This is a genomic window from Methylobacterium hispanicum (genome assembly GCF_022179285.1).
Lineage (GTDB): Bacteria > Pseudomonadota > Alphaproteobacteria > Rhizobiales > Beijerinckiaceae > Methylobacterium > Methylobacterium hispanicum.
On sequence record NZ_BPQO01000002.1, the window covers coordinates 114,264 to 170,246 of the forward strand.

The 55,983-nt window shown below is 71.3% G+C and carries 51 protein-coding genes and 1 pseudogene (2 of these 52 running past the window's edge); 27 read left to right on the forward strand and 25 right to left on the reverse strand.

Annotated elements, in window-relative coordinates; genetic code table 11:
* From MFF56_RS02540 to MFF56_RS02550, 3 genes are all read right to left on the reverse strand, one after another.
* A protein-coding gene (locus MFF56_RS02540; RefSeq protein ID WP_066928070.1) for an FAD-dependent oxidoreductase crosses the window boundary here: on the reverse strand, window positions 1-804 show its 5' portion. The gene continues 426 nt to the left of window position 1, outside the view; the window shows 804 of its 1,230 coding nt (coding positions 1-804); its start codon is at window positions 802-804; the stop codon falls past the left edge of the window.
* Window positions 805-967: 163 nt separating this feature from the next.
* Window positions 968-1,474, reverse strand: coding sequence for a CinA family protein (locus MFF56_RS02545; RefSeq protein WP_238229382.1), 507 nt, complete (start codon window positions 1,472-1,474; stop codon window positions 968-970).
* Window position 1,475: 1 nt separating this feature from the next.
* Window positions 1,476-2,759 (reverse strand): bifunctional 2-C-methyl-D-erythritol 4-phosphate cytidylyltransferase/2-C-methyl-D-erythritol 2,4-cyclodiphosphate synthase, encoded by a 1,284-nt coding sequence (locus tag MFF56_RS02550; RefSeq protein WP_066921566.1) that lies wholly within the window; start codon window positions 2,757-2,759, stop codon window positions 1,476-1,478.
* A gap of 177 nt (window positions 2,760-2,936) precedes the next feature.
* Between MFF56_RS02550 and dusB the strand changes: the two genes are divergently transcribed.
* From dusB to gmk, 6 genes are all read left to right on the forward strand, one after another.
* Entirely contained in the window at window positions 2,937-3,941 is a 1,005-nt protein-coding gene (dusB, locus tag MFF56_RS02555) for a tRNA dihydrouridine synthase DusB (protein ID WP_066921564.1), read from the forward strand.
* 52 nt (window positions 3,942-3,993) lie between these two features.
* The gene (locus MFF56_RS02560) at window positions 3,994-5,124 is read left to right on the forward strand and encodes a two-component system sensor histidine kinase NtrB (RefSeq protein ID WP_066921570.1); all 1,131 of its coding nucleotides are present in this window, start codon (window positions 3,994-3,996) and stop codon (window positions 5,122-5,124) included.
* 4 nt (window positions 5,125-5,128) lie between these two features.
* The gene (gene ntrC / locus MFF56_RS02565) at window positions 5,129-6,592 is read left to right on the forward strand and encodes a nitrogen regulation protein NR(I) (protein ID WP_066921562.1); all 1,464 of its coding nucleotides are present in this window, start codon (window positions 5,129-5,131) and stop codon (window positions 6,590-6,592) included.
* A gap of 166 nt (window positions 6,593-6,758) precedes the next feature.
* Window positions 6,759-8,126: an endolytic transglycosylase MltG gene (gene mltG, locus MFF56_RS02570; protein ID WP_066921560.1), complete on the forward strand. Its 1,368-nt coding sequence runs from the start codon at window positions 6,759-6,761 to the stop codon at window positions 8,124-8,126.
* Window positions 8,127-8,206: 80 nt separating this feature from the next.
* Complete coding sequence (locus tag MFF56_RS02575; protein WP_238229383.1) at window positions 8,207-9,070, forward strand: YicC/YloC family endoribonuclease; 864 nt, start codon at window positions 8,207-8,209, stop codon at window positions 9,068-9,070.
* Between the two features lie 37 nt (window positions 9,071-9,107).
* Window positions 9,108-9,776, forward strand: a complete 669-nt coding sequence (gene gmk / locus MFF56_RS02580; RefSeq protein ID WP_066921557.1) for a guanylate kinase — start codon at window positions 9,108-9,110, stop codon at window positions 9,774-9,776.
* 7 nt (window positions 9,777-9,783) lie between these two features.
* Here gmk and MFF56_RS02585 read toward each other — a convergent pair whose 3' ends face one another.
* The 9 genes from MFF56_RS02585 to rimP form a co-directional block, all read right to left on the reverse strand.
* Window positions 9,784-10,362 (reverse strand): biliverdin-producing heme oxygenase, encoded by a 579-nt coding sequence (locus MFF56_RS02585; RefSeq protein WP_066921555.1) that lies wholly within the window; start codon window positions 10,360-10,362, stop codon window positions 9,784-9,786.
* The gene (locus tag MFF56_RS02590) at window positions 10,359-12,947 is read right to left on the reverse strand and encodes a histidine kinase dimerization/phosphoacceptor domain -containing protein (RefSeq protein ID WP_066921553.1); all 2,589 of its coding nucleotides are present in this window, start codon (window positions 12,945-12,947) and stop codon (window positions 10,359-10,361) included. The genes MFF56_RS02585 and MFF56_RS02590 overlap by 4 nt, the downstream gene beginning before the upstream one ends.
* A 472-nt stretch (window positions 12,948-13,419) precedes the next feature.
* A complete protein-coding gene (locus MFF56_RS02595; protein WP_066921551.1) occupies window positions 13,420-14,811 on the reverse strand; it encodes a dihydrolipoyl dehydrogenase in 1,392 nt (463 codons plus the stop codon).
* Between the two features lie 76 nt (window positions 14,812-14,887).
* Window positions 14,888-15,895 carry a tRNA pseudouridine(55) synthase TruB gene (truB, locus tag MFF56_RS02600; RefSeq protein WP_066921568.1) on the reverse strand — a complete coding sequence of 336 codons (1,008 nt, stop codon included), beginning with the start codon at window positions 15,893-15,895 and terminating at the stop codon, window positions 14,888-14,890.
* Window positions 15,896-16,052: 157 nt separating this feature from the next.
* Window positions 16,053-16,484 carry a 30S ribosome-binding factor RbfA gene (rbfA, locus tag MFF56_RS02605; protein WP_066921549.1) on the reverse strand — a complete coding sequence of 144 codons (432 nt, stop codon included), beginning with the start codon at window positions 16,482-16,484 and terminating at the stop codon, window positions 16,053-16,055.
* 114 nt (window positions 16,485-16,598) lie between these two features.
* Window positions 16,599-19,547: a translation initiation factor IF-2 gene (infB, locus tag MFF56_RS02610; protein WP_066921546.1), complete on the reverse strand. Its 2,949-nt coding sequence runs from the start codon at window positions 19,545-19,547 to the stop codon at window positions 16,599-16,601.
* Between the two features lie 173 nt (window positions 19,548-19,720).
* Window positions 19,721-20,449 carry an RNA-binding protein gene (locus MFF56_RS02615; RefSeq protein WP_066921544.1) on the reverse strand — a complete coding sequence of 243 codons (729 nt, stop codon included), beginning with the start codon at window positions 20,447-20,449 and terminating at the stop codon, window positions 19,721-19,723.
* Window positions 20,450-20,469: 20 nt separating this feature from the next.
* Complete coding sequence (nusA, locus tag MFF56_RS02620) at window positions 20,470-22,089, reverse strand: transcription termination factor NusA (protein WP_066921542.1); 1,620 nt, start codon at window positions 22,087-22,089, stop codon at window positions 20,470-20,472.
* A 71-nt stretch (window positions 22,090-22,160) separates the two neighbouring features.
* Window positions 22,161-22,952 carry a ribosome maturation factor RimP gene (gene rimP, locus MFF56_RS02625; protein WP_238229384.1) on the reverse strand — a complete coding sequence of 264 codons (792 nt, stop codon included), beginning with the start codon at window positions 22,950-22,952 and terminating at the stop codon, window positions 22,161-22,163.
* Window positions 22,953-23,193: 241 nt separating this feature from the next.
* Between rimP and MFF56_RS32050 the strand changes: the two are divergent.
* Window positions 23,194-23,787, forward strand: a pseudogene (locus tag MFF56_RS32050) (CatB-related O-acetyltransferase); the annotation flags it as partial.
* Between the two features lie 316 nt (window positions 23,788-24,103).
* Here MFF56_RS32050 and MFF56_RS02635 read toward each other — a convergent pair.
* From MFF56_RS02635 to MFF56_RS02645, 3 genes are all read right to left on the reverse strand, one after another.
* Window positions 24,104-25,057 carry a hypothetical protein gene (locus MFF56_RS02635; protein WP_156453688.1) on the reverse strand — a complete coding sequence of 318 codons (954 nt, stop codon included), beginning with the start codon at window positions 25,055-25,057 and terminating at the stop codon, window positions 24,104-24,106.
* Between the two features lie 191 nt (window positions 25,058-25,248).
* On the reverse strand, window positions 25,249-26,052 hold the full coding sequence (locus MFF56_RS02640) for a hypothetical protein (protein ID WP_066921967.1): 804 nt from the start codon (window positions 26,050-26,052) through the stop codon (window positions 25,249-25,251).
* A 162-nt stretch (window positions 26,053-26,214) separates the two neighbouring features.
* Window positions 26,215-27,249 (reverse strand): aspartate-semialdehyde dehydrogenase, encoded by a 1,035-nt coding sequence (locus tag MFF56_RS02645; RefSeq protein WP_066921968.1) that lies wholly within the window; start codon window positions 27,247-27,249, stop codon window positions 26,215-26,217.
* A gap of 366 nt (window positions 27,250-27,615) precedes the next feature.
* Between MFF56_RS02645 and MFF56_RS02650 the strand changes: the two genes are divergently transcribed.
* Together MFF56_RS02650 and MFF56_RS02655 are read left to right on the forward strand one after the other, a co-directional pair.
* On the forward strand, window positions 27,616-28,437 hold the full coding sequence (locus MFF56_RS02650; RefSeq protein ID WP_082773021.1) for a hypothetical protein: 822 nt from the start codon (window positions 27,616-27,618) through the stop codon (window positions 28,435-28,437).
* Window positions 28,438-28,599: 162 nt separating this feature from the next.
* Window positions 28,600-29,019: a hypothetical protein gene (locus tag MFF56_RS02655; RefSeq protein WP_066921971.1), complete on the forward strand. Its 420-nt coding sequence runs from the start codon at window positions 28,600-28,602 to the stop codon at window positions 29,017-29,019.
* Window positions 29,020-29,141: 122 nt separating this feature from the next.
* Here the strand turns inward: MFF56_RS02655 and leuB are convergent, their stop codons facing one another.
* Window positions 29,142-30,251 (reverse strand): 3-isopropylmalate dehydrogenase, encoded by a 1,110-nt coding sequence (gene leuB / locus MFF56_RS02660; RefSeq protein ID WP_066921973.1) that lies wholly within the window; start codon window positions 30,249-30,251, stop codon window positions 29,142-29,144.
* 234 nt (window positions 30,252-30,485) lie between these two features.
* Here leuB and MFF56_RS02665 point away from each other — a divergent pair, with 234 nt between their 5' ends.
* From MFF56_RS02665 to MFF56_RS02690, 6 genes are all read left to right on the forward strand, one after another.
* On the forward strand, window positions 30,486-31,169 hold the full coding sequence (locus MFF56_RS02665; protein ID WP_066921975.1) for a 50S ribosomal protein L25/general stress protein Ctc: 684 nt from the start codon (window positions 30,486-30,488) through the stop codon (window positions 31,167-31,169).
* A gap of 88 nt (window positions 31,170-31,257) precedes the next feature.
* Window positions 31,258-31,878, forward strand: a complete 621-nt coding sequence (gene pth, locus MFF56_RS02670) for an aminoacyl-tRNA hydrolase (RefSeq protein ID WP_066921977.1) — start codon at window positions 31,258-31,260, stop codon at window positions 31,876-31,878.
* A 46-nt stretch (window positions 31,879-31,924) separates the two neighbouring features.
* Complete coding sequence (locus MFF56_RS02675; protein ID WP_066921979.1) at window positions 31,925-32,158, forward strand: hypothetical protein; 234 nt, start codon at window positions 31,925-31,927, stop codon at window positions 32,156-32,158.
* Complete coding sequence (locus MFF56_RS02680; RefSeq protein ID WP_066921980.1) at window positions 32,148-32,597, forward strand: PIN domain-containing protein; 450 nt, start codon at window positions 32,148-32,150, stop codon at window positions 32,595-32,597. The genes MFF56_RS02675 and MFF56_RS02680 overlap by 11 nt, the downstream gene beginning before the upstream one ends.
* 9 nt (window positions 32,598-32,606) lie before the next feature.
* Window positions 32,607-33,704, forward strand: a complete 1,098-nt coding sequence (gene ychF / locus MFF56_RS02685) for a redox-regulated ATPase YchF (RefSeq protein ID WP_238229385.1) — start codon at window positions 32,607-32,609, stop codon at window positions 33,702-33,704.
* A gap of 7 nt (window positions 33,705-33,711) precedes the next feature.
* Complete coding sequence (locus MFF56_RS02690) at window positions 33,712-34,701, forward strand: MaoC family dehydratase (RefSeq protein ID WP_066921982.1); 990 nt, start codon at window positions 33,712-33,714, stop codon at window positions 34,699-34,701.
* 125 nt (window positions 34,702-34,826) lie between these two features.
* Here the strand turns inward: MFF56_RS02690 and mtnA are convergent, their stop codons facing one another.
* On the reverse strand, window positions 34,827-35,924 hold the full coding sequence (gene mtnA, locus MFF56_RS02695) for an S-methyl-5-thioribose-1-phosphate isomerase (RefSeq protein WP_066921983.1): 1,098 nt from the start codon (window positions 35,922-35,924) through the stop codon (window positions 34,827-34,829).
* A 147-nt stretch (window positions 35,925-36,071) separates the two neighbouring features.
* Between mtnA and MFF56_RS02700 the strand changes: the two genes are divergently transcribed.
* The gene (locus MFF56_RS02700; RefSeq protein ID WP_238229386.1) at window positions 36,072-38,708 is read left to right on the forward strand and encodes a DNA translocase FtsK; all 2,637 of its coding nucleotides are present in this window, start codon (window positions 36,072-36,074) and stop codon (window positions 38,706-38,708) included.
* A 100-nt stretch (window positions 38,709-38,808) separates the two neighbouring features.
* Here MFF56_RS02700 and MFF56_RS02705 read toward each other — a convergent pair whose 3' ends face one another.
* Window positions 38,809-39,534: a fused DSP-PTPase phosphatase/NAD kinase-like protein gene (locus MFF56_RS02705; RefSeq protein WP_066926112.1), complete on the reverse strand. Its 726-nt coding sequence runs from the start codon at window positions 39,532-39,534 to the stop codon at window positions 38,809-38,811.
* 221 nt (window positions 39,535-39,755) lie between these two features.
* Between MFF56_RS02705 and MFF56_RS02710 the strand changes: the two genes are divergently transcribed.
* Together MFF56_RS02710 and ppa are read left to right on the forward strand one after the other, a co-directional pair.
* Window positions 39,756-40,262: a GNAT family N-acetyltransferase gene (locus tag MFF56_RS02710; protein ID WP_066926115.1), complete on the forward strand. Its 507-nt coding sequence runs from the start codon at window positions 39,756-39,758 to the stop codon at window positions 40,260-40,262.
* Window positions 40,263-40,372: 110 nt separating this feature from the next.
* Window positions 40,373-40,909: an inorganic diphosphatase gene (gene ppa / locus MFF56_RS02715; protein WP_066926118.1), complete on the forward strand. Its 537-nt coding sequence runs from the start codon at window positions 40,373-40,375 to the stop codon at window positions 40,907-40,909.
* Between the two features lie 72 nt (window positions 40,910-40,981).
* On the opposite strand, the gene MFF56_RS02720 is transcribed toward ppa, so the two are convergent.
* Complete coding sequence (locus MFF56_RS02720) at window positions 40,982-42,250, reverse strand: FAD-dependent monooxygenase (RefSeq protein WP_238229387.1); 1,269 nt, start codon at window positions 42,248-42,250, stop codon at window positions 40,982-40,984.
* 125 nt (window positions 42,251-42,375) lie between these two features.
* On the opposite strand from MFF56_RS02720, the gene tesB reads away from it, so the two are divergent.
* The 4 genes from tesB to MFF56_RS02740 all read left to right on the forward strand — a co-directional run bounded on the left by tesB (window position 42,376) and on the right by MFF56_RS02740 (window position 47,097).
* Window positions 42,376-43,239, forward strand: a complete 864-nt coding sequence (gene tesB / locus MFF56_RS02725) for an acyl-CoA thioesterase II (RefSeq protein ID WP_066926106.1) — start codon at window positions 42,376-42,378, stop codon at window positions 43,237-43,239.
* Window positions 43,240-43,517: 278 nt separating this feature from the next.
* Window positions 43,518-43,856 carry a P-II family nitrogen regulator gene (locus MFF56_RS02730; protein WP_066926104.1) on the forward strand — a complete coding sequence of 113 codons (339 nt, stop codon included), beginning with the start codon at window positions 43,518-43,520 and terminating at the stop codon, window positions 43,854-43,856.
* 97 nt (window positions 43,857-43,953) lie between these two features.
* Window positions 43,954-45,450, forward strand: coding sequence for an ammonium transporter (locus MFF56_RS02735; protein WP_066926101.1), 1,497 nt, complete (start codon window positions 43,954-43,956; stop codon window positions 45,448-45,450).
* Window positions 45,451-45,828: 378 nt separating this feature from the next.
* Entirely contained in the window at window positions 45,829-47,097 is a 1,269-nt protein-coding gene (locus tag MFF56_RS02740; RefSeq protein ID WP_066926097.1) for an outer membrane beta-barrel protein, read from the forward strand.
* Window positions 47,098-47,258: 161 nt separating this feature from the next.
* Here the strand turns inward: MFF56_RS02740 and MFF56_RS02745 are convergent, their stop codons facing one another.
* Together MFF56_RS02745 and trmD are read right to left on the reverse strand one after the other, a co-directional pair.
* Window positions 47,259-48,428, reverse strand: coding sequence for a phosphoserine transaminase (locus MFF56_RS02745; RefSeq protein ID WP_066926094.1), 1,170 nt, complete (start codon window positions 48,426-48,428; stop codon window positions 47,259-47,261).
* A gap of 116 nt (window positions 48,429-48,544) precedes the next feature.
* Window positions 48,545-49,264, reverse strand: a complete 720-nt coding sequence (trmD, locus tag MFF56_RS02750) for a tRNA (guanosine(37)-N1)-methyltransferase TrmD (protein WP_066926091.1) — start codon at window positions 49,262-49,264, stop codon at window positions 48,545-48,547.
* 79 nt (window positions 49,265-49,343) lie between these two features.
* Here trmD and MFF56_RS02755 point away from each other — a divergent pair, with 79 nt between their 5' ends.
* On the forward strand, window positions 49,344-50,066 hold the full coding sequence (locus tag MFF56_RS02755) for a class I SAM-dependent methyltransferase (protein WP_238229388.1): 723 nt from the start codon (window positions 49,344-49,346) through the stop codon (window positions 50,064-50,066).
* Between the two features lie 7 nt (window positions 50,067-50,073).
* Here the strand turns inward: MFF56_RS02755 and rimM are convergent, their stop codons facing one another.
* From rimM to MFF56_RS02775, 4 genes are all read right to left on the reverse strand, one after another.
* Window positions 50,074-50,739, reverse strand: coding sequence for a ribosome maturation factor RimM (gene rimM, locus MFF56_RS02760; RefSeq protein ID WP_066926953.1), 666 nt, complete (start codon window positions 50,737-50,739; stop codon window positions 50,074-50,076).
* A gap of 134 nt (window positions 50,740-50,873) precedes the next feature.
* Entirely contained in the window at window positions 50,874-51,236 is a 363-nt protein-coding gene (rpsP, locus tag MFF56_RS02765; protein ID WP_066926955.1) for a 30S ribosomal protein S16, read from the reverse strand.
* Between the two features lie 64 nt (window positions 51,237-51,300).
* Window positions 51,301-52,872, reverse strand: coding sequence for a signal recognition particle protein (gene ffh, locus MFF56_RS02770; protein ID WP_066926957.1), 1,572 nt, complete (start codon window positions 52,870-52,872; stop codon window positions 51,301-51,303).
* 18 nt (window positions 52,873-52,890) lie between these two features.
* The gene (locus MFF56_RS02775; protein WP_066926959.1) at window positions 52,891-53,103 is read right to left on the reverse strand and encodes a glutathione S-transferase; all 213 of its coding nucleotides are present in this window, start codon (window positions 53,101-53,103) and stop codon (window positions 52,891-52,893) included.
* A 290-nt stretch (window positions 53,104-53,393) separates the two neighbouring features.
* Between MFF56_RS02775 and MFF56_RS02780 the strand changes: the two genes are divergently transcribed.
* The 4 genes from MFF56_RS02780 to MFF56_RS02795 form a co-directional block, all read left to right on the forward strand.
* A complete protein-coding gene (locus MFF56_RS02780; protein WP_066926962.1) occupies window positions 53,394-54,011 on the forward strand; it encodes an ATPase in 618 nt (205 codons plus the stop codon).
* Window positions 54,012-54,431: 420 nt separating this feature from the next.
* A complete protein-coding gene (locus MFF56_RS02785) occupies window positions 54,432-55,463 on the forward strand; it encodes an aromatic ring-hydroxylating oxygenase subunit alpha (protein ID WP_156453994.1) in 1,032 nt (343 codons plus the stop codon).
* Window positions 55,464-55,536: 73 nt separating this feature from the next.
* On the forward strand, window positions 55,537-55,773 hold the full coding sequence (locus MFF56_RS02790) for a DUF6894 family protein (protein WP_066926966.1): 237 nt from the start codon (window positions 55,537-55,539) through the stop codon (window positions 55,771-55,773).
* 68 nt (window positions 55,774-55,841) lie between these two features.
* A protein-coding gene (locus tag MFF56_RS02795; RefSeq protein WP_066926968.1) for an MBL fold metallo-hydrolase crosses the window boundary here: on the forward strand, window positions 55,842-55,983 show its beginning. The gene runs 923 nt beyond the window's last position; only the first 142 of its 1,065 coding nucleotides appear in the window; its start codon is at window positions 55,842-55,844; its stop codon lies beyond the right edge, outside the window.

Genomic DNA, 55,983 nt, shown 5'->3' on the forward strand with positions numbered 1-55,983 from the left:
CACCTTCACCTCCTCCCACGATGCGATCTCATCGGTCCGTCCGGCCAGGAAGGGCACGAGCGCGCCGATCTCGGTCCGGAAGGCCGCCAGGCCGCGCTCCCGGATCGGGGGCGCGCCGCCCTTCGGCACCACGTAGGCGCATTGCCAGTGCGTGCCCCGGTCGAGGGTCACGAGAATACGGCCGCGGCCGAGATGGCCTGCCGTCGCCTCGTCCTCCTCGGGCCGGCGCGAGAGGCGGAACCAGAGCACGTCCATCGGCGCCCCGAACGCCAGGGGGTACAGGCCGGCCTGCGCCCGCAGGACCGAGTGGCGCCCGTCCGCGCACAGGACGAGATCGGCCGCGATGGTCCGCAGGCCCTCCGGTCCCCTCACGTGCACGCCCGCGACGCGCCCCGCCTCCTCGACGAAGGCGGTCGCCTCCGTCCGCATCTGCAGGTGGAAACCGGGATGACGGCGGCCGGCGCGTGCCAGGAAATCGAGGAAATCCCATTGCGGCATCAGCGCGATGAAGCGGTTGCGCGCGGGCAGGTGCCGGAAGTCGGCGATGCGGTAGGAGCGCCCGCCGAGAACGCCGGCCAGCGTCTCGACCCGGCGATGGGGCAGGGCCCGGAAGGCGTCGCCGAGGCCGAGCTCGTCCATCAGGTCGAGCGTGGAGGGGTGGATCGTGTCGCCGCGGAAATCGCGCAGGAAGTCGGCGTGCTTCTCCAGCACCGTGACGGCGAGGCCGGCGCGGGCGAGCAGCAGCCCCGCCATCATTCCGGCCGGGCCGCCGCCCACGATGCAGACCGCGGGGCTTGGCTCCATCGGGCGTTCCTCTCGCCCGGCGATCCTACGTCGATTGGGTGGGAGCGCAACGGCGATCGCGGAGGTGCGTCCGCCCGCGGGTCAGCCCAGGGGCAGGGCGTCCACCGCCGCGCGCACCGGCGGCGCGGGGCGAGCGCCGGAAGGCAGCGGATCGCTGCCGCCTTCAGCCGCCAGGATTGGCGGGGAGCGCCTCGTCCAGGAGGTCCAGCGCCTCGGCAACCGCGAGCCGCCTGATCTCGGCCCGGCCGGCATCGCCGAAGCGGCGCTCCCGGTGCACGACCGGGCGCCCCTTCGCGGCAAGACCGAAATGCACGAGGCCCACGGGCTTCCCGGCGCTGCCGCCGCCCGGGCCGGCGATGCCGGTGATCGCGACCGCCACGTCGGCCCGCGAGGCGGCGAGCGCCCCCACCGCCATGGCGCGGGCCACCGGCTCACTCACGGCACCGTGGGCGGCGACGAGGTCGGCGGCCACGCCGATCGCCTCGGTCTTCGCTTCATTCGAGTAGGTGACGAAACCGCGCTCCAGCACCGCCGAGGATCCGGGCACCGCCGTGAGCAACCCCGCCACGAGGCCGCCCGTGCAGGATTCCGCCGTGGCGATCCGCAGCCCGGCCTTCGTGTAGGCCGCGACCAGCGCCTCGGCGCGCGCGTGGAGGGCGGCGTCGAGCATCCTAGCCCTGCCGCATCGCGGTCTCGGCCTGCGCGTCCACCGGAACCGTCTCCTCCTCGGGCAGGCGCACGGTTGCGGCGGCCTGGGCAGCGAGGCCCTCGGCGCGACCGACGAAGCCGAGCTTCTCCGTGGTCGTCGCCTTGATCGAGACGCTGGTGAGCGGCACGCCCGCGATCTCGGCGATGCGCGCCCGGATCGCCTCCCGGTGCTGGCCGATGCGCGGCGCCTCGGCCAGCACCGTGATGTCGAGATGGTCGATGCGCCCGCCCCGCGCCCGCACCAGCGAGACCGCGTGGGCGAGGAACTGGTCGGAGGCGGCCCCGCGCCAGCGCTCGTCGGAGGGCGGGAAGTGGGTGCCGATGTCGCCGTCGGCGATCGCGCCGAGGAGGGCGTCGGTCAGCGCGTGGAGCGCCACGTCGCCGTCCGAATGGGCGAGCACGCCGCGGTCGGCGGGGATCCTCACGCCGCCGAGCCAGACGTGGTCGCCCTCGGTGAAGGCGTGGACGTCGAAGCCGGTGCCGAGGCGGGTCACGTACTGGGTCATGGGCGGGCTCCTATCCGGCGTCCCGAAGGCGCGGTCCGCCTCGATCAGGTCGGCCGGCTGGGTGATCTTGCGGTTGCGCAGGTCGCCCGCGAAGACGACGACCGGCAGGCCGGCCCACTCGGCGAGCGCGCCGTCGTCGGTGAAACCGTGCAGGTCGGCCGCCGCGGCCGAGCGGTGGGCGTCGAGGAGCGCGGCGAAGTGGAAGCTCTGCGGGGTCTGCACCGCGCGCAAGGCCTCGCGGGCGGGAGTCTCGCGGACGCGCCCGATGCCGTCGCCCGCGTCCTCCACCAGCTTGATCGTGTCGCTCACCGCCACGCCCGGCACCGCGGCACGATGGTCGCGGCCGGCCGCGACGGCGCGGTCGATCAGCGCGGCATCGACGTAGGGGCGAGCCGCATCGTGGACCAGCACGATCTCGGGCGCGCCCGCGCCGTGCAGGGCTTCCAGGCCAGCCCGCACCGATTGCTGCCGCGTCGCCCCGCCCTCGACGGGCGCGAGCAGCTTGGCGCGGACCGCCGGGTCGAGTTCCGAGAGGCAGGTCTCGTAGAAGGCCGCGGCGTCGGGTGCGATCACAACCTGCACGCGGGCAACGACCGGCAGGGCGCCGAGCGCGGCGAGCGTCCGGGTGAGCACGGCCTGCCCGCCGACCTGGCGGTACTGCTTCGGCGTGCCGCCGCCGATTCGGATGCCGCGGCCCGCCGCCACGACCACCGCGGCGACGTTCGAACCGGTCCTGGACATGGCGGACCTTCCCCTCTGCAAAGGTTCACAACAGGCTTCCGCGCGCGCCGCGCGCGCATGCGGACCCGCGCCGGGGAGGGTACCGGGCAGGATGCCCCGGCTTTAAGCGGGGCATCCTCTGAAATCAACGCGCTTGCCGCTTGCGTCGCTGCGGCTTTTGTCTATTCCTTGTGCAGAATGGCTGATGATCATTATTTGAGCGTCCTGCGCGGCGGGTCCGCCGCGCCGCTCGCGCTTCTCGCACCCCTCTCGGGCGTCACCGACCTGCACATGCGTCGGGCGGCGCGGCGGCTCGGCGCGAGCGCCGTGGTCTCCGAGATGGTGGCGGCGGCCGAGTTCGCCCGCGGCGCCAGCGAGGCGCGGCTGCGGGCGGAAGGCTCGGGCGTCGATCTGCACGTCGTGCAACTCGCGGGCTGCCAGCCGGAGCCGATGGCCGAGGCCGCGCGGCTCGCGGTCGGCTGCGGCGCCGACGTCTTGGACATCAACATGGGTTGTCCCGCCAAGGTCGTGACGGGGGGCGCCTCGGGCTCGGCCCTGATGCGCGACCTCGACCATGCCTGCCGCCTGCTCGAGGCGGTGCGCGGCGCGGTGTCGGTGCCCGTCACCGTGAAGATGCGCCTCGGCTGGGACCATCGGAGCCTCAACGCCGCGGAACTCGCCCGGCGCGCCGAGGCGATCGGGCTCAATGCCGTCACGGTGCACGGTCGGACCCGGCAGCAATTCTACAAGGGCCGGGCGGACTGGGCAGCGATCCGCGCGGTGGTGGAGGCGGTTGCGATTCCGGTCATCGCCAACGGCGACATCGCGGATGCGGACGACGCGCGGGCCTGCCTCGCCGCCTCGGGCGCCGCGGGCGTCATGGTCGGGCGCGCGGCGGTCGGGCGGCCCTGGCTGGTCGGCCAGATCGCCCGGACGCTGGCCGGCGCGCCGGTGCCGGCGCCGGCGCGCGACGTGCAGGCCGACATCGCGGTCACTCACTACGACGGTCTGATCGCCCTCTACGGCGCGCATATGGGCGTGCGCCACGCCCGAAAGCACCTCGCGGCCTACGCGGAAGCCGGGGGCGCCCTGCCTGCCGAGGCCCGCACGCAGCTCCTCACCACGACGGATCCGGCCACGGCCCGCACGCTGCTGCGCGCCGCGTTCGGCGCGCCCGCTCCGGCGGTCGCGGAAGCGGCATGAGCGGCGCCATGATCGAGGGGGGACGGGCGTGACGGAACACGAAGCGGGCGACGTGCCGGACGGCGAGGCCGGCGGGCCGGGTCTCAGCGGCGCGGCGGTGCTGAACGCGCTGCCGCTGCCGGTGCTGACCATCGGCCCGGACGACCACATCGTCCACTGCAATCACGCGGCGGAGAGCTTCTTCGACGCGTCCGCCCGGCTGATGCAGCGGCGGCAGTTGCGCGACATCATCCCGTTCGCTTCGCCGATCATCGCGCTGGTGGCCGAGGTGCGCCGCCGCCGCTCCAGCGTGAGCGAGTACCGGGTCGAGCTGGTCTCGCCGCGCACCGGCCAGGAGCGGAGCGTCGACGTCTTCGCGACGGCGCTGGGCGACGACGGGAACACCGTGGTGCTGATGCTGCAAGAGCGCACCATCGCCGACAAGATGAACCGCCAGCTCACCCACCGCGGCGCGGCGCGCTCCATGGTGGCGCTCGGCGCCATGCTGGCGCACGAGATCAAGAACCCGCTCGCCGGCATCCGGGGCGCCGCCCAGCTCCTCGAGCAGTCCGGCGCCGAGGAGGACCGGGTGCTGACCCGGCTGATCTGCGACGAATCCGACCGCATCGTGCGCATCGTCGAGCGGATGGAGCTGTTCGGCGACGAGCGGCCGGTCGAGCGCGTGCCCGTCAACGTCCACGGCGTGCTCGATCAGGTGAAGCGCTCGGCGCAATCGGGCTTCGCCCGTCACATCCGCTTCGTCGAGACCTACGATCCGTCGCTGCCGCCGGTGCTCGGCAACCGCGACCAGCTGATCCAAGTGATCCTGAACCTCGTGAAGAACGCCGCGGAAGCGATCGGCGCCGACACGGTGGACGGCGAGATCACCCTGTCCACCGCCTTCCGCACCGGCCTGCGCCTGCAGGTGCCCGGCTCGCGCGAGCGCGTCAGCCTGCCGATCGAGGTGGCGGTGCGCGACAACGGGCCGGGCATCACCGCCGAGCTCCTGCCCGACCTGTTCGACCCCTTCGTCACCACAAAGGCGTCGGGCTCCGGCCTCGGTCTTGCATTGGTGGCCAAGATCGTCGGCGACCACGGGGGAATCGTCGAGTGCGATCCCGCTCCCCGCCGCACCGCCTTCCGCCTTCTCCTCCCCATGTCGAGCGCCCGCGACGGGCGCGAATCGGTCGCGGAGGCCGAGTAGAGTCATGCCCAACGGCCACATCATCGTCGCGGACGACGACGCCGCGATCCGCACCGTCCTCAATCAGGCGCTCTCGCGCGCGGGCTACGAGGTCCGCTCGACGGGCAATTGCGCGACCCTCTGGCGCTGGGTGGCGCAGGGGGAGGGCGACCTCGTCATCACCGACGTGATGATGCCGGACGAGAACGTGTTCGACCTGCTGCCGCGGATCAAGCGCGTGCGGCCGGAACTGCCGATCATCGTGATGAGCGCGCAGAACACCTTCATGACGGCGATCCGCGCCTCGGAGCGGGGCGCCTACGAGTACCTTCCCAAGCCCTTCGACCTGAAGGAGCTCATCGCCATCGTCGGCCGTGCGCTCTCCCGTCCGCGCGGGGCCCCCGCGCCTGGGGCCGGTCCGGAGAACGAGGACATCCCGCTGGTGGGCCGCTCGCCCGCCATGCAGGAGATCTACCGGGCGCTCGCCCGCCTGATGCCGACCGACCTCACCGTGATGATCACCGGCGAGTCGGGCACCGGCAAGGAGCTGGTGGCCCGCGCGCTCCACGATTACGGCCGCCGCCGCACCGGGCCCTTCGTGCCGGTCAACATGGCGGCGATCCCGCGCGACCTGATCGAATCGGAGCTGTTCGGCCACGAGAAGGGCGCCTTCACGGGCGCGCTGCAGCGCTCGGCCGGCCGCTTCGAGCAGGCGGAGGGCGGCACGCTCTTCCTCGACGAAATCGGCGACATGCCGATGGAGGCCCAGACCCGGCTGCTGCGCGTGCTGCAGCAGGGCGAGTACACCACCGTCGGCGGCCGCGTGCCGATCAAGACGAATGTTCGGATCATCGCGGCCACCAACAAGGACCTGCGCATCTCGATCCAGCAGGGAATCTTCCGCGAGGACCTGTTCTTCCGCCTGAACGTGGTGCCGCTGCGCCTCCCCGCGCTCCGCGAGCGCTCGGAGGACGTGCCGGACCTCGTGCGCCACTTCTTCGTTCTGGTCGAGCGCGAGGGCCTGACCCGCAAGACGCTCGACGGTGACGCGATGGAGCGGCTGAAGCGCTACCGCTGGCCCGGCAACGTGCGCGAGCTGGAGAACCTCGTGCGGCGGCTGGCCGCGCTCTACCCGCAGGAGACCATCACCGGCCCGGTGATCGAGGCGGAGCTCGATACCCTGCCGCTCGCCCCGCCCGTCTCAGCGCAGGGCCAGAACGGCGCGCGCAAGGGCAACGAGTCGGAGAGCCTGTCGAGCGCCGTCGAACGGCACCTCACCGACTACTTCTCGGGCTACCGGGACACCCTGCCGCCGCCCGGCCTCTATCACCGCATCCTGCGGGAGATCGAGGGACCGCTGATCGGCGCGGCCCTCGCCGCCACCCGCGGCAACCAGATCCGCGCGGCGGAACTCCTCGGCGTCAACCGCAACACCCTGCGCAAGAAGGTGCGCGACCTCGACCTGCAGGTGCTGCGCTCCTCGCGCTGAGAGATCGAAAGAGGGTCAGGGGCGCGGTACGCACGGGCATTCTGCCGCGCCGAATGGCAATTTCGCCACAAAACCCGCTAGGCTCCTGTCGCCGCGGCCCCAACCCGACGCGGGACGACGCCCCGTGCGCGCATCTGCGCGCCGGGCGAGCCCGAGCAGGATCCTCATGTTCTTCCGCAGACGCAAGACGTTCGAGTCGACGCCGATCACCCGCGACGAGGCCGCGCTGCCGAACCGGCTCTCGCCCCGCTCGCCCCACGAGGCCATCAAGCCGACCGCCGCGCCGCCGCCGCCCGAGCGGCCCGTGCGCGAGCGCGGCGGGCTCATCGCGACGATCAGCGGGCTCCTGACCTTCGCGGTGGTGGTCGCCATCGGGGCTATGATCGGCTTCACCCTGTTCCAGCGCCAGATCCACGAGCCCGGTCCGCTCGCGGCCGACAAGGTCGTGGTGATCCCGACCCGCAGCGGAACGGGCGAGATCGCCGAGATCCTGCGTCGCGAGGGCGTGATCGACCATACCGGTCTGTTCGAGTTCGCCGCCCGCTTCGGCGGCAAGCCGCCGCTGAAGGCCGGCGAGTACAACTTCAAGGCCCGGGCCAGCATCAGCGACGCCATCGACACGGTGACCACCGGCCGCCAGGTCCAGCACGCCGTCACCTTCCCCGAGGGCCTGACGAGCGAGCAGATCGTCACCCGCCTGAACGAGAACGACGTGCTGACCGGCGAGATCGGCGAGATCCCGGCCGAGGGCTCGCTCCTGCCCGACACCTACAAGTTCGAGCGCGGCGCGACGCGCCAGATGATCGTCAACCTGATGAAGCAGAAGCAGCGCGAGGTGCTGAACCAGATCTGGCTGCGCCGCAGCGCCGAGGTGCCGGTGAAGACGCCGGCCGAGATGGTCACGCTCGCCTCGATCGTCGAGAAGGAGACCGGCCGGGCCGACGAGCGGCCCCGCGTCGCCGGCGTCTTCGTCAACCGCCTCAATCGGCGCATGAAGCTGCAATCGGACCCGACGATCGTGTACGGCCTCGTCGGCGGGCGCGGCACGCTCGGCCGCGGCATCCTGCGGTCCGAGATCGACCGACCGACTCCCTACAACACCTACGTGATCGAGGGCCTGCCGCCGGGACCGATCGCGAATCCCGGCCGCGCCGCGCTCGAGGCGGTGGCCAACCCGTCGCGGACCAAGGACCTCTACTTCGTGGCCGACGGCACCGGCGGGCACGCCTTCGCCGACAGCCTGGAGGGCCACCAGCGCAACGTCGCCCGCTGGCGCGCCGTCGAGCGCTCACGGCAGAGCCCGGCCCCCGATGCCGGCGGCGTCGACAAGGTCGAGCCCGCAGCCGACCCCGCCACGCCCGGCCGTGCCTCGGCCTACGCGCCGCCCGGCACCAATGCCGCCTTCATCGAGGGACAGGGCGGGACGCGTCCGAAGGCCTTCGACGCCTCCGAGGGCACCCGCCTCGATCCGCTGAGGAACAAGACCTACGATCTCGGCTCGCCGAAGACCGTGCCGGTGCTGAAGCAGCCCTGAGGCTTGCAATCCGGCACGCGCCGCCCCCTTTGTGGGCGGGAGACGGAAACGCCGGACAAGACCTTACCATGATCGCGAGCATGACCGGGTTCGCCCGGGCCGCCGGCACCAGCGGGCCGGTGCAATGGGCCTGGGAGGTCCGCAGCGTCAACGGGCGCGGGCTCGACGTGCGCCTGCGCGTGCCGAACGGCTACGAGGCGGCCGGCGAGGTCGCCCGCACCGCCCTGCAGAAGACGCTGTCGCGCGGGCAGTGCCAGCTCAGCCTCGCGCTCACCAAGCCGGAGACGGCCGTGCGCGTCCGGGTCAACGAGGCGCTGCTGGCGAGCCTCGCGGCGGCGGTCGCCCGGGTGCCCGTGCCCGAGGGCGTCGCCCCCGCCACCATGGACGGGCTGCTCGGCATCCGCGGCGTGATCGAGACCGAGGAGGAGGCCGCGCCCGAGACGGACTCGCTCGCCCGCGACCTCGCCGAGGGCGTGGTGCGACTTGTGGCCGACCTCGTCGAGGCGCGCCGCGCGGAGGGCCGCCAGCTCGCCGAGATCGTCGGCGGGCAAGTCACCCGCATCGCCGAGCTGACGGAGGCCGCCGAGGCCTGTCCCGCGCGCAAGCCGGAGGCGGTGCGCGCCCGCGTCGCGGCGACCGTCGCGAGCCTGACGGAGGGCGGTACCCTCGACCCCGACCGCCTGCACCAGGAGGCGGTGCTGCTCGCCGCCAAGGCGGATGTTCGCGAGGAACTCGACCGCCTGCGCACCCATGTCGGCGCGGTGCAGGAGCTTCTCGCCAAGGGCGGCGCAATCGGGCGGCGGCTCGATTTCCTGGCCCAGGAACTCGGGCGCGAGGCCAACACGCTCTGCGCTAAGGCCAACGACGCCGCGCTCTCGCGGATCGGACTCGACTTGAAGGCCGTGGTGGAGCAATTCCGCGAGCAGGTGCAGAACGTCGAGTGAGTGGACGCGTGACGGATCGGACGAGCGGGGGACGCGGATGACGGAGCCGGTGCGGCACAGGCCCGACGCGATCGCGCGGCGCGGCCTCATCCTGATCCTGTCCTCGCCCTCGGGGGCGGGCAAGACCACGCTGACGCGGGCGATCGCCCAGGACGGCGGCTGGGGACTCGACCTCTCGATCTCGGTCACGACGCGGGCGCGCCGCCCCTCCGAGATCGACGGCAAGCACTACCACTTCATCGAGCGCGAGGCCTTCGAGGATCTGCGGGCCCGCGACGACCTGCTCGAATGGGCGGAGGTGCACGGCAACTTCTACGGCACACCGCGCCGACCGGTGGAGCGGGTGCTGTCGGCCGGCCGCGACATGATCTTCGACATCGACTACCAGGGCACCCGGCAGGTCCGCGCGAAGCTCACCGACGACGTCGTGACGGTGTTCATCCTGCCGCCGAGCATGGCCGAGCTGCGCCAGCGCCTGGAGCGGAGGGCCGAGGATTCGCAGGCCACGATCGAGAAGCGGCTCGAGAACGCCCGCCACGAGATCCAGCGCTGGAGCGAGTACGACTACGTCATCGTCAACGACGACCTGCAGAACGCCTTCACGGCCCTGCAGAGCATCCTCACCGCCGAGCGCCTGCGCCGGACCCGCCGCACGGGCCTGGCCGGCTTCGTGGAGGGGATCCTCTCGGAGGGACAGGGGAGTTAGCGGCCGCTCAGGCGGCGCGGACGCGCTCCGCGCTCCTCCCGCAGAGCCAATCGCGCATGGCCTCGAAGGTCGCGACCGCGGCCTCCGTCAGCGCCGCCGCGTCCGCGACCGTTTCGAGGCGGTCGCGGAACGCGGCCCACATCGGGCCGGTCGCGGGCCCGTGGGCGCGGTAATAGGCGAGCCCGTCCACGTCGAGCCCGTGCAGCGCCGCGATGCGCCGGCCGATCACCCGACCGCCGAGCGTCGAGCCCTCCAGAACGTAGAGCGCGCCGAGCGCCGGAGCGGGACCGTCGAAGCGTGGACGCGCGGGCGCCGGGAGGGCGGCGACGGCCGAGGCGTCCAAGCCCAGATGGGCGAGGTCCGCGTCGATCTTCGCGAGGCGTCGGCGGGGATCGAAGAAAGCCCCGTCCCCGAGCCCGGTGCCGATCGCCGGCTCGTAGGCGGCGTGGAAGCCGCGGAACCGCGCGAGCAGGTCGCGGTAGCCGGGCAGGGTCGCGACCCGGGTCTCCCAGTCGAGATCCCGCTCCAACCCCTCGTGCGCCGCGGCGGTCGCGGCCCGCAGGCGCGCGTGCAGGTCCCCGCTCATGCGGTGATGGTGAAGCAGGCGCCCGGATCGTTGGCGACCTCGAGCCGGGCGTTGATCTGGTCGAGCATGGCCCGGATCAGCTTCATGCCAAGGCCCGTACCGCGTGGGTTGGCGTCCCAGCCATCGGGCAGCCCGGCGCCGTCGTCGCAGACGCGCAGCTGTACGCCCGTCCCGGCCGCCGAGACCCGCACCGCCACGCGGCCCACGCCGCTCTCCCGCGAACCGTACTTGAAGGCGTTGGTCACCAGCTCCGTCGCGATGAGCGAGAGCGCCACCGCCTTGCGGTAGGGCACCATCAGGCCCGTCTCGGCGGTCATGTCGACGGCGTGGCCCTCGCCGGCGAGCGCCGCGAGGTCGCGGCACAGGTTCTCGATCGTCTGGCCGAGATCGACCTCCTCGATGGTCTCGGCCTGATAGAGACTGTCGTGGACGCGCGCGACGCTCATCACCCGGGCGGACGTGTCGGCGAAGGCCTGCCGCGCGTCCGCGTCCGCGATCTGGCGACGCTGCATCTGCAGGAAGGACGAGACGATCTGGAGCGAGTTCTTCACCCGATGGTCGATCTCGCGGGTCAGCAGGTCCTTCTGGGCGAGCAGCCGCTCCTTCTCGGCGAGCAGCCCCGTCAGCTCGTCGATCTTGCGGCGCTGGCGCAGGACCACGCCCTCGACAGCGCGGGCGAGCGAGATTGCGAGCGAGACCTGCCACTCGGCGAACGGCGTCGCGAAGCCCGTGCGCTCCTCCACCCAGCGCTCGAACGAGCGGCGCGGTAGCACCGCGACCGGCCCGTCGCCGGCGAGTACCGGCTTGCGCGGGTCCCCGCCCCAGGTCACCGTGCTGGGGACTTCCGGCCGGAACCAGACGATGAGGTTCTCGCGCTGCCCGTCCACGAAGACGGCCAGCAAACCGCTGGCAACCTCACGGTGGGGCGCGAGGCCGGGGTAGTCCGCGGTCAGGCTCATGGAGGAGAAGCTGGTCTCCTCCGCCGCAAGCCCCGCCTTCAGCCAAGCCGAGAGCTGATGCACGGCCTCGGCCGGCGGCGTACAGCCGATCAACGTGACTCGCTCGCCCGAGACGATGCCGGCGCCGGTGGCGCCGAAGAGGTCCAGGATGGTGGTCTCCCCGCCGGTCAGCGCGGCCACGAAATCGTCCGAGCGCGTCAGCTCGCGCACTAGCCGCGCCTCCGTGGCGAGATGCGCCTGGCGCTCCGCCCAGAGCGTGCGCGCCTCGATCTCTTGAACGCGCATCGCGAAGGCGTCGGTGAGCACGCCCGCGGCGGCACGGGTCTCCGGCGACACGTAGTGCGGCTGCCGGTGGTGACCGATCATCAGCCCCCAGAGCCGGTTCTGGACCATGATCGAGATCGACATCGAGCCGTTCACGCCGAGGTTGCGCTGGTACTCGAGGTGGATCGGCGACAGCGTCCGGTTCTGCGCGAAGGTGAGGTCCACGGGCGCGTTGCCGGCGGCGGGCGCGGCCACCAGCGGGACGGGGACGCAGTCCCGGTCGATCACGAACCGGCTTTTGGCCTTGGTGTAGAGCGCGCGGGCCTGGGCCGGGATGTCGGAGGCCGGAAAGCGCAGGCCGAAGAGGCTGCGGGACCAATCCGGGATCTTGTCCTCGGCAATCGCCTCGCCGTTCCAGTCGGGGTCGAAGCGGTAGACCAGCACGCACTCGAAGCCGGTGAGGGCGCGGACCTCCAGGGCGGCGATGCGGGCGGCATCCGTCAGGGTCGCGGCCGCGCGCAGGCGTCCGACCGCCAGCTCGGTGTCGGTCTGGTGGGCGTCCCCGAAATCGTCCGGGCTATCGGGCGCACGCTCCAGCTCGACGATGACACGGCCGGCATGGGCGTGCGCCACCGCGTAGTAGGCGGCGTCCCGCCCGTCGAGCCGAAGGGTGCGCCGCAACGAGCGGCCGTCCGTCAGCGTGCCGGCGGCGAGGCGGGCGCGCACGGCATCGATGAAACCCAGCGGCAGCACGGCTGCGAGCGGCCGCCCATCGAGCGCCTGGGCGGCATCGGGCAGGATCTCGAAGGCATTGGTGCTGTGGGCGAGGATCGTCAGGGTCTCGTCGTCGGCCGCGAGCATCACGGCGTTCGGCTGGATCGAGCCCGGGACGTGGATCGGCTCGCGCTCGCAGATCGAGGGATCGACCGGCTCGGCTCTGGCCCGGCTGCCGATCGCCGCCATCACGGCCTCGCGCGAGGGACCGGCGCCGAGGCTTTCGAGCGGCTCGATCGTCAGCCAATCGTGCGACCGGCCCGCCCGCATCTGCACGCGTGTGCGCAGCGGGCCCGGCCCGCGCCCGAACACGAACTCGAAGCTCTCATCGAGGGCACCGCGACGGCGTCCCGCCAGGAAGCGTCCGCGGAAGCCCGGCACATTGGTGCTCGGCACGACCTCGCGGAAGTAGTTGCGCCCGAGTACGGCCTCGCGCGAGAGTCCCCAGAGGGCGCTCGCGCCCTCGTTGAACACGAGGATGTCACCCGAGGCGTCGAGACCGACGATTGCCGCGTCGAGACGATCGAGTTCGTCGGGGGCGAGCGCGTCGAGAGCGACGTGTTCGCCTTGCGCTGCAGGCTGCGGCATCAGGTGTGGGATTGGCTCATCGGACCCCCGATATGCCGGGCGCAAAGATCGAGCGCAATGCTCAGGGTGATAGCACATGGGCCGCCCGTGCGGTGGGTCGCGCGCGTCCCGTGCGGCATCGGGTTGCGGCATCGCGCCGCGCACGCGCGCGCCGCAGCGATCGACAGGAAACCGTTGCGTCCCGGTCCGCGATCGCGGCATCCGATCTGAGAATTTGCCGCCGTCGGTCCGGAGGGCCGCTGGCGCGCCCAGGATCCATGACCGCTGCAAAGGGCCGGGCGAGACAGGGCAGCGTTCCGGTATCCCGGGCTCCGCTTCCGCGGCCCCGGGGAAGGCGGGGCGGGACCGAATTGAGACGGTCGAAGGACCCGGCCGTGGGGTAGCGAACCGGCCCCCGCACCCTGCAAACGCCGGAATCCGTTCGTCGTCCCGAAGCGGTCCCGAGAACCGGACGCTTCGACCGTGAGCGGTCTCACGCCTCGCTCTCTGCTCGCAGGAGAGCCGCGAACGCGGTCTGCAGGCCCTCCTCGACCGTCGGATGGTAGACGGGGCGGTCGAGCAGCTCGCGGGCCGATCGCCCGGCCGAGATCGCATCAGTCAGAATGTGCGCGAGGTGCTCGGCAGCCGGACCGATCATCTCACCGCCGAGCAGGCGGCCGGCACGGTCGGACCAGACGCGGACGCCGCCCCGGTTCGCGCCCTCGATCCGGGCACGGCCCTGGTCGCAGAAATCGGCTTCTCCGACGAGGCGATTGGTCGCGTCGCGCGCGTACGGTGCTCCGACCCGCGCGGTCTGCGGATGGGTAAAAACCATGGCCAGCGAGGTCCAGGGCTCGGGCGCCTCCGGGGCCTCGCCCCGCGCGAGCGCGGCGGCGTTGCGGCCGGCGATCGTGCCTTGCCGGCTCGCCTCGTGCAGGATCGGCCGCTCGGCGTTGGCGTCGCCCGCTATGAGGAGCGGGCCTCCATCGCAGACGAGACTGCGGGGATCGAAATGCGGCATCCCGTCGGCATCGAGCGGGAGGCCGGCGGTCGCCAGGTCGAGTGCGGCGAGGTTCGGCGCGCGCCCGGCCGCCGCGAGGACCCGCGCGAAGCGGCCCTCGCCGCGCCTGCCGTCGGCGGTACGCCAGGTCAGAAGAACGCCGTCAGCGGCGGTTTCGGCGCGCTCGATCTCGGTCTCGCGCAGGAGCGTCATCGCGTCGGCGAAGATCTCGGCGGCCGCCTCGACGAGGTGCGGGTGCGTGAGGCCGGCGAGGGTCGTGCCGGAATCGATCAAGGTCACGGCGACGCCGAGGCGCGCCATGGCCTGGGCCAGCTCGATCCCGACGGGGCCGCCGCCCAGCACCGCGAGCGAGTCCGGCAGGTCGTCCAGCTCGAAGATCGTATCGGTGGTGAGCAGCCGGTCGCCGAGGCCGCGCAGCGGCTCCGGGACGGTCGGGCTCGACCCGGTCGCGATGACGGCGGAGCGGAACGCGAGCGTCTCGGCACCGATCGCGAGGGTGCGGGCATCGCGCAAGCGGGCCTCGCCCGAGAGCCGGCGCGCAGCCGGAATCGCATCGACGGATTCCAGCACCGCGCCGACGAAGCGGTCGCGCTCCGCCCGGACGCGCCGCATCACGGCCGGTCCGTCGACCCGCACGCCGCCGACCCGCACGCCGAAGAGATCGGCCTGCCGGGCGGCATGGGCCGCCTCGGCCGCCGCGATCAGCAGCTTGGAGGGCATGCAGCCGACCCGCGCGCAGGTGGTGCCGCCGGGGCCGCGCTCGATCAGGACCGCATCCGCACCCGCCGCGGCCGCGGCCTGGTAGGCCGCGATGCCGGCGGTGCCGGCCCCGATGATCGCGACGTCGCAGCTGTGCTCGGACATTCCATTCCCCCGCGGGCGATCGCGCGCCCGCGGGCCAACAGGCTGCCGAAGCCTTCGTTCCGGACGGCTCCGGCCCTCAGGCCGGGCGGTTCGCCGCAGTGCCGCCGAGATGGAAGACCCGGTGCGGGACCAACTCGCCGCGCTCCACGTCGCCGACCGCGACGAGGATGCCGCCGCAGGTGGCGAAGGCCTTGCCGGCGGCCGGCGCGTCGCGCCCGCGCAGGATCACCGACTGGCCGCGCATCAGGCGCAACGCCATGTCGCGCGACACCGCGGTCGAGGGAACGCCGTCGAGCGCCGTCTCGACCGGCTGGAGATGGGCGAGGTTGGCCTCGGGGTTCTCGTTGTCGAGGCCCGGGACCGTGCAGGCGACCGCCTCCGTGAAGGGGCCGACGCGCGTGCGCCGCAGCGCCGCGATGTGGCCGTAGCAGCCGAGCATGCGCCCGAGATCGCGGGCGATGGCGCGCACGTACGTGCCCTTGCCGCACTCGGCCTCGATCACCGTCCGATCGGCCGTGTGCTCGACGATCGCCAGGTGGTCGATCTGCACCCGGCGGGGCGCCAGTTCCACCACCTCGCCCTCGCGGGCGAGATCGTAGGCGCGCTCGCCCTGGATCTTGATGGCGGAGAAGCGCGGCGGCACCTGCTCGATCGAGCCGAGGAAGTTCGGCAGCGCGGCCTCGACGGCCTCGCGGGTCGGGCGCGCCTCGCTCGTGGCGACCTCGCGGCCCTCGCCGTCATCCGTGTCGGTCTCGACGCCCCAGGCCACGGTGAAGCGGTAGGCCTTGCGACCGTCCATCACGAACGGAACGGTCTTCGTCGCCTCGCCGAGCGCGATCGGCAGGATGCCGGAGGCCAGCGGGTCGAGCGTGCCGGCGTGGCCCGCCTTCTTGGCGTTGAACAGGCGCTTGACCACCGCGACCGCGTGGGTCGAGGTCATGCCGACGCCCTTGTCGAGGATGACCCAGCCGGACACGTCGCGACGCTTCGGGCGGTCGGGGCGGGGACCGCGCTGCGGACGGCGCTCGCCGTTCCGGTCGCTCGGGCGCTCGCCCTGGAAGCGGCGCTCGCGGGGCAGGGGCATCTCGGCGGCGGCCGGGCGCTCCGGGGGCGGAAACTCGTTGATCAAAGCCGTGTCTGTCCTCTCGAACGGCGGCGGGATGGCGTCGAGGCCCGCGGCCGGGTGCGTCGGGGTTCGTGCTCGCCCGGAGTGGCGGGCGGAAATCTGCGGCAGACCGGGGTCAATGCCCCGAATCGGCATCGGGTTCGGCGTCGTCGCGATCGGGCCGCTCCAGATCGCGCTGAACCCGCTCGTCGCGCAGGAGGCGATCGATGCGGGCAGCCTCGTCGAAGGTCTCGTCGCGGCGGAAGCGCAGTTCCGGCGCGTATTTCAGGTTCACCCGCCGGGCGACCTCCTGGCGCAGCACCTTCCGGTTGCGGTCGAGCGCGGCCAGCACCGGCGCCTCGTCCTGCCCGCCGAGCGGCATGATGTAGGCGGTCGCGAGCTTGAGGTCGGGCGACATCCGCACCTCCGGCACGGTGATGACGTGCGAGGACAGGGTCGGGTCCTGCACGTCGCCGCGCTGGAGCACCTCGGCGAGCGCGTGGCGCACGAGCTCGGCCACGCGCTGCTGACGCTGAGAGGGGCCGGTGGGGGAAGGTTTCTGAGCCATTATCCAAAAGCGATCTGGCTCCGCGGCGGAGTCGGCCGGCACGGAGCGGGACAATAGAAAACGGCGGCTGCAGCCTGGGCTGCAGCCGCCGCGACCGGCCCTGACGGGACCGCGTCAGAGGCTGCGGCGGATCTCCTCGACCCGGTAGCACTCGATGGTGTCGCCGGCGCGCATGTTCTCGAAGTTCTCGAAGGCCATGCCGCAATCCTGACCGGAGGTGACCTCCTTGGCGTCGTCCTTGAAGCGCTTCAGCGTCTTCAGCTTGCCCTCGTGGATCACCACGCTGTCGCGGATCAGGCGGACATGGGCACCGCGCTCGACGATGCCGTCCTGGACGCGGCAACCCGCGACCTTGCCGACCTTCGAGACCTCGAACACCTCCTGGATCACCGCCTCGCCCAGACGCTCCTCGCGCAGCGTCGGCGGCAGCATCCCCGACAGCGTGGCTTTGATGTCGTCCACGAGGTCGTAGATGATGTTGTAGTAGCGGATCTCGATGCCGTTGCGCTCGGCCGCCTCGCGCGCCTCCTTGTGGGCCCGCACGTTGAAGCCGATCACGAAGGCCTTCGAGGCCTGCGCCAGGGTGATGTCCGACTCGGTGATGCCGCCGACGCCGGCGAGCAGGATGCGCGCCCCGACCTCGTCGTTGCCGAGCTTCTCCAGCGCGCCCGAGATCGCCTCGACCGAGCCTTGCACGTCGCCCTTGATGACGACCGGCAGCTCCTTGCGGCCGGCGCCTTCCTTCAGGTCGCGCATCATGTCGACGAGCGAGCGGTTGGCGCCGCCGCTGCGGGCCGCGGCACGCTCCCGCTTCAGGCGGGCGCGGTACTCGGTGACCTCGCGGGCACGGGCCTCGCTCGGCACAACGATCACGCGGTCGCCGGCGTCCGGCGTGCCGTTGAAGCCCAGCACCTCGACCGGAACCGAGGGACCGGCGTACTGCACGTGCTCGCCCTGGTCGTCGATGAGGGCACGAACGCGGCCCCACTCGGCGCCCGCCACGACGATGTCGCCGGTGAAGAGCGTGCCGCGCTGGACGAGGACCGTCGCCACCGGGCCGCGGCCGCGGTCGAGCTGGGCCTCGATGACCGTGCCCTCACCGTCGCGCTTCTCGTTGGCGCGCAGGTTCATGATCTCGGCCTGGATCTGGATGCCCTCGAGGAGCTCCGGCAGGCCCTGGCCGGTCTTGGCCGAGACCTCGAACTCGAGGGTCTCACCGCCCATCGACTCGACCTGGATGTCGTGCTGCAGCAGCTCCGTCCGGACCCGCTCCGGCTTCGCGTCCGGCTTGTCGATCTTGTTGACCGCGATGATCATCGGGACGCCCGCCGCCTTGGCGTGCTGGATCGCCTCGATGGTCTGGGGCATCACGCCGTCGTCGGCCGCCACCACGATCACCACGATGTCCGTCACCTTGGCGCCGCGAGCGCGCATGGAGGTGAAGGCCGCGTGGCCGGGCGTGTCGATGAAGGTGATGAGGTCGCCCGACGGCGAGGCCACCTGGTAGGCGCCGATGTGCTGGGTGATGCCGCCGGCCTCGCCCTCGACCACGTTCTCCTTGCGGATCGCGTCGAGCAACGAGGTCTTGCCGTGATCGACGTGGCCCATGATCGTGACGACCGGCGGGCGGGGATCGAGATCCTCTTCCAGATCCGGCTCGTCCGAGGTCAGACCCTCCTCGACGTCCGACTCGGCGACGCGACGCACGGTGTGGCCGAGTTCCTCGGCGATGAGCTGGGCGGTGTCCGAATCGATCACGTCGGTGATCTTGTGGATCTGGCCCTGCTTCATCAGCAGACGGATCACGTCCACGGCCCGCTCCGACATGCGGTTGGCGAGTTCCTGGATGGTGATGGTCTCGGGGATCGTCACCTCGCGCGACAGCTTCTCCTTCTGCTCCACGTGCCGGTGCCCGCTCATCCGCTGCTGGCGGCGGCGGAAGGAGGCGACCGAGCGCGTGCGCTCGTCCTCGCCCGAGGTGGCGGTGGCGATGGTGAGGCGGCCGCGGTTGCGGTCGCCGCCCGGAGATTTCGGCGTCTTGGGCGCGGCGATGATCTTGAGCGGCTGGCCGGGACGCCGGATCACCCGCTTCGTGTTGTCGCTCTCGTCCTCGGCCGCGGCGGGGCGGCCGGTCGCGGGACGCGCGGCCGTTCCGGTCGGCCGCTGCGCGGTCGTCGGGGTAGCGGGCTTCTCCGGCTCCGGCGCGGGTGCCGGGCGGGCCATGAAGTTCAGGTCGCGCGGCTTGCGCGAATCAGCCGTGATCGTGCGGCGCGGCTCGGTGGGAGCCGGTCGCGGCGCCAGAGGCGGACGAGCACCGGGCGCGGCGGCCGGACGGGCCCCGGCGGGAGCCGCTGGCCGCGCGCCGGGCGCCGGGCGGGCGGCGACCGGAGCTGCCGTGGGACGCGCGGCAGCCGGCGCTGCCGGACGGGCCGGAGGCGCGGCCGGCGGACGGGGAGCCGGCGCGGCGGACGCCTGATCGGGGGCAACCTGGGCGGGTGCGGCCTGGGCCGCGGCCGGGGCAGCAGGAGCCTCGGCGGCGGCCTTCGCCGCCTCCGCGGCCCGCTGGCGCTCCTCGGCCTCGCGGCGGGCGGCGGCCTCGGCCTCGCGCTTGCGGGCCTCCGCAGCCTCGCGCTCGCGCTGGGCTTCAGCCTCGGCGGCGCGGCGGGCCGCCTCGGCCTCCGCCTCCGCGCGACGGCGAGCCTCCTGCTGCTCACGCTCCCGACGCTGGGCGTCGGCGAGGGCGGCAGCGCGGGCGTCGCGCTCCTGCTCGCTCAGCGTCCGCAGCACGACGCCCGAGGTCGGGCGCGGCGTCGGGCGGGCGGCCGCCGGCGCGGCCGGAGCCGGCCGGGCCGCGGGAGCCGGACTCGCATCGCGGGCCGGTGCCTGGGTGCCGGGCGTGGCGCCGATCACGCGGCGCTTCACGGTCTCCACGACGACCTGCTTCGATCGGCCGTGGGAGAAGCTCTGGCGCACGGTGCCCGCCTCGATCGGCCGCTTGGAGGACAGCGGCCGCGCGGGAGCCTTGCTCAGAGTCTTGTCGCCCGGGTTGTTCGTATCGCTCATTCAGTTCGAACCCTTGAGGGTTTCCATCGTCCGTGAACCGACGCCCCCTTGAGCGCCGACCTGACTCGTCCTGAGCAGGAAGCGGTGAGCTGAGCCCACGGATCCGGCCAAGAATTCCTTAGATGTCGCATCCCGCTCGGACGCGGGCTCCGAACCCGCGACCGCCCGGAGGCTCACGCACCTCCCGGCGGAGGCAGGACACCCCCGTCATCGCGTGCAGAGCCCGGCTCCTCGACCGCCGTACCGGCGCCCTCGAAGGAGCGTAGCCGACGCCAACGCGCCAGGCAGCCGGTGGCTCCGACTCCTGCGACGAGCGCAGCGTGTATCACATGATCCCGACCCAAAGCCATGTCCAATTCGTCCTCGGACAAGTCATCCACGATCGGGATCCCCGATATGGAGCCGCCATGCCGCCTGTGCAATGCCGCAACAAGCTTGCGGCGCCCGTCCGGGCTCGCCTCCGCGGCGTGGATCAGGGCGGCGACCCCGGGCTCGGAGCCGATCGCCGACTCGACCTTCGAGAAGCCGGCCACCACGCAGCCCGCCTTGTTGGCGAGCGCGATGGCCTGCCGCAGGTCATCGCGCAGGAGCGCAGCGATCTGGTCGGGCAGGTCGGCCGGCACAGGGCCGGCCTTGCCGCGGAAGGCGCGCTGGAACTGTCGCCGCTTCACAGCCTCCGCCACCGCGTCGCGGCGCGCCGTGACCCAGGCGCCGCGGCCGGGCAGCCGCGCGCGCAGGTCCGGCACCACCGCGCCGTCCGGGCCGAGCACGAACCGGATCATCGCCTCGGGCGCCTGCACGGCGCGCGTGACGATGCAGGTGCGCTGCGGCACCCGGCGGCCCGTGACGGGGCCGGCGTCGAGCGCCGGCTCCTCGCCCGTATCGATGTCGACGGCCTCCACGCTGCGGCTCCCCGCTCGCCTCAGGCCTGCGCCTCGGCGGATTCGGCCGCGGCCTCACCCTCGCCCTCTGCGGCCTCCGGCTCCTCGGGCGCGGCCTCGACCCAGCCCGCCCGCACGCGGGCCGCCATGATCATGGCCTCGGCCTCGGCGCGCGACAGCTCGAACCCGTCGAGGTAACCCGCGTGCCGCACGGCCTCGGGGCCGCGCCCTTCCGTATAGCCGACGAGGTCGTCGGTGGCGCAGCCGGCCAGATCCTCGATCGTCTTCACGTCGTTCTCGCCGAAGGCGACCAGCATCGGCGTGGTCACGCCGTCGATCTCGCGCAGCTCGTCCTCGACGCCGAGCTCGCGGCGGCGGTCGTCGTGCTCCTGCTCGATGCGGGCGAGGTGATCCTGCGCGCGGGCCTGGATCTCGGCGCCGGTCTCCTCGTCGAGACCCTGGATGTTCGAGAGTTCCTGCGTATCGACGTAGGCGATCTCCTCGACGTTGCGGAAGCCTTCCGCCGCGAGCAGCTGGCCGACGGTCTCGTCGACGTCGAGCGCCTCCATGAAGACCTGTGTCCGCTCGGCGAACTCCTTCTGGCGGCGCTCCGATTCCTCGGCCTCGGTCAGGATGTCGATGTCCCAGCCGGTGAGCTGCGAGGCGAGCCGCACGTTCTGGCCGCGGCGGCCGATGGCGAGCGAGAGCTGGTCGTCGGGCACCACCACCTCGATGCGGTCGGCCTCCTCGTCGAGCACCACCTTCACCACCTCGGCGGGCTGGAGCGCGTTGACGATGAAGGTCGCCTGATCTTCCGACCACGGGATGATGTCGATCTTCTCGCCCTGCAGCTCGCCGACCACGGCCTGGACGCGCGAGCCCCGCATGCCGACGCAGGCGCCCACGGGATCGATGCTGCCGTCGCGCGAGATCACCGCGATCTTGGCGCGCGAGCCGGGATCGCGGGCCACCGCCTTCACCTCGACGATGCCGTCGTAGATCTCGGGCACCTCCTGGCCGAAGAGCTTGGCCATGAATTGCGGGTGCGAGCGGGACAGGAAGATCTGCGGCCCGCGCACCTCGCGGCGCACGTCGAACAGGTAGGAGCGGATGCGGTCGCCGGGGCGGAAGGTCTCGCGCGGGATCATCTCGTCGCGCCGCACGATGCCCTCGCCGCGGCCGAGATCGACGATGACGTTGCCGTACTCGACGCGCTTGACGAGGCCGTTGACGACCTCGCCGATCCGGTCGCGATACTCGTCGTACTGGCGGTCGCGCTCGGCGTCGCGCACCTTCTGGACGATGACCTGCTTGGCGGACTGGGCGGCGACGCGGCCGAAATCGAAGGGCGGCAGCGTGTCGGAGATCACGTCGCCGACGAGCGCGCCGGGATTGTAGCGGCGGGCCTGATCGAGGGTGATCTCGCGGGCGTCGTTCTCGACCTCCTCGACCACGAGCAGGTGGCGGGAGAGGCGCAACGCGCCAGTCTTGGCGTCGATCTCGGCGTGGACGTCGGTCTCGGCGCCGTAGCGGGAGCGGGCAGCCTTGGCGATCGCCTCCTCCATCGCCTCGATGACGATCTGGCGGTCGATCACCTTCTCGCGGGCGACCGCGTCGGCGATCTGGAGCAGTTCGAGCCTGTTGGCGCTGACAACGGCCATGGTTCAGGTCCTTTCCGTTCGGATTCGGTGTTCACGGGCCGCGCGGGCGGCGGAGATCGTGCGCGATTCGTTCAGTGGAACGAGTCGCGGTCCTTGAGGCGGTTCGCCTTCGTGATCACGGGCTTCTTCGGGCCGGGCCCCTTGGCGGGCTTGGTCCCGGACTTGGCCTTGACCGGCTTGTCCGCCTTGGGCTTCGGGCGCTTCGGCGCGGGGATGAAGCGCACCTGCGGGGCGGCCTCCTCCTCGGGCTCCTCGTCCTCCTCCGGCTCGTCGGCGTCCTCGGGCGGCGGGCCGCCGCGGCGGAGCGATTCGCGGATCAGCTCGTCGGTGAGGACGAGATGCGCCTCGCCGAGGTCGGCGAGAGGCAGCACGATACGGCTCGGCAGGCCCTCCTTCACGTCGGGCAGGTCGATCGGCACGGTGAGCGCGGCCACATCCGGCTCGCCCAAGATGCCGCGGAAGCGCTTGCGGCCCTCGAGCGGGCGGGCGAGCTCCACCTTGGCCTCGTGGCCCGCCCAGCGCGCGAAATCCGAGACCCGCACCAGCGGCCGGTCGATGCCGGGCGAGGAGATCTCGAGGTTGTAGGCGCCGCCGACCGGATCATCGAGGTCGAGGAGCGGCGAGATCGTGCGGCTCACCGCCTCGCAATCCTCGATCGCGCAGAGCCCGTCCGGCCGCTCGACCATGATCTGCACCGTGGCGTTGCCGCCCGTGGTGACCTTCACCCGCACGATCCGATAGCCCAGCCCCTCGACCGCGCCTTCGATCACCTGGACGACGCGCGCGGCGGCGCCGCTTTCCGTGACGAGCCGCTTCTCGGAAACCGGGGTCTCGGGGGTCTGGGTCTCGGGGGCTTGCGCCATGCTGGTCTCGCGATTCCGGGCACCCACGGGGCGCGCGATCGGCAGGCGGGATGCGGCAATAAAAAAGAGCGGGCCCCGGGGGACCCACTCCGAACCGCAGCCTCTCAGCTGCCATCAGAACTGTTAGGGCGTAGATAACTCCGGACCGGGGCAAGTTCAAGTTCCCGAGACGACGATCTCCCCGCTCTCGCCCAGCCGATCGGGCTACCTCGCGCGCTCCCGCAGCGAATCAGGAGCCTGCATGTCCTACGATGCGCGTACCGTACCGGATCCCGGCCAGCGGCACCCGCTGGCGGACCATCCGCGGGTCACCTTCATCCGCGACCTCGACCTGCCACCGAACGTCGAGGTCGGCGACTACACCTACTACGACGATCCTGCTGGGCCTCGCGCCTTCCTCGACAACATCCTGTATCACTTCGCCTTTCTGGGCGATCGCCTCGTGATCGGGCGCTTCTGCGCGATCGCGGCCGGCACACGCTTCCTGATGAACGGCGGCAATCACAGGCTGGACGCGCCCTCGACCTACCCGTTTCCGATCTTCGGCAACGCCTGGGCGGCGTACGGCCCGGAAGCGTTCCCGAACCGCGGCGACACGGTCGTCGGCAACGACGTCTGGCTCGGCTACGAATCCACTGTCCTGCCGGGCGTGACGATCGGCGACGGCGCGGTCGTCGCGGCGAAGTCCGTGGTGAGCGCCGACGTGCCGCCCTACGCGATCGTGGCCGGCAACCCGGCCCGCCTCGTGCGGATGTGCTTCTCGGAGGCCGACATCGCCCGCCTCCTGCGTATCGCGTGGTGGGACTGGGACGCCGACCGGATCACGGCCCATCTCGGCCCATCTCGGCGCGATCGGCGACGGCGACGTCGATGCGTTGGAGGCCGCCGCCTCAGCGTGAGGCGGCGTAGGGCACGGCCGGCGGCTTCAGGGGCGGCGCGTGCTCGACGCGGAGTAGAGCCACGACCCAAAGGGCCAGCAGGCAGAGGAGGCAAACCTCGCGACGGCGAAGGCGCGGCGGTTCCGGAACGAGCATGGCGGGCATCCTGTGAGGAGCCCCCCTGTGCCGCAGCGACGCTTCCGCACTGTGTGGGAAAATTACCCACACCATTCGCATCCGAGATGAGGTTTGCATCCCCTGCTCACTGGCCGCTCAGCCCAGCCCTTCCTCGATGGGAAACGGTGTGGGCTCCCACCAGCGCTCGACCCCGTGAATCCGCGCCGCCTCGGCCTCCCAGCGGTGGAGGATGGCCGCAAGCGCTGCGCGGTCGCCGGTCCGCAGCGGTTCGACGATCTCAAGGATGCGGCGGCGTGTTTTCCGGTAGGAAACGCACAGACTTGCCTTCTCCCAAGCCTCAATGGCTGCCCGCTTCCTCTGGCCAGGCTTCGGATAGACGATCTGGTCCGGCGGCTCGTAGTCGCCGTGGCTGTCCGTCTCGTACCACCTCCAGATCTGGGCGAGGAACGTGCGCGCCTCGTCGCGCGCGCCGGACGCGAGAGCGATCGCGACCTGTTGCTCGGCATGTACGCGACCGCCAGGAATAATGAACTTACGGAAAAAGGGCAGATAGGCGCGGTGGTCCTCTGCGAGTGGGCGAAGCAGGGGTAGAACCTGCTCCTCGACCGCGCATGTGAAGATGCGGTCGATGTCGGGAACCCTCCAATCCCATCTACCGACCGTACTCCCCCAAGCAGCCAATTGCGGGAATTCCGGCCGAAGCTCGTATTGCGGCTGAAGAAAATATTCCCGGGTGAACGGAGCCGGAAGAGGCTTGCGCGAAAACGATTCAACAAAGCTTCCGAAAGGATCTTCTATTGCCGATCCGTCCCAGTAGAGGGTTGTCAGACTCATATTTGAGTCGAATATATTCGGATCCAAACACCGTTTCACCCATATTTTGGCAGCGAAGTGCCGAATCGGCCTGATCCATATTACGCCCGGCTCGACTTGGATGAGATCTGGATTACGCGCCAGCAGGCTTCGAAACAGCCACTTTATCTGCTTCGCGTTTGTCACGTACGCGGCCTCATTTGAATGACGACAATCCGTTGCGTTCCTGGGAAGTGCTTCTTGGCAGCCGCCGCGTAGCGCAACGCGTTCGACCATGCGAGGCCACGCGCTCCCGTCTTATGATCATAGATGGAGGTGACCGTTGGCCTAGCTTGGTGGTAGATGTCGAGCCGACTTGTGCCGGCTTTGTTGACATGAGTTGGGAACCCTTCTTTGTCGATCAGAAATTCAGACTTGAGGCGAGAATTTTTTTGGTCTCGCACCCAAAAGTGCATCCGAGAATGAACCTAGTTACCGATCTGGCTGGGAGTCCGGAACGGATTCTCTTGCCGAACGGCCGTGTTGACCGCATCAAGCTGTGTTTGAATCGCGCCGGTCTTTGGGCAGGCGGCGTCGAGCGCCGGCTGGTCGAGCGGACCGACCCAGATCGCCGGCTTATTCCGGAAGTCCTCCGCTCCGCGGAATTCGTGCGCCGTCGCGCCCAGGACAGTCCCATAGCCGCCGCGCCTCGCTGAGAGGAACGCGAAGAGCGTGCCGGCGAGTTCCAGCGTGCGCAGGACCTGCGCGGCCACCACCGCGGCCGGAACAGCCGGAAGGAGGGCCGGCTGGATCGTCGCGTCCGGCTTTAGGCCGTTCGCCGTGAAGGTGCTGCGCCCCAGGATCTCGCCGGAGACGCCGTCGCGGATGGTCTGCGTCGCGCCCAGCGTCTCGAAGATCCGGCTCTCGCCGTCCGGCGCGGTGACCGCGTGCTGCTCGTCGAAGTCGCGCCGGCCCGCGCGGATGCGGATCGAGAGGATGCGGGTCCCGTCCTCGAGCCGGGTCTCCTCTCGGCTCTGCGCGTGCTCGGCCTCGGGCATCTGCGCCCATTGCGGCGTGACCAGCCGCAGCACCTCGGGATCGACGGCGCCACCGCCGCCGCCGACGACCCACTGCCCACCGTCCGATTGCCCGGCCGGGGCGCGCGGCTGGTCGGACCAGCCCTTCCGCCACAGGGCGTGCTCCAGGCGGAGCAGCTTCGTGTCGAGGGAGAGCTCGGCCAGGATACCCCTCAGCTGCCGGATCTCGTCACCGACCGGTTCCCGTCTCGTCACGGCACCGACCCGAATCGCCCTCGATTAGGATCAAATACCAGAACAAATCGGGAATATACAGTTATTACTCCTATCGCCGGCGAAACGAAAAACGCTGCCCCGCGAGCGGGACGACGTCGGACGGATCGATCGGGATCCGGCGCGGTGCCGGATCCCGGTGTCTCAAGCGGCCTGCCGGGCCTTGTTCAGGAGCTTGCGGTTGATCAGCACCTCGGCGATCTGCACGGCGTTCAGCGCCGCGCCCTTGCGGAGGTTGTCCGAGACGCACCAGAAGTTCAGGCCGTTCTCGATCGTGGCGTCCTCGCGGATGCGGGAGATGTAGGTCGCGTCCTCGCCGGCCGCCTCGTGGGGCGTGACGTAGCCGCCGTTCTCGCGCTTATCGACCACGAGCACGCCCGGGGCCGCGCGCAGGATCTCGGTGGCCTGCTCGGGTGTGATCGGGCGCTCGAACTCAACGTTCACCGATTCCGCGTGCCCGATGAAGACCGGCACGCGCACGGCGGTAGCCGTGAGCTTGATCTTCGGGTCGAGCATCTTCTTGGTCTCGGCGACCATCTTCCACTCTTCCTTCGTGTAGCCATCCTCCATGAACACGTCGATGTGGGGGATGACGTTGAAGGCGATGCGCTTGGTGAACTTGGTGTTCGTCACCTCGCCGGCCGTGAAGACGGCGCGGGTCTGGTTGAACAGCTCGTCCATCGCCTCCTTGCCGGCGCCGGAGACCGACTGGTAGGTCGAGACCACCACGCGCCTGATGCCGGCCGCCTCGTGCAGGGGCTTCAGCGCCACGACGAGCTGGGCCGTCGAGCAGTTCGGGTTGGCGATGATGTTGCGCTTGGTGAAACCCGCGACGGCGTCGGCGTTCACCTCGGGCACGATCAGCGGCACGTCGGCGTCGTAGCGGAAGGCCGACGAGTTATCGATGACCACGCAGCCGGCCTGCCCGATGCGCGGGCTCCACTCCTTCGAGGTCTCGCCGCCGGCCGACATCAGACAGATGTCGGTATCGGAGAAGTCGTGGGTGTCCAGCGCTTTGACCTTCAGGATCTTGTCGCCGAAGGAAACCTCCTGGCCCTGGCTGCGCCGCGAGGCCAGCGCCACGACCTCGTCGGCGGGGAAAGCCCGCTCGGCCAAGATATCCAGGATCTCGCGGCCCACGTTGCCCGTGGCGCCCACGACGGCGACCTTGTAGCCCATTGTCCACTCCGCTTGTCCCGAACGACCCGGCCGCCGCATCCATCGCGGGCCCCGGTCTCCTCGCGCCCGCGTCCTGCGCGGGCCGACCGGCCGGTTCGCTTGCCCCAATACGGGCATGGCCGCGCGCGCCCGGCCCGACAGGCAGGTGGGTGCGGCAGCCGGGGTGAGCAAGACGCCGACCCCGCGCGCCTGTCAAGCGGCAGAGCAGGGCGGCGGCTCACAGGCGCAACCATCGATTCACCCTGCGCGCGGGAACACGGTGACGGGCGCGCTGCCGGAAAGGTCTTGGTGCCGGGTGGAGACCGAGGATCGGGGCGCGGCGGACGCTGATCCGCCGAGGCGAGCCCCCGGCCCCCCTTGCGCACGATGCCGTTCGACCGGACCGAAGACGCTGACGAGCCCCCGGCGCGACTGCCGCTGCTCGGCCTGACCGCGAAGCTCGCCGTCGCCCTTGCCACGGTGGCGCTGCTCGCGCTGCTCGCGCGCGGCCGAGTCGAGACGCCGTCCGCGCCATCCGAACCTGCGCTGGCCGACGCATTCTTCGTGCCGTCGGCCCTCGCGGCGCCGGCCAAGCCCGCGGCGCCTGCCCTGCCGGGCCGGCTCGGGATCGACGAGCCGGAAGCGATCGATCCGGTCCGGCTGGAGCCGGCGCGGGTCAACCCAGTCACGGGTCTGCGGGAGGAGACGCTGGCCCGGGGCGATTTCGACGCGATCGAATCGAGCGCGCTGCGCCTGACGCTCGCCCGGGAGGCCGGCTCGGAGAGGCCGGGCCTCTTCGTGACCCTGGTCAGGCGCGGGGCGGACGGACCCGGCATCGCGGTGGTCCGCACCGGCGCTCGGGGCAGGATCGACACCAAGTTCGGGCCAGTCGAGACCCTGGAGGCGACGCTGGCTGGCGGGGCGCGGCGGGTCTGCACCGGCTTCGCGACGCTCGAGGTCGCGCCGCCGCGCATCGACGGCTGGCTCTGCGCGCCGCTGGCACAGCCTCCGGAGCCGCGCGCAATCGCCTGCATCCTCGACGCCCTGACCCTGGAGGGTGCGGAAGGTCCGTCCGCGGCGCGCTTCCGCGCCGCCGAGGCGCGCCGCGACCCGGGTTGCCGGCCGGCCCAGCCCAGCGCTGCCGCGGACCCGCCCGCGGGTCGGACCGGCTCGATCCGTAGCCGCCGTGCCGCTGCCGGACGAGGCTGAGGCGCGGCGCAAAAAAAATGAGGCGAATCTGCGGCAGAACCGTGCTAGCTCGGCCATTGGGGTGGAACAACGGCAACGCTCGGACGTCTACTCACCAAGAAGACGCGGCGGATTTTTAACACTGTCCTGCCACGATCACCCCCGTTTTCAACAAGGTGCGACATGCGCTCGATCAAGATCGCCCTGCTGGGCGCCCTCGCCGTCGCCGGCCCCGGGCTCGGCACCACGGCTCCGGCTCAGGCCCAGGACGGCTACGCCCCCGGCGTCGGCTACTACCGGGTCAGCCGCCCGCTGCCGATCCGTATCCGCCCGCGCAGCTGGCTCGACGCCGGCAACGTGGTCGAGCCCGGCAACGGCTCTGTCTCGAACCCGGCCACAAACCCGGTTCTGATCGCCCAGTCGAACTCCCTGAACCCGGTCTACGGCCGCAACGACCGCTTCGGCTTCGGCATCCTGCCCGACCCGATCACCAACGGTCCGTTCATCGGCGCCCGGAACAGCTCGATCCGCAACGTCGATCTCTCGGCCTTCGACGCCATCGACCCGACCTCGTACGTGTCGCGCTACGGCAACCCGTACTGAGTCGCTCCAGTTCGTTTCATGCGAAGGGGCGCGCGGCGAGAGCCGCGCGCCCCTCTCGTTCCGGGATGTGCGGAAGGCCCTTGGGCCTTCCGGCGGGGCTCGGGGCGCGGAGCCCCGAGAGGTCAGGCCGCCCGCGCCCGGACAGCCGCGGCGATCGCCTCCGCCATGGCCTTCGTCCCGATCGCCTGAGCGCCCCCGGTAGCGATGTCGGCGGTGCGGGTGCCGGCGGCCAGCGTGTCGGTGATGGCACCGTCGAGGAGGTCGGCGGCCTCTCCGAGACCGAACGAGTAGCGCAGGCACATGGCGAGAGAGCCGATCATGGCGATCGGGTTCGCCTTGTCGGCGCCCGCGATGTCGGGGGCCGAGCCGTGCACGGGCTCGTAGAGGGCGCGGCGGAGCCCGCCTTCCTCGGCGGCGCCGAGGGAGGCCGAGGGCAGCATGCCGAGCGAGCCGGTGAGCATCGCGGCGACGTCCGAGAGCACGTCGCCGAAGAGGTTGTCGGTCACCAGCACGTCGAACTGCTTGGGGCGCCGCACGAGTTGCATGGCGCAATTGTCGGCGAGCACGTGCTCCAGCGCGACATCCGAGTAGTGCTGCGCGTGGACCGCGGTGACGACCTCCTTCCAGAGAACGCCCGACTTCATCACGTTGTGCTTCTCCGCCGAGGCGACCCGGCCCGAGCGCTTGCGGGCGAGGTCGAAGGCGACGTGGGCGATCCGCTCGATCTCGCCCGTGGTGTAGACCTGAGTGTCCACCGCCCGCTTCGTGCCGTCGTCGAGGACCGTGATCTCCTTCGGCTCGCCGAAATAGACGCCGCCGGTGAGCTCGCGCACGATCATGATGTCGAGGCCCTCGACGAGCTCCCGCTTGAGCGCCGAGGCGTCGGCCAGCGCCGGGTAGCAGATCGCCGGGCGCAGGTTCGCGAACAGGCCCAGATCCTTGCGCAGCCGCAGCAGCCCGGCCTCGGGGCGGATCTCGTAGGCGACGCCGTTCCATTTCGGCCCGCCGACGGCGCCGAGCAGGATCGCGTCGGCGCTCCTTGCCCGCGCCAGGGTCTCGTCGGCGAGCGGCTTGCCATGCCGGTCGATTGCCGCGCCGCCCACGAGATCGGTCTCGGTCTCGAAGCTGGCGATGCCGGTCTCGCGGAGCGCCGCGAGCACGGTCTCGACGCCGGCCATCACCTCGGGGCCGATCCCGTCGCCGGGGAGGAGCAGGAGGTTGTAGCTGGCCATGGCGTGATCTCGTCCGGGTTGAGATAGGGTCAGGCGGGCTCTATCGAGCCGGCGCGCCGCTTGGCAAGGTTCCTCGCGCCATGGCCGCCGTTGCGTTCCGCCGCCGTCCGGTGTAAGCGCGCTCCGCGCCCAACAGACACCCTTGGAGGCACGGGCGCGCTGGGGAACGGTCGGGCCGTCCGCTTCGGGCGGCCTTTGTCGTTTTCCGGGCCATCAATCGTAAAGGATCACGCCATGAGCGCAGTGAAGTCGCTTGAGGCCGTGGCACGCGACCGGGCCGGCAAGGGGGCCGCCCGGGCCGTTCGTCGCCAGGGCCAGATTCCCGCCGTCATCTACGGCGCCGGCCAGCCGCCGCAGTCGATCGCCGTCGACCTCATCCGCACCCGCACCCTGATCTACGCCGGCGGCTTCAAGACCACGGTGTTCGAGATCAGCATCGGCGGCAAGAAGGTCCGCGCGATCCCGCGCGACTTCCAGCTCGACCCGGTGACCAGCGTCCCGCTGCACGTCGACTTCCTGCGCGTCGTCCAGGGCCAAACCGTCGTGGTCGACGTGCCGGTGCACTTCGTCAACGAGGAGGCGGCCCCCGGCATCAAGCAGCGCGGCGGCACCCTCAACATCTCGCTCCACACCGTCTCGCTCGACGTGGCGCCCGACCAGATTCCGGACGCGATCGAGGTCGATCTCACCGGCCGCGAGATCGGTGACGTGATCCACGCCGCCGACCTGAAGATCCCGGCCGGCACCTACACGGGCGAGGGCACGGATCCGGTCGCCAACATCGTGCCGCCGACCGTGCTCGGCGCCGAGGTCGAGGCCGAGGAGGCCGCGATCGCCGAGGCGCAGTCCGCCGAGGCCGCCGAGGAGAAGGCCGAGTCCGAGGCCGAGGCCTCCGACGAGACCAAGACCGAGGAGTGATCGGGAGGGGGCGCGCACCGCGCGTCCCGTCTCCGCTTCCCGATGCCCCGGCCCCGCGGCCGGGGCATTTTCATGTCGCGAGGGACCCATGCGGCTCATCGTCGGCCTCGGAAATCCGGGCCCGCGCTACGCGCGCAACCGCCACAACATCGGCTTTCTCGCCATCGACGAGATCGCCCGCGTGCATCGGGCGAGCCCGTTCCGCCGCCGCTTCCAGGGGGAGGCCGCCGAGGTGGTGCTGGGCACCGAGCGCGCCATCCTGCTGAAGCCCCAGACCTTCATGAACGAGTCCGGCCGCGCGGTCTCGGAGGCGCAGCGCTTCTACAAGATCGCGCTCGCCGACGTGATCGTGCTGCACGACGAGCTCGACCTCGCCCCCGCCAAGCTCCGGGTGAAGCAGGGCGGCGGCAATGCCGGACATAACGGCCTGCGCTCGATCACCGCGCAATGCGGCAACGACTATCGTCGCGTGCGGCTCGGCATCGGGCATCCGGGCGACAAGGCGCAGGTGCATGCCTACGTGCTGAACGATTTCGGCAAGGCCGAGGAGCCCTGGGTCGAGGACCTCTGCCGGGCGGTGGCCGACCACGCCCCGCTGCTCGCGGCGGGCGAGGATGCGAGCTTCCAGAACAAGGTCCACCTCGCCATGGCGGGCCGCGGCTGGGACGACGTGAAGCCGGTGGCCCGGGGCGGTCCGCCGAAGAATTGACACGAAAACACGAGGACACGATATCGAAGGCGGCCCGGAGGTGGCGATGAAGAACGTGACCGTGACCATGAGCGAGGCGCTGCTGCAGCGGGCGCGGGTCGCGGCCGCGCGCGACGGGAAGAGCCTGTCGAAGTTCGTCGCCGAGGCGGTGGAGCAGCGGGTCGGCCGGCCGATGACGCAGCGCGAGGCGCTCGACATCTTCCTGGCGGGACCGCCCCTCCACGTGCTGGACGAGAACGGGAAGGTCCCGACGACGGCGCAGCTCTACGATGACGACTGAGCTGGTCTTCGTCGATACGAACGTTCTTCTCTACGCTCGCGACGATCGTTACCCCGATAAGCGCAGGGCTGCCGCGCACTGGCTCGCGACGCTCGCGCAACGCGATGCCCTGATCGTCAGCCCCCAGATCCTCGGCGAACTTCACACCGCCATCCTGCGGGGCAAAGTCGACGTGGACGACGGGGAGATGCAGCGCATGACCGCGGCGCTGCAACCCTTCTCCCACGGCGCCACCGACCTCGAACTCATCGCGCAGTCGTGGAAGATCCGGAAGGAGACCGCCTTCCGGTGGTGGGACTGCGTGATCCTCGCCGCCGCGATCCGGGCCGGATGCCGCTACCTCCTGTCGGAGGATTACCAGCACGGCACGACGGTCCGCGGCACCACCATCCTCAACCCCTTCACCGTCGGCCCCGAGGCCGTCATGACCGAGCATTAGGACTGAGCCATGGGCTTCAAATGCGGCATCGTCGGCCTGCCGAACGTCGGCAAGTCGACCCTCTTCAACGCGCTGACGCAGACCGCGGCGGCCCAGGCGGCGAACTACCCGTTCTGCACCATCGAGCCGAATGTCGGCGACGTGGCGGTGCCGGACCCGCGCCTCGACGCGCTGGCGAAGATCGCGGCCTCGAAGGAGATCATCCCGACCCGGCTGACCTTCGTGGACATCGCCGGGCTGGTCCGCGGCGCCTCGAAGGGGGAGGGGCTCGGCAACCAGTTCCTGGCCAACATCCGCGAGGTGGACGCGATCGCCCACGTGGTGCGCTGCTTCGAGGACGGCGACGTCACCCATGTCGAGGGCAAGGTCGATCCGATCGCCGACATCGAGACGATCGAGACCGAGCTGATGCTGGCCGACCTCGAGAGCCTGGAGAACCGCGTCGTCGCCCTGGAGAAGAAGGCCCGGGGCGCCGACAAGGAGGCGCGTGAATTCCTCGACCTCGTCAACCGGGCGCTGCCGCTGCTGCGCGACGGAAAGCCCGCCCGCCTCGTCGAGCGCAAGGCGGAGGAGGAGTTCCTGTTCCGGCAGCTCGGCCTGATGACGGCCAAGCCGGTGCTCTACGTCTGCAACGTGGACGAGGGCGACGCCGACAAGGGCAACGCGCACTCGGACGCCGTCATCGCCCGCGCCAAGGCGGAGGGTGCGGTCGCCGTGGTGGTCTCGGCCAAGATCGAGAGCGAGATCGCCGTGATGCCGATGGCCGACCAGGCCGAGTTCCTGGAGGCGGTCGGGCTCAACGAGCCCGGTCTCAACCGGGTGATCCGGGCCGGCTACGATCTCCTCGGCCTGATCACCTACTTCACGGTCGGCCCGAAGGAGGCCCGCGCCTGGACGATCACCGACGGCACCCGCGCGCCCGCGGCGGCCGGGGTGATCCACTCCGATTTCGAGAAGGGCTTCATCCGGGCCGAGACGATCGCCTACGCCGACTACGTGTCGCTGAAGGGCGAGAGCGGCGCGCGCGATGCCGGCAAGCTGCGCCTGGAGGGCAAGGAGTACCGGGTGCAGGACGGCGACGTGCTGCACTTCCGCTTCGCGAACTGAGGCCGCGATGTCCGCTCCCTTCTACGAGGACTTCGAGCCCGGCGACCGCATCGTCAGCACGCCGCTCACGGTCGGCCGCGACGAGATCGTGGCCTTCGCACGGGAATTCGACCCGCAGCCCTTCCACCTCGACGAGGCGGCGGCGGAGGCGACCTTCGTCGGCAAGCTGATCGCCTCCGGCTGGCAGACCGCCGCGCTCGGCATGCGTCTCCTGCACGCCAGCGTGTTCCGCGGGGCCACCACGCTCGGCTCGCCGGGCATCGACGAACTGCGCTGGATGCTCCCCGTCGTGCCGGGCGACAGCCTCGTCCTGAAGACCACGGTCGAGGATTGCCGCGCCTCCACCTCGAAACCGGGCGTCGGCTTCGTGCGGTTCGCCGCGCGGCTCGAGAATGGGGCGGGCCGCATCGTGATGACCCAGGGCTTCTCGGTGATGTTCCAGCGCCGCGGGGCGGAGCCGCCGCCGCCCCGGCCAGTGACGCTTGCAGCACCGGAGCCGCCGCCGGAGCCGAATGACGCGGAGATCCTCGATTTCATCGGCCAGGCCGAGATCGGCCGCACGCGGGACCTCGGGCCCTACACCTTCACCGCGGAGGATATCGTGGCCTTCGCGCGGGCCTACGACCCCCAGGCCTTCCACCTGGATCCGGAGGCCGCGGCCCGCACGCATTTCGGCGGGCTCTGCGCCTCGGGCTGGCACACGGCAGCCGCCTACATGCGGCGCCTGACCACGACCCGGGCGCGCGACCACGCCTACACGGCCGCGCGCGGACCGGCCCCGATGCTGGGGCCCTCGCCGGGCTTCCGGAAGCTGCGCTGGCTGAAGCCCGTCTACGCGGGCGACACGATCCACTACCGCACCACGCTCACCGACCGCCGCGCCTCGGCCTCCCGGCCGGGCTGGGGGCTGGCCTTCGCGCGCAACACCGGCACCAACCAGCACGGCGAGGAGGTGTTTCGCTTCGACTCGAGCGTCTTCGCGCAGTGGGAGCCGTAGGGCGGGTTCCGGCTCCTCGCCTCGGATGCAGCAGACCCTCTCTCCCCACCTGCGGAGAGAGCGCTTCGGCGAGCTTGTCGTCGCTGGAGTGAGGAGGCAGCCGAGGGGGCTACCTTCCAGCGTCCTCAGGCTGCCCGGCGCCGCTCCGGGTAGAGCCCGAGCAGGCCCTCGGGCGAGGCCTCGCACACGCCCCGCTCCGTGACGATGCCGGTGACGAGGCGGGCGGGCGTCACGTCGAAGGCGGGGTTGGCCACGGGGCTGCCGGGCGAGACCACCTCGATCGTGGCGAAGCCGCCGTCCGCGAGACGCCCCGTCAAATGCGTGACCTCGCGCCCGTCGCGCTCCTCGATCGGGATCTCGGCGACACCGTCGCGGAGCGTCCAGTCGATCGTCGAGAAGGGCAGGGCGGCGTAGAACGGGACGCGGTTGTCGAAGGCCGCCAGCGCCTTCAGGTAGGTGCCGATCTTGTTGCAGACGTCGCCCGACGCCGTGGTGCGGTCCGAGCCGACGATGCAGACGTCGATGCCGCCGTGCTGCATCAGGTGGCCGCCCGCGTTGTCGGCGATCACCGTGTGGGGCACGCCGTGGCCGTTCAGCTCGAAGGCGGTGAGCGCCGCGCCCTGGTTCCGCGGCCGGGTCTCGTCCACGTAGACGTGGAGATCGACGCCGGCCTCGTGCGCCCAGTAGATCGGAGCGAGCGCGGTGCCCCAATCGACGGTCGCGAGCCAGCCCGCGTTGCAATGGGTCAGCACGTTGATGCGCCGGCCCTTGGCCTTGGCGAGGTCCGACAGCAGGCGCCCGCCGTGCTCGCCGATCGAGCGGCAGCTCTCCACATCCTCCTCGGCGATGCGGCCGGCCTCCGCGAAGGCCGCTGCGAAGCGCTCGGGAACGGGGAGGGGGCGGAGCTTGGCGGCGACGTGGTCGAGGGCCCAGCGCAGGTTGATCGCGGTGGGGCGGGTGGCGGCCAGGATCTCGACCGCGCGGGCAAGGCCCGCATCCGAGGAATCCTCCCTCAGGCCGAGCGCCAGCCCGTAGGCGGCTGTGACGCCGATCAGCGGGGCGCCACGCACGATCATGGTGCGGATCGCGACCGCCGCATCGTCGAGCGTGGAGAGCCGCTTCATCTCCAGCGCGAAGGGCAGGCGGGTCTGGTCGATGACCTCGACGCTGACGCCGTCCGCGTGCGGGACGATGGTGCGGTAGGGGCGGCCGTCGATCTTCATGCGAGCGATCTGCCACAACGGGGCGCGGATTGCACCACGGCGGTGCCCGCCCGCACCCTCCGGTTGAGCCTTCCTCAACCTTAGCCGCGCGTTAACGGGTCACCCGTAGCGTTCCGGTCACGTATCCCATCACGCGTCCGGTCCCGCATGCGCTCGCTTCGCCGCTCCGCGTCGCCCTACGACACCTTCGTCGATACGCTGCGCCCCTTCCTGGCGCGCCGTCTGACGGAGCTGGGCGGCCTCGTGCTGTTCACCGCCGCCGTGGCCCTCACCGTGGCGCTGGCGACGTGGTCGATCGACGACCCGAGCCTTAACCACGCCACCGACCACGCCGCCCACAACGTGCTCGGGCGCCCGGGCGCCGTGGTCTCCGACCTCGCCATGCAGATTCTCGGCCTCGGCTCGCTCGCCCTGGTGCTGCCGCCCGCGCTGTGGGGCATGCGGCTGATGCGCGAGCGCGACCTGCCGCGCGGGGGCCTGCGCATCGCGCTCTGGATCATCGGCTTCTGCGCGGCGAGCGCGGTCGCGAGCGCCCTGCCGCCCACCGCGCGCTGGCCGCTGCCGACGGGCCTCGGCGGCGTGGCCGGCGATTCGCTGCTCGGTCTCGGCCGGACGATCGTGGGTGCCATCGCGGGTCCGGCCGCCGCGCTCGTCGGCTTCGCCTACGCGGTCTTGGCGATCCTCTGCCTCACGGGTGCCTGTCGCGCCGGGCTCAACGACGCGGACGAATCCTACGACGCCTACGAGGCGGCGCCCCCGATGCGTCGGGCATCCGCCCACCGCTCGGAGGTTCGCGACGTCGCGGGTGAGCCGGGACTCGGCCTGGTCGGGCTCGGCGCACTGGCGCAGGCCGTGATGCGCGGCCGCGCGGCGCTCGGCGAGACGGTGGAGAACTGGCGTGCCCAGCGCTCCGGCAACCTCGCCTATGCGGGTGCCTCGCCGACGCTGGCGGCGCAGCGCGCCTTCGCGGACGAGGAGGCCCCCTGGGCCGACCACGCGCCTCCGCCCCAGGCCCAGCCGGCCGCTCGGCGCGAGCCGGTCTTCGACGAGGTGGAGGCGCCCCGTCCGCAGCAGCGCGGCCGCACGCCGCTCCCCGCCGCGGATCTGCCCGACACGGACGAGGACGACGTCGCCGCCGAGCCGGTGCGCTCGCGCGTCGCGCCTCCGGCCGCAGCCCCGGTCCCGGCCCGGCGCCAGCCCCTGCCGCCGCCGGTCCATCCGGACGATTACGAGCTGCCGGCGCTGGGTCTCCTGGCCGAGCCGCGCGGACCCTCGCCCGCGAGCCTTGTCTCGGCCGACGCGCTGGAGCAGAACGCGACGCTCCTGGAGGCCACGCTCGGCGATTTCGGGGTGCGCGGCGACATCCTGGCCGTGCGGCCGGGCCCGGTCGTCACGCTCTACGAGCTGGAGCCGGCGCCCGGCACCAAGTCGAGCCGGGTGATCTCGCTCGCCGACGACATCGCGCGCTCGATGTCGGCGGTCTCGGCCCGCGTCGCGGTGGTCCCCGGCCGCAACGCCATCGGCATCGAATTGCCGAACACGCGCCGCGAGACCGTGTTCCTGCGCGAACTCCTGGCCTCGGCCGACTTCGTGGAGACGAAGCACAAGCTGGCGCTGTGCTTAGGGAAAAACATCGGCGGCGAGCCGATCATCGCGGACCTGGCCCGCATGCCGCACCTGCTGGTGGCCGGCACCACCGGCTCGGGCAAGTCGGTGGCGATCAACACCATGATCCTGAGCCTGCTCTACCGGATGAAGCCGGAGGAGTGCCGCCTGATCATGGTCGATCCCAAGATGCTGGAACTCTCCGTCTACGATGGCATCCCGCACCTGCTCTCCCCCGTCGTCACCGACCCGAAGAAGGCGGTCATCGCCCTCAAATGGGCCGTGCGCGAGATGGAGGAGCGCTACAAGAAGATGTCCAAGATCGCGGTGCGCAACATCGACGGCTACAACGCCCGCGTTCAGGAGGCCCAGAGCCGCGGTGAGGTCCTGACGCGGACCGTCCAGACCGGCTTCGACCGGCAGACCGGCGAGGCGATCTACGAGGACGAGGCGATGGACCTCAGCCCTCTGCCCTACATCGTGATCGTGGTGGACGAGATGGCCGACCTGATGATGGTGGCCGGCAAGGACATCGAGGGGGCGATCCAGCGGCTGGCGCAGATGGCGCGGGCGGCGGGCATCCACCTGATCATGGCGACGCAGCGCCCGTCGGTGGACGTGATCACCGGCACCATCAAGGCGAACTTCCCGACCCGGATCTCCTTCCAGGTCACGAGCAAGATCGACTCGCGCACCATTCTCGGCGAGATGGGCGCCGAGCAGCTTCTGGGCCAGGGCGACATGCTGTTCATGGCCGGCGGCGGGCGCACGACGCGCGTGCACGGGCCGTTCTGCTCGGACGCCGAGGTCGAGAGCGTGGTCGCCCACCTCAAGCGCCAGGGCCGCCCCGCCTACCTCGACGCCGTCACGGCCGACGACGAGGAAGACGCCTCGGGCAAGGGCGGTAAGGGCAAGGGCGCCACCGAGCTCGAGGTGGACGGGGCGGTGTTCGACCAGGGCGCCTTCGGCGAGGCAGGCGGCGACCTCTACGAGCAAGCCGTTCAGGTGGTGCTGCGGGACCAGAAGGCCTCGACCAGCTACATCCAGCGTCGCCTGCAGATCGGCTACAACCGCGCCGCCTCGCTGATGGAGCGGATGGAGATCGAGGGCATCGTCGGGCCGGCCAACCACGCGGGCAAACGCGAGATCCTGATCGAGACCGACCAGCACGGGGTTTGAGCATCGCGTCGCGCGCAGGCACCGTCATTCCGGGGCGCCGAAGGCGAACCCGGGATGACGAGCTGGAGGCGGCAACCTGGCGCGGGAAGCCCGGTGCCGGCTACTCCCGCTGAATCACCCGATCGACCACGAGATCGGACCAGAAGCCGGGACGGAAATCGCGCTTGAGTGCCTCGGGGTCGTAGACCGTCTCGACCCAGGTGAGGAAATCGAGCCCCCTGGACTCGCCCTCGACGAGGTAGCGGGCGAAGAAGGCGTCGAGGATGCCGGTCTTGGCGAAGCGGAAATGGCCGTAGCGCGCCGAGAGCTGGCCCATCGCCTCCCGCACCGGGCGGCCCTCGTGGATGATCAAGTAGAGGGCTGCCGCGAGTCCCGCCCGGTCCGCGCCCGACTTGCAGTGCATCACGGCCGGGTACTCGATCGACGCGAAGACGTCGCGGGCGGCCAGGACCGTGGCGCGGTCCGGCGCCTCGCGCGAGCGCAGCACGAATTCGACGAGCTTCAGCCCGTGCCGCTCGCAGGCCTCCCGCTGCAACGGCCAGGAGCCGTGCTCGCGCCCGCCCCGCAGGGTGACGATGGTGCGTACGCCCTCCCGGCGGAAGCGCGCCAGCTGGTGGGGGCCGGGCTGGGCCGAGCGCCAGAGCTCCCCCCGGCCGACCCGGTGCCGGTTCAGGTAGGCCATCCGGAACACGCCGTGATCGACGAACAGCATGTTGGCCCAGGCCATCAGCCGCCCGCCCGCGCCGGTGATCGGCCGCTCGAAGCGGGCGATGCGCGCCATGCGCCGGGCGTAGCGCGTCTCGGGCTTCAGGAATCGCTTGAACACGGGGGGCGGGATCGGGTCGCACGGAATGGATCGCCGCCTCTAACAGCCGTGCCGGGCGGCGGCAATTTCCGGACGCGGCCAACGAGGCGGCTCACACGGGGCGGCGCATCGGCACCGCTCTTGCCTTCAGTTCGCCAGGATCGCGACTGAACCTGCGGGCCGGCACCGGTGTTGTCAGCCCGCAGCCCCCACGAGGCAGCCCCCACCAGGAAGGTCCGGCCATGAGCACGCGCACCACGAGCATCCGCCGGGCCCGCGAGGGGGATGTCGGCGGGTTGTCGCGGGTGTTCGACGCGGCTTGGCGCGAGGCCTACCGGGGCATCATCCCGGGCGTGGCCCTCGAGCGGATGATCGCCCAGCGCGACGGGACGTGGTGGCGCGGGGCCCTGCGGCGCGGCCGCCCGCTCGCGGTGCTGGACGCGGGGGACGCGGTCGTCGGCTACGCCGCCTACGGCCGGGCGCGCAGCCGCGGCCTGGGCACCGAGGGCGAGATCGACGAACTCTATCTCCTGCCGGAATACCAGGGCCTCGGCCTCGGCCGGCGCCTGTTCCGCGCCGTGCGCAACGATCTCGCGGACCACGGCCTCGCGCGCCTTGGCGCCTGGGCCCTGGAGGAGAACGGTCGCGCGGGCGCCTTCTACGCGGCGCTGGGCGGCCGGGCCGGCCCCCACGTGCTCGACCGGGTGGCCGGGGTGCCATTGTCGAAGATCGGCTACATCTTCGGCTGAGGCTCGCGCGCAGCCTGTGCGTGCGCCCGGACACCCGATTTGATTCTCCCGCGGGCGGTTATATGAGACCGCAGGACAAGGCCCGCACGCCCGGGCCGGGAGAGACGCCCATGAACATCGACGCCATCTCGCTCGGCAAGAACCCGCCGCACGACGTCAACGTCATCATCGAGGTGCCGCTCGGCGGCGAGCCGATCAAGTACGAGATGGACAAGGAGGCCGGCACGCTCGTCGTCGACCGGTTCCTCTACACGCCGATGTTCTATCCCGGGAACTACGGCTTCATCCCGCACACCCTCTCGGGCGACGGCGACCCGTGCGACGTGCTGGTGGCCAATACCCGCGCCATCATCCCGGGCGCCGTCATCAGCGTGCGTCCCGTGGGCGTGCTGGTGATGCAGGACGACGGCGGCGAGGACGAGAAGATCATCGCGGTTCCCTCCCGCAAGCTGACCCAGCGCTACAACCGGGTGGAGAACTACACCGACCTCCCCGAGATCACGGTCAGCCAGATCCAGCACTTCTTCGAGCACTACAAGGATCTGGAGCCCGGCAAGTGGGTCAAGATCGTGCGCTGGGGCGATCGCGCCGAGGCCGAGCGCCTGATCCTGGAAGGCATCGAGCGTTACAACAAGTCGAAGGCGTGAGGGCCGCGGGGGCGTCGGACGCATCCCCTCTCCCCGCATGCGGGGAGAGGGAAATCGGCGGCACGCTTCCCCTCAGAGCCGTTCCCCCCGCAAGAGCCGCGGCTGCGCCCCCCGCGAGGCCGCGGCCTCGCCGATGAAGAAGCGCTTGAGCCCCGGCATCCGGTCCACCAGCCCGAGGCCGAGGTCGCGGGCCAGCCGCAGCGGCAGGGCATCGTTCGAGAACAGGCGGTTGAGCCCGTCCGTCGCCGCACCCATCGCGAGGGTGTCGAAGCGGCGGGCCCGCTCGTAGTCGCGCAGCACCGTCTCGGAACCGGGATCGAGCCCCAGGCGCAGGGCGCCCGTGACCGCCTCGGCCAGCGCGGCGGCGTCGGCGAGGCCGAGATTCAGACCCTGCCCGGCGATCGGATGGATGACGTGGGCGGCGTCGCCCAGCAGAGCCAGGCGTGGCCCGCGGAAGCTGCGCGCGATGCCGAAGGCGAGCGGGTAGGCGTGCGGCCCGGCCTCCAGCCGGAGCCGGCCGAGTTCCGGCGTGAAGCGCCGCTCGATCTCGCCCAGCACCTCGTCCGCCTCGCCGCCCAGCAACGCCGGCACGTCGCGGCTGCGCTCGGTCCAGACGATCGAGGAGCGGTGGCCCAGCGCACCGCCGTCGGCCAGCGGCAGCACCGCGAAGGGCCCGCTCGGCAGGAAGTGCTCGTAGGCGCGTCCCCCGTGCGGCCGGTCATGCCCGATCGTCGCGACGATGCCCGATTGCGGGTAGGACCAGCCAACCCAGCCGATGCCGGCCGCCTCGCGCAGGCGCGAGCGCGCCCCGTCGGCCGCCACCACGAGGTTCGCGGTCTCGGCCGCGCCGTCCGGCGCGATCGCCTGGACCCGATCGCCCACGACCCGCGTGCGGGCCAGCCCGCGCGCCACGAACGCGACGCCGGCCTCGCGGCAGGCGTCGAGCAGGGCGGCGGCGAGGGGCTCCGCCTCGACCATGTGGGCGAAGGGCGCGCCGTCCTGCACCTCCGTCGGTTCTCCCAGCCCGAAACTGAGGAAGACCGGGCGAACCGGATCGGCGAGGCGGCTGTCGCTGATCACCATCTCGGTGATCGGTTCGGCCGCCGCACCGAGACGATCCCAGATGCCGAGCGCCCCGAGCATCCGCCGCCCGCCCGCCGCGACCGCGTAGGCGCGGCCCCGGTGGCGGCCGGCGCCCGCCGGCAGCGCGGGATCGTGAACCGCAACCGCGAGCGCCGGCCCGTGCGCCCGGGCGAGCGCGAGCGCCAGGGTGAGCCCCGGGATGCCGCCCCCGGCCACGATCAGCTTCCGTCCGCCCGAACGCCCGCTCGATCCGCTCATCACGCTCCTCTGCGTCTTCCGACCCTTGCGCCCCCGGTCCTGCGTGGCTTGCCGCGCGGGCGGTGCTATGTCGATTCCGCGACCCACCGATAACTCACCGCCCCGCCGAAGGCACCGCCCGCCGCATGACCGACATCGTCACAGAGCTTCTCGACATCCTCGACCTGGAGCGCCTGGAGGAGGACCTGTTCCGGGGCGTGAGCCCGCGGGTGAGCTGGCCCCGGGTCTTCGGCGGGCAGGTGGTGGCGCAGGCGCTGGTGGCGGCGAGCCGCACCGTGCCGGCGAGCCGGCCGCCTCACTCGCTGCACGCCTACTTCCTGCTCGGCGGCGACCCGAAGGCGCCGATCATCTACGAGGTCGAGCGCATCCGCGACGGCGGCAGCTTCACCACCCGACGCGTGCGGGCGATCCAGCACGGGCGGCCGATCTTCGCCACCTCTGTCTCCTTCCAGACCGAGGAGGAGGGATACGCGCACCAGGTACCGATGCCGGGCGCGCCCGACCCGGATGCGCTCCCGTCCGTCAGGACGCTGATCGAGCGGGGCGGTGCCAACCTGCCGCCCGCGCTGACCGGGTACTTCGCCCGCCCCCGTCCGATCGAGCTGAAGCCGGTGGACCTGCGCCGCTACCTCGAACCCGGCCCTGCCGACCCGGTCTGCAACGTCTGGCTGCGGGCGGCCTCGCGCCTGCCGGACGACCCGGCGATCCACCGGGCGGTGCTGGCCTACGCCTCCGATATGACGCTCCTCGACGCGACGCTGATCGCCCATGGCCGCTCGGTGTTCGACCCCGACATCCAGGGCGCGAGCCTCGACCACGCGCTCTGGTTCCACAGGCCATTCCGGGCCGATTCCTGGCTGCTCTACACGCAGGACAGCCCCAGCACCGGCGGCGCCCGCGGCTTCGCCCGGGGCCAGATCTTCACCCAGGACGGAGACCTGGTTGCCTCGGTAGCCCAGGAAGGCCTGATCCGGCCGCGTCGGGCCTGACGCATCCCGAACACGCAAATCTGCCCAATCGATCGCCAATCTGCCGACCCGATAGGCACAAGCTCGACCATTGGGGCGGCAACCGTGAGTCCTAATCGATCAAAGCGTGGGCAGAACTGCGTCTTTCCGGAAAGTTCCGTCCGGCCAGCCCTGGCATAGTCCTTGAATAGGCGCTTCCGATCGCGGGGCCATTCCGGCCCGCCGCGGACAACAGGACCGCAACCGGCGCCCGCGGGCGCGCCGGCCGAGGTTCCAACCGGAAGCAGGGGGCGCCGCCCATGAAGATCGTGATGGCCATCATCAAGCCGTTCAAGCTGGAAGAGGTGCGCGACGCCCTCACCGGCATCGGCGTGCACGGCCTGACGGTGACCGAGGTCAAGGGCTACGGCCGCCAGAAGGGCCACACCGAGATCTATCGCGGCGCCGAGTACGCGGTGAGCTTCCTGCCCAAGCTGAAGATCGAGGTCGCGGTGGCCTCCGATCTCGTGTCCAGCGTGATCGACGCGATCGCGGGCGCCGCCCGCACGGGCCAGATCGGCGACGGCAAGATCTTCGTGATGCCGCTCGAGAAGGCCGTCCGCATCCGGACCGGCGAGACCGACGCCGACGCGCTCTGAGTCTTCCCGGGCCGGACGGCCCGCAGCGAGCCGCCGATCCGCTCGCCCCATCCTTCACCTCAAGCGACAGACAAACGCGACCGGGAGTCTCGTGTCCATGAAACTTCGCAACGTCCTCGCGCTCGGGCTGGGAGGCGCGGCGCTCGCCGCTCTCCTGATCGAGCCCTCGCTGGCCCAGTCGCCGGCGCCGGAAGCCATCTCGCCGCCGCCCTCGCCGGTGCCGAACAAGGGCGACACCGCCTGGATGCTGGTCTCGTCGGCCTTCGTCCTGATGATGGTCGTGCCGGGTCTCGCCCTGTTCTACGGCGGCCTCGTGCGCACCAAGAACATGCTCTCGGTGCTGACCCAGGTCTTCGCCATCGGCTGCATCGCCTGCCTGCTCTGGGTCACCTTCGGCTACAGCCTCTCCTTCACCAACGGCGGCGGCCTCAACGACTTCGTGGGCGGCTTCTCGAAGGCCTTCCTGAAGGGCGTCGACGCGAACTCGGTGGCGGCGACCTTCTCCAACGGTGTCGTGATCCCCGAATACGTCTACATCTGCTTCCAGATGACGTTCGCGATGATCACGCCGGCCCTCATCGTCGGCGCCTTCGCCGAGCGGATGAAGTTCTCGGCGCTGGTCGTGTTCTCGATCCTCTGGGTCACGCTGATCTACTTCCCGATGGCCCACATGGTCTGGTACTGGGGCGGTCCGGACGTCTTCGCGGACGCGGCCAAGAAGCTGGCCGCCGCGGGTGGCGAGGCGAACGCGGCCGCCAAGGCCGAGTACGACGCGGTGCTGAATGACGCCGGCATGCTCTTCAAGTGGGGCGCCCTCGACTTCGCTGGCGGCACCGTGGTGCACATCAACGCCGGCATCGCGGGCCTCGTCGGCTGCCTGATGCTCGGCAAGCGCATCGGCTACGGCCGCGACCTGCTGGCGCCGCACTCGCTCACCATGACCACGATCGGCGCCGCGCTGCTCTGGGTCGGCTGGTTCGGGTTCAACGCCGGCTCGAACCTCGAGTCGAACGGCTCGGCCGCGCTCGCGATGCTCAACACCTTCGTGGCCACCGCCGCGGCCGCCATCTCCTGGCTGTTCGTGGAGTGGGCGCTGAAGGGCAAGCCGTCGCTCCTCGGCATGCTGTCGGGCGCCATCGCGGGCCTCGTCGCCGTCACCCCGGCGGCGGGCTTCGCCGGCCCGATGGGCTCGATCGTGCTGGGCCTCGTCGCCGGCGCCGCCTGCTTCATCATGTGCTCCAGCGTCAAGAACGCGCTCGGCTACGACGACTCGCTCGACGTGTTCGGCGTGCACTGCGTCGGAGGCATCATCGGCGCCATCGCGACCGGCATCCTGGTCAACCCCGCGCTCGGCGGCGTCGGCATCCCCGACTACACCACCAAGCCCGGCGAGCTGACGGTGGGCACCTACGAGCTCGCCACGCAGGTCATGGCCCAGCTGAAGGCCGTGGGCTTCACCATCCTGTGGTCGGGCATCGGATCGGCGATCCTCTACAAGCTGGTCGATCTGACCATCGGCCTGCGCGTGACGCAGGAGGAGGAGCGCGAGGGTCTCGACATCGCCGACCACGGCGAGCGCGCCTACAACTACTGATCCGGCACAAGCGCGGACCAAGCGATGGACGGCCCCGGCTCGCGAGAGCCGGGGCCGTCCGCGTTTCGGACCGCCCGACCCGAACCAGTATCGAATCGGGCGCCCGCCGAAACTGGAGCGGGCGATACCAGAAAGATCAGGGGAGATCTGGACGGGCGGCGGGATCTGCTTCCCCACGCTGGCGGATCAACGGTTTCTTAACCAAAGCAGCGATTTGGGATCACGCTGTTGTGTCCTTGCGGCAACATGCGGGCGCCAAGAACCCGATCGGGCCTCGAATGCCCGAAAACTAGGCAAATGCCCGCAGTTTCATTTTGCGGTGTTCGCCGCGGTCGAGGCATTTTCGGTCCATAGAATAAACTTGGGGCTCGAAAACTCATGACGATCAAACTGATCCTGCGAAGCGCGACCGCATCGGCTGCCCTGGTGCTCGGCCTCGCGCAGGCTCAGGCCGCCGACATGCCGGCGCCGGCCGCCGTCCCAGTGACGGGCCCCTGCAAGACGGCGATCACCTTCCCGGCCTATGCGGGCGTCATCAAGCAGAACCCGGATCCGTCCTGCTTCACCACCGGAATCGGCGACATCTATGTCGGCGGCGCGATCACCGGCTACGCGTACAACTACAGCGACCGTCTGCCGTCCTTTTACACGCCCATCGTGCCGGGCCAGCGCGACGACCGGGTCGGCCGGGTCGACTTCAGCAACGTCCAGGCCTTCATCCAGAAGGCGGACGGCCCGTTCCAGTTCTACGTCCAGACCGGCCTGTACTCGATCCCGGCGCTCGGCTTCCCGACCTTCAGCGCGATCGATCAGACCGGCCTGCTGTTCAGCCCCGTCCCGGTGGTGTTCGGCAAGTGGGTGCTCAACGACGAGTGGTCGATCCAGGGCGGCCGCATGCCGACCAATATCGGCACGGAACTGGCCTTCACCTTCCAGAACCTGAACATCTCGCGCGGCCTCCTGTTCAACCAAGAGAACATCATCAACCAGGGCGTGCAGGTGAACTACGCGAACGGTCCGCTCGCGGCCTCGTTCGCCGTCACCGACGGCTTCTACTCGGGCGAGTTGAACTGGGTCACCGGCGCGATCACCTACAAGCTGAACGACGCCAACACGATCGGCATCAACGGCGGCACGCACTTCAGCAACTACAATTCCTTCAACCAGACCGGTCGATTCCAGTACGCCACCCCTGCGACGCTGCAGAACAGCAGCATCATCAGCGTGAACTACACCTACGCGGACGGTCCCTGGATCGTGACCCCGTACTTCCAGTACACCAAGGTCGAGCCGGTCTTCGGATTGCAGGGCGCCGAGACCTATGGCGGCGCGATCCTGGCGAGCTTCGCCTTCACCGACAACTTCGCGCTCGCGGGCCGCTTCGAGTACATCGCCCAGAGCGGCGACCGCTTCCTGCAGGACCGCACGGCGGTGCTGTACGGTTCGGGCAGCTCGGCCTACTCGTTCACGGTCACGCCGACCTTCACCTGGGGCCGGTACTTCATCCGCGGCGAGTACTCGCACGTCGCGCTGGTCGATTATCAGCGCGGCGACGCCCTCAACGGCATCGCGGGTCTCGGCTTCGGCAAGCTCGGCAACAAGGGCAGCCAGGACCGCTACATGGTCGAGACCGGCTTCACCTTCTGATCGTGTCGGGGCGCCCGCGGGCGCCCCGAACCGGACATGCGAAAGGGGCGGCGAGAGATCTCGCCGCCCCTTTCGCATGTCCGGATGGTCATGGATCCTTGAGGTCCGCGACCTTTGGCGGGTGCGGGGCGGAGCCCTGCGGCGGGGCCCCGCCTCGGCGCCTACGCCGCCCGGGCGAGCTTCGCCTTCTCCTGCGCGAAGGCCCAGTCCAGCCAGGGGAAGAGCGCCTCGAGGTCGCCGGTCTCGACGGTGGCGCCGCACCAGAGGCGCAGGCCCGCGGGCGCATCGCGGTAGGCGCCGATGTCGAGGGCGACGCCCTCGCGCTCGAGGGTCTCGACGATGCCCGACGCCATCGCAGCCACCGTCGCGTCGCCCTTGGCCAGCACGTCCGGATCGGCGATCACGAGGCAGACGCCGGTGTTGGAGTAGGTCGCGGGATCGACCGCGAGATGCCCGATCCAGGGGGTGCGCGCCACCCAGGCATGGACCGCGGCGGCGTTGGCGTCGGCCCGGGCGTGGAGCGCGTCGAGGCCGCCGACCGACTCGGCCCAGCGGAGCGTATCGATGTAGTCCTCGACCGCGAGCATCGAGGGCGTGTTGATGGTGTCGCCCCGGAAGATGCCCTCGATGAGCTTGCCGCCCTTGGTGAGGCGGAACACCTTCGGCACCGGCCAGGCGGGCGTGTGGCTCTCGAGCCGCGCGACGGCGCGGGGCGAGAGGACGAGCATGCCGTGCGCGGCCTCGCCGCCCATCACCTTCTGCCAGGAGAAGGTGAGCACGTCGATCTTGTCCCAGGCGAGCGGCTGCGCGAAGGCCGCCGAGGTCGCGTCGCAGATCGTGATCCCCTCGCGGTCGGCCGCGATCCAGTCGCCGTTCGGCACCTTCACGCCCGCGGCGGTGCCGTTCCACGTGAAGACGACGTCGTTGTGCTTCGTGTCGATCGCCGAGAGGTCGGGCAGCGTGCCGTAGGGTGCCTTGTGGACCCGCGGCTCGATCTTCAGCTCGGAGAGCGCGTCCGTGACCCATTCGAGGCCGAACGCCTCCCAGGCCGCGACCTCGACGGTGCGCTCGCCCAGCATGGTCCACATCGCCATCTCGACGGCGCCGGTGTCGGAGGCCGGCACGATGCCGATACGAAAATCGGCCGGCACCTGAAGCACCGTGCGGGTCAGGTCGATCGCCTGCTTCAGCTTGGCCTTGCCGAGGGTCGAGCGGTGCGAGCGACCGAGCGCGGCGTCCGAGAGCGCCTGAAGGTTCCAGCCGGGGTGCTTGGCGCAGGGCCCGGACGAGAAATTCGGCACGCGCGGTCGGGCGGCGGGACGGTCGGACATCGGCATCATCCTGGCAGTCGGATTCGCCATGACGCTGGGGCGAATCGAGCCGGTGCTCGTGCGCCGAGTCGCGGTCGCGCGCAAGGGGCTTGCCCGCAACAGGGATATGCCCGTCGTCAGCGCGCCGGCCCGGGCGCGCGCGCCGACAACAGATCCGGCCGCCGCTCGGCGGTGATCCGCTCGGCCTCGGCCCGGCGCCAGCGGGCGACGGCGCCGTGATGGCCGCTGTTGAGCACATCGGGAATCGCGCGGCCCTCCCAGTCCCGCGGCCGCGTGTAATGCGGGTATTCGAGCAGGCCGCCCTCGAAGCTCTCCTCCTCGCCGGAGGCCGCCTTGCCCATCACGCCGGGCAGCAGGCGCACGCAGGCGTCGAGGAGCGTCAGCGCCGCGATCTCGCCGCCCGAGAGCACGTAGTCGCCGATCGAGACCTCCTCCAGACCGCGGCCCGCGATGACGCGCTCGTCCACGCCCTCGAAGCGGCCGCAGACCACGAGCGCGCCGGGCCCCTCGGCGAGCGCCCGCACGCGCGCCTGCGTCAGCGGGCGGCCGCGGGGCGACATCAGCAGGCGCGGGCGCGCGTCGCCGGGCTCCGCCGCGGCGTCGATCGCCGCCGCCAGCACGTCGCAGCGCAGCACCATGCCGGCGCCGCCGCCGGCCGGCGTGTCGTCCACGGTGCGGTGGCGGCCGATGCCGTGCTCGCGGATGTTGCGGGCCTCGCAGGTCCAGTCACCCCGCGCGAGCGCGTCGCCCGAGAGCGAGATTCCGAGGGGGCCCGGGAACATCTCCGGGTAGAGGGTGAGGATCGTGGCCCGCCAGGGCCGGTGCGGCGCGGTCATGCGGCGGTGATGGCGGGGGTCCCGGCCTGGGTCAATCGCGCGCGGCAACGGCTTCGCGGGCATCCGCGTTGCCCGCCCGATGGTCCGCGCCGCCCTCCTGCTCCTCGCCCTCACCGCCGCAGCCCGTGCGGCGGAGCCGCTCGCTCCCCCGGGCGCGCCGGCCGAGGCCTTCCCGAAGCCGGACCGGCCGGTCGCCGAGATCGTGGCGCCGCAGTGGATCCCTGAGGATCAGCGCGACCGCAACGGCGAGTTCGTCGAGGTTGCCCGCCTGCTTCGCGTCGCGCCCGGCGAGACGGTGGCCGATATCGGGGCCGGTAGCGGCTACTACGTGGTACGGCTGAGCCCGCTCGTTGGGCCGGAGGGCCGCGTGCTGGCGGAGGACGTGACACCGCGCTACCTCGCCGCCCTCGAGAAGCGGGTGCGCGATCTCGCGAACGTCACGGTGGTGCGGGGCGAGCCGCACGACCCGCGCCTGCCAGCAAGCTCGGTCGATGCGGCGGTCCTCGTCCACATGTATCACGAGATCGTCCAGCCCTACGGGCTGCTGCACAACCTCGCGGCGGCGATGAGGCCCGGCGGCCGGGTCGGCATCCTCGACGCCGACGCGGTGCCGGCGCGCCACGGCACGCCGCCGGCGCTCCTGCGCTGTGAACTCGCGGCCGCCGGCTACCGCGAGACCGGCTTCTCCTGGCTGAAGGACGGGGCCTATCTGGCCGTCTTCGAGGCGCCCGCGCCCGAGCGGCGGCCGGATCCCACCAGCATCCGGCCCTGCGCCGATGCGGCGACGCGTGGTGGGCGCTGAGGCAGGTTCAGGCCGGCTCGTCGGCGGGCTTCTGGCCGGGCGGCGCGAAGAAGTCCTCGGGCAGCAGCGCGGTGACGCGGCCGTTCGCGACGTCGAGGCTCGGCACGAAGGCCTTGGTGAAGGGCAGGAGAGCAGTCGGGCCGCCCTGCACGGAGCGGATCTCCAGGAGGTCGCCGCCACCGTAGTTCGGCACCGCCACGACGCTGCCGAGCTGCGCCCCGGCCTCGTCCACGACCGCGAGCCCGATCAAGTCGGCGAGGAAGAACTCGTCCTCCTCCGGCTCTCCGAGCTTGTCGCGCGCGATCGACAGGCTGACCCGGTTGAGCGCCTCGGCCCCGGTGCGGTCGGCCACACCTTTCACGCGGCAGAGCAGGATGTCGGCGGCGGCGCCCGGGGCAGGGCGGGCATCGAGGAGTTCGAGGCTGCGGCCGTCCGACGTGCGCAAGGGGCCGTAGCCCGCGATGGCGAGCGGGTCGCCGGTGTAGGATTTCAGGCGGATTTCGCCGTTGAGACCGTGCGGGCGGCCGAATTCGCCCAGCAGCACGAGATCGGGATCGGGCGAAAGAGGCTTCGGGGGCGGAGCCCTGCGGGCGGATGTCACCGCGGCCGGATCGAGACGGCCCGTGCGCCGCGCGCCGTCGCCGTGTGCGTGGGATCCGGGACGACGGGCCATGCGGGCTCTGTCCTTCCATACGGGCGCCGCCGCGCGGCGCGAGAGGGCGGGAATCGGGCGCCGCGGCACAACCGTCGGTCCCGCCCTCGCTCCGTCCCCTCCCCATAACGGGGAGGGGCTGGGGCGCAAGGCCCTTAGGCCGCGGCGTCCTCGGCCGGGGCGGCGGCCTTCTCGGCGCGCTTGGCGGCGCGCTCCTTGGCCTTGTCGCCGGGCTCGGCCTTCTGCGGGTTGTTGCGCACGGCGCGCTTGGCGAGGCCGGCGGCGTCGAGGAAGCGCAGCACGCGGTCGGTCGGCTGGGCGCCCTTGGCGAGCCAGGCCTGGACCTTCTCGGTGTCGAGCACGACGCGGGCCGGATCGTCCTTGGCCTTCATCGGGTCGTAGGCGCCGACCTTCTCGATGAAGCGGCCGTCGCGCGGGGCGCGGGCGTCGGCGACGACGATGCGGTAGTACGGGCGCTTCTTGGCGCCGCCACGGGTGAGACGGATCTTCAGGGACATGGTCTTCTCCTAGAACGTAAGGACTTGCGGGCGGATGGCGCGCGGCTACGCGATGCCGGCCGCCCTACTTCTTCTTCCCGAACGGGAATCCACCGAGACCGGGCAAGCCCGGCATCTTCGGCCCGCCGAGCCCCGGAAGGCCCGGCATCTTTCCACCACCGAGTCCCGGCGGCATGGGCGGCAGCTTGCCGCCGAACTGCTTCTCCAGCGCCGCGATCTGCTCCGGCGTCGGCTCGGGCATGCCCGGGGGCAGGCCCGGCATCCCGCCGGGCATTCCGCCCATCCCGCCCCCGCCGAGCCCGAACATGCTGCCGAGCGCCTGGCCGATGCCGCGCTTGCCCGAGCCCATCGCCTTCATCATGTCGGCCATGGTCCGGTGCATCTTGAGGAGCTTGTTGATCTCCTCGACCTTCACGCCCGAGCCCGCCGCGATGCGCTTCTTGCGGGAATTCTTGAGGAGATCGGGGTTCTTGCGCTCGTGGGGGGTCATCGAGGAGATGATCGCGCGCTGGCGCTTGAACATCTTCTCGTCGAGGTTGGCGCCCTCGACCTGCTTCTTGATCTGGCCCATGCCGGGCAGCATGCCCATCAGACCGCCGATGCCGCCCATCTTCTCCATCTGGGCGAGCTGCTGGGACAGGTCCTCCAGGTCGAACTTGCCCTTGCGCATCTTCTCGGCGGTGCGCATCGCCTGCTCGGCGTCGATCGTCTCCGCCGCCTTCTCGACGAGGGAGACGATGTCGCCCATGCCGAGGATGCGGTTGGCCACGCGCGCCGGGTGGAACTCCTCCAGCGCATCGACCTTCTCGCCGACGCCGACGAGCTTGATCGGCTTGCCGGTGACCGCGCGCATCGAGAGCGCCGCGCCGCCGCGCGAATCGCCGTCCATGCGGGTGAGCACGATGCCGGTGACGCCCAGCCGCTGGTCGAAGGCGCGGGCGGTGTTGACCGCGTCCTGGCCGGTGAGCGCGTCGGCCACCAGCAGCACCTCGTGGGGGCGCGTCGCGGCCTTCACCTCGGCGGCCTCGGCCATCAGGCCCTCGTCCACCGTGGTGCGGCCGGCGGTGTCGAGCATCACCACGTCGAAGCCGCCGAGACGCGCCGCGTCCATGGCGCGCCGCGCGATCTGCACCGCCGACTGGCCGGCCACGATCGGCAGCGACTCGACGCCGACCTGTTTGGCCAGCACCGCGAGCTGCTCCATGGCGGCCGGGCGGCGGGTGTCGAGGGAGGCGAGCAGCACTTTCCGCTTCTCGCGCTCGGTGAGGCGCCGGGCGATCTTGGCGGTGGTCGTCGTCTTGCCCGAGCCCTGCAGGCCGACCATCAGGATCGGCACGGGGGCGGGGGCGTTGAGATCGACCGTCTCGGCGTCGGTGCCGAGCATCGCCACCAGCTCGTCGTTGACGATCTTCACGACCATCTGGCCGGGCGTCACTGACTTCAGCACGACGGCGCCGACGGCCTTCTCGCGCACCCGGTCGGTGAAGCCGCGCACCACCTCGAGGGCGACGTCGGCCTCCAGGAGGGCGCGGCGCACCTCCCGCATGGCGGCGGTGACGTCGGCCTCGGTGAGCGCGCCCCGGCGGGTGAGGCCCGAGAGGATGCCGGAGAGGCGGTCGGAGAGACCTTCGAACATGCGGCGCGTCCGTCCCGCTTACTGGTGCAGCCCGGCCCGCTCGACGCGGCGGGCCTGGAGGTCGGCCTCGAAGGCCTGGATCGCGCGGGCGAACTTGTCCCGGCACTCCGTGTTGCAGAAGCCCACGACCGCGCCGTTGTAGAGGGTCAGCGCGTCCGCCGAGATCGGCTTGCCCGACCACGGGCAGATCTCGTTGATCGCATCCTCGATGTTCAGGCGCTCGGTCGGCATGGCACGGACGGCTCTCGGATGGCCCGGCATCCGTCGCCAGCACCAAGGGCGCCCGAGGGCGCGCACGCGCTGTCGGGCGTTGGCCTCCGGCCTCTGGGACCGGTCGGCTTCGGTGTCGACGACGTTCGTCGGACGGGTCCGGGGCGGTAACCGGGCGGACCGGGGAAGTCAAGCCGGACGGCGCAAACCGGCACGGGCTCGCGCCGGGACGCCGGGAGGTCGTTAAGATTTACGTCTTCTTAAGCATGTTCAGGCTTGATGGCTCCACCCCGAACAGGACGACTCAGCCGATGTCGGAACCCGCCCGCCAACACCCGCCGTCCGACGCCGGCCCGCGGCCCTCATCCGGCCCCCTGCGCGACTGGCTCGCCGCGATGAAGGCCCACGCCCCGGCTACCGCCGCCGAAAGCCCGCCCGAGCCGGCCCGTCAGCCCGCGCGGAGCGAGCCTCCGCGCCCGGAGCCGGGCTGGAATCCCCGGATCGTCGAGGCGCGCGCGCCCCGCACGGAAGATCCGGACCTGTCCGAGCTGATGGCCGAGAACCTGATGCTGAAGGCCAAGCTCGACCTCGAGGCTGGGCGGCAGGACGCGCTGGAGGCCAAGCTCGCCGAGGAGATCCGAGCCCTGCGCGGCCACGTGCAGGAGGAGGTCGCGCTGCTGGAGAGCTTCCGGGCCGAGCGCGATCGGATGACGGCCGAGTGCGAGAACCTGCGGGCCGGGCAAGCGCGCCACGAAGCCGAGAGCGACGTCCTGCGGCGCGAGCGCGACCGGATCGCGGCCGAACGCGATGCCGCGCGGATGGACGGCGCCCGGTTCGAGGCCGAGCGCGACGCGCTGCGGGAGGAATGCGACCTGTGGCGGGCGCGGGCCGAGGCGTTGGCCCAGCCCCTGTTCCAGGCCCGTCGCTGAGCCGGAAACGGCATCCGAAACGCCGAAGGGCCGCCCGATGGGCGGCCCTTCCATTGCCGAACCGCGGTCCGGCCGAAACTGGTCCGATGTCGGAGCTCAGGCGCCCTTAGAGGCAGGCACCGGAGGCGTCGGTCCAGGTCCGGGAAGCCGAGATGCGCGGCTGATGACAATGAGACACTGGATCACCTCCTTTCGTTGGTTGCGGATGAGCCCAAGGTAGGGGTGCCCGGGCGGCTTGTGAAGGCCGTCGGCTGCGCCCTCTCGCCGCAACGCGGCACAGGGCGGCCGGCCGATCCGGTGGGCTTCCGCGGCCCGGCGCGGGGGCGTATCAGGGCGCTCTCGCATCGAGCCCCCGTATCCGCCTTGTCCGTCTCCCCGCTGCCCCACGCGCGCTCCGACGACGCCCTCGACCCGGCGGCCATGCGCCGGCCCCTGGCCGACGCGTGGTACTGCGTCGGGCAGTCCGCCGCGCTCCGCGGCACAGGTCAGAAGGCCGTGCGGGCGGTCTCGCTCGACGGCGAGCAGATCGTGCTCGGCCGCGGGCCGGACGGCGCCCCCTTCGCGCTGCGCGACCGCTGCCCCCACCGGGGCATGGCGCTCTCGAAGGGCCGCTTCGACGGCGAGACCCTGATGTGCCCGTTCCACGGCTGGCGCTTCGGCACGGACGGGCGCTGCCGCGAGGTGCCGACGCTTTCGACGCACGACGCGGCCGATTTCTCGCGCATCGCCGTGCAGCGCTTCCCCGTGCGGGAGAGCGCAGGCTTCGTGTGGGTCAACCCGAACCCCCAGCCGGGCGGGGCGGCCCCCGCGGTGCCCGCGCTCGATTTCGAGCCGGCGGGCTCGCTCGTGGTCGCGCTGGAAGTGGAGGCCTCGTTCGACCTCACGACCCTGAGCCTGGTCGATCCCGGCCACGTCGCCTTCGTGCACGATTCGTGGTGGTTCCGGCCCTCGAAGGAGTTGCGTGAGAAGGTGAAGACCTTCCAGCCGGTCGAGCACGGCTTCGTCATGACGAGCCATGCCACCACGAAGAGCTCGCCCGTCTACCGCCTGCTCGGCGGCGTGCCGGAGGTGGAGATCGAGTTCCGGCTTCCCGGCGTCCGGCTGGAGCGGATCAGGGCGGGCCACAAGCGCGTGGCCAACTACACCTTCGCCACGCCGCTGTCCGAGAACCGGACCCTGCTGACCAACGCGCTCTACTGGAGCATGCCGGCTCTGAACCTGCTCAAGCCGATCGCCCGCCCGCTGATGCGGCAGTTCCTGACCCAGGACCAGCAGGTGCTGCAGCACGCGCAGGCCGGCCTCGACCGCAAGCCGACGATGGTGCTGCTCGGCGACGGCGACCTGCCCTCGCAATGGTATTTCCGTCTCAAGCGCGAGGCCCTGGAGGCTGCCCGCTCGGGCCGCGGCTTCGTCAACCCGCTGGAGCGGCGGGAGCTGCGCTGGCGCTCCTGAGCGCGACGGCAAGGCTTCATTAACCATATTCCGGTCACCTGTCGCGCAACGACCACTTGCCCCGCGAGCCCCGATGCCCCGCTTCTTCATCGACCTGCACGACGGGGCCCAGCCGGTGCGCGACGAGGTCGGCTTCGACCTGCCGGATCTCGACGCGGCCCGCGGCAAGGTCACCCGGATCATGTCGGCGATCGTGCGCGACATGCTGCCGGACGTCGAGCGCCAGGACTACGTCGCCTGCGTGCGCGACGTCGGCGGCGCGGTGGTCTACCGCGCGCGGCTGTCGCTGGCGGTCGAGGCGGCCGAGTAGCGCGCGCCCCTGCGGCACGGTCGCGTGCACCGCTTGACGGGCGCGCGCGCCCGGCCATCTCGGGGTGCATGAAACGGCGCAGCCTGCTCACGGTCGCCAGCGCGGCCACGGTGATGACCCTCGGAGGCGTCGGCTACGCCGCGCACCGGCGCTCCAAGAACCCCTACTACGAGGGGCCGAGGAGCGAGAACTTCGATGGCCTGCGCTTCC

Coding starts and splice junctions, on each gene's coding strand:
- MFF56_RS02545 (WP_238229382.1), bottom strand. CDS start 1,474: ATGCTCGACGCCGCCCTCCACGCGCGCGCCGAGGCGCTGGTCGCGGCC.
- MFF56_RS02550 (WP_066921566.1), bottom strand. CDS start 2,759: ATGTCCAGGACCGGTTCGAACGTCGCCGCGGTGGTCGTGGCGGCGGGC.
- dusB (WP_066921564.1), top strand. CDS start 2,937: ATGGCTGATGATCATTATTTGAGCGTCCTGCGCGGCGGGTCCGCCGCG.
- ntrC (WP_066921562.1), top strand. CDS start 5,129: ATGCCCAACGGCCACATCATCGTCGCGGACGACGACGCCGCGATCCGC.
- mltG (WP_066921560.1), top strand. CDS start 6,759: ATGTTCTTCCGCAGACGCAAGACGTTCGAGTCGACGCCGATCACCCGC.
- MFF56_RS02575 (WP_238229383.1), top strand. CDS start 8,207: ATGACCGGGTTCGCCCGGGCCGCCGGCACCAGCGGGCCGGTGCAATGG.
- gmk (WP_066921557.1), top strand. CDS start 9,108: ATGACGGAGCCGGTGCGGCACAGGCCCGACGCGATCGCGCGGCGCGGC.
- MFF56_RS02585 (WP_066921555.1), bottom strand. CDS start 10,362: ATGAGCGGGGACCTGCACGCGCGCCTGCGGGCCGCGACCGCCGCGGCG.
- MFF56_RS02590 (WP_066921553.1), bottom strand. CDS start 12,947: ATGCCGCAGCCTGCAGCGCAAGGCGAACACGTCGCTCTCGACGCGCTC.
- MFF56_RS02595 (WP_066921551.1), bottom strand. CDS start 14,811: ATGTCCGAGCACAGCTGCGACGTCGCGATCATCGGGGCCGGCACCGCC.
- truB (WP_066921568.1), bottom strand. CDS start 15,895: ATGCCCCTGCCCCGCGAGCGCCGCTTCCAGGGCGAGCGCCCGAGCGAC.
- rbfA (WP_066921549.1), bottom strand. CDS start 16,484: ATGGCTCAGAAACCTTCCCCCACCGGCCCCTCTCAGCGTCAGCAGCGC.
- infB (WP_066921546.1), bottom strand. CDS start 19,547: ATGAGCGATACGAACAACCCGGGCGACAAGACTCTGAGCAAGGCTCCC.
- nusA (WP_066921542.1), bottom strand. CDS start 22,089: ATGGCCGTTGTCAGCGCCAACAGGCTCGAACTGCTCCAGATCGCCGAC.
- rimP (WP_238229384.1), bottom strand. CDS start 22,952: ATGGCGCAAGCCCCCGAGACCCAGACCCCCGAGACCCCGGTTTCCGAG.
- MFF56_RS02635 (WP_156453688.1), bottom strand. CDS start 25,057: ATGGTCGAACGCGTTGCGCTACGCGGCGGCTGCCAAGAAGCACTTCCC.
- MFF56_RS02645 (WP_066921968.1), bottom strand. CDS start 27,249: ATGGGCTACAAGGTCGCCGTCGTGGGCGCCACGGGCAACGTGGGCCGC.
- MFF56_RS02650 (WP_082773021.1), top strand. CDS start 27,616: ATGCCGTTCGACCGGACCGAAGACGCTGACGAGCCCCCGGCGCGACTG.
- MFF56_RS02655 (WP_066921971.1), top strand. CDS start 28,600: ATGCGCTCGATCAAGATCGCCCTGCTGGGCGCCCTCGCCGTCGCCGGC.
- leuB (WP_066921973.1), bottom strand. CDS start 30,251: ATGGCCAGCTACAACCTCCTGCTCCTCCCCGGCGACGGGATCGGCCCC.
- MFF56_RS02665 (WP_066921975.1), top strand. CDS start 30,486: ATGAGCGCAGTGAAGTCGCTTGAGGCCGTGGCACGCGACCGGGCCGGC.
- pth (WP_066921977.1), top strand. CDS start 31,258: ATGCGGCTCATCGTCGGCCTCGGAAATCCGGGCCCGCGCTACGCGCGC.
- MFF56_RS02675 (WP_066921979.1), top strand. CDS start 31,925: ATGAAGAACGTGACCGTGACCATGAGCGAGGCGCTGCTGCAGCGGGCG.
- MFF56_RS02680 (WP_066921980.1), top strand. CDS start 32,148: ATGACGACTGAGCTGGTCTTCGTCGATACGAACGTTCTTCTCTACGCT.
- ychF (WP_238229385.1), top strand. CDS start 32,607: ATGGGCTTCAAATGCGGCATCGTCGGCCTGCCGAACGTCGGCAAGTCG.
- MFF56_RS02690 (WP_066921982.1), top strand. CDS start 33,712: ATGTCCGCTCCCTTCTACGAGGACTTCGAGCCCGGCGACCGCATCGTC.
- mtnA (WP_066921983.1), bottom strand. CDS start 35,924: ATGAAGATCGACGGCCGCCCCTACCGCACCATCGTCCCGCACGCGGAC.
- MFF56_RS02700 (WP_238229386.1), top strand. CDS start 36,072: ATGCGCTCGCTTCGCCGCTCCGCGTCGCCCTACGACACCTTCGTCGAT.
- MFF56_RS02710 (WP_066926115.1), top strand. CDS start 39,756: ATGAGCACGCGCACCACGAGCATCCGCCGGGCCCGCGAGGGGGATGTC.
- ppa (WP_066926118.1), top strand. CDS start 40,373: ATGAACATCGACGCCATCTCGCTCGGCAAGAACCCGCCGCACGACGTC.
- MFF56_RS02720 (WP_238229387.1), bottom strand. CDS start 42,250: ATGAGCGGATCGAGCGGGCGTTCGGGCGGACGGAAGCTGATCGTGGCC.
- tesB (WP_066926106.1), top strand. CDS start 42,376: ATGACCGACATCGTCACAGAGCTTCTCGACATCCTCGACCTGGAGCGC.
- MFF56_RS02730 (WP_066926104.1), top strand. CDS start 43,518: ATGAAGATCGTGATGGCCATCATCAAGCCGTTCAAGCTGGAAGAGGTG.
- MFF56_RS02735 (WP_066926101.1), top strand. CDS start 43,954: ATGAAACTTCGCAACGTCCTCGCGCTCGGGCTGGGAGGCGCGGCGCTC.
- MFF56_RS02740 (WP_066926097.1), top strand. CDS start 45,829: ATGACGATCAAACTGATCCTGCGAAGCGCGACCGCATCGGCTGCCCTG.
- MFF56_RS02745 (WP_066926094.1), bottom strand. CDS start 48,428: ATGTCCGACCGTCCCGCCGCCCGACCGCGCGTGCCGAATTTCTCGTCC.
- trmD (WP_066926091.1), bottom strand. CDS start 49,264: ATGACCGCGCCGCACCGGCCCTGGCGGGCCACGATCCTCACCCTCTAC.
- MFF56_RS02755 (WP_238229388.1), top strand. CDS start 49,344: ATGGTCCGCGCCGCCCTCCTGCTCCTCGCCCTCACCGCCGCAGCCCGT.
- rimM (WP_066926953.1), bottom strand. CDS start 50,739: ATGGCCCGTCGTCCCGGATCCCACGCACACGGCGACGGCGCGCGGCGC.
- rpsP (WP_066926955.1), bottom strand. CDS start 51,236: ATGTCCCTGAAGATCCGTCTCACCCGTGGCGGCGCCAAGAAGCGCCCG.
- ffh (WP_066926957.1), bottom strand. CDS start 52,872: ATGTTCGAAGGTCTCTCCGACCGCCTCTCCGGCATCCTCTCGGGCCTC.
- MFF56_RS02775 (WP_066926959.1), bottom strand. CDS start 53,103: ATGCCGACCGAGCGCCTGAACATCGAGGATGCGATCAACGAGATCTGC.
- MFF56_RS02780 (WP_066926962.1), top strand. CDS start 53,394: ATGTCGGAACCCGCCCGCCAACACCCGCCGTCCGACGCCGGCCCGCGG.
- MFF56_RS02785 (WP_156453994.1), top strand. CDS start 54,432: ATGCGCCGGCCCCTGGCCGACGCGTGGTACTGCGTCGGGCAGTCCGCC.
- MFF56_RS02790 (WP_066926966.1), top strand. CDS start 55,537: ATGCCCCGCTTCTTCATCGACCTGCACGACGGGGCCCAGCCGGTGCGC.